The 56968-nt window shown below is 69.5% G+C and carries 53 protein-coding genes, 1 tRNA gene and 4 pseudogenes (1 of these 58 cut by a window edge); 29 read left to right on the plus strand and 29 right to left on the minus strand.

The annotated features are described in order from the left end of the window. The coding region (locus tag AWZ10_RS37005; RefSeq protein ID WP_060893208.1) for an MraY family glycosyltransferase at positions 1-986 on the minus strand (986 nt) is incomplete at its 3' end. 267 nt (positions 987-1253) lie between these two features. Here AWZ10_RS37005 and AWZ10_RS37010 point away from each other — a divergent pair. Beyond that, positions 1254-3536 (plus strand): (Fe-S)-binding protein, encoded by a 2283-nt coding sequence (locus tag AWZ10_RS37010; protein ID WP_060893209.1) that lies wholly within the window; start codon positions 1254-1256, stop codon positions 3534-3536. A gap of 170 nt (positions 3537-3706) precedes the next feature. Here the strand turns inward: AWZ10_RS37010 and AWZ10_RS37015 are convergent, their stop codons facing one another. Beyond that, positions 3707-4486 carry a DUF6281 family protein gene (locus tag AWZ10_RS37015; protein WP_060893210.1) on the minus strand — a complete coding sequence of 260 codons (780 nt, stop codon included), beginning with the start codon at positions 4484-4486 and terminating at the stop codon, positions 3707-3709. Between the two features lie 324 nt (positions 4487-4810). On the opposite strand from AWZ10_RS37015, the gene AWZ10_RS37020 reads away from it, so the two are divergent. From AWZ10_RS37020 to AWZ10_RS37060, 9 genes are all read left to right on the plus strand, one after another. Further along, positions 4811-6298, plus strand: coding sequence for an FG-GAP and VCBS repeat-containing protein (locus tag AWZ10_RS37020; protein ID WP_060893211.1), 1488 nt, complete (start codon positions 4811-4813; stop codon positions 6296-6298). Between the two features lie 350 nt (positions 6299-6648). Further along, complete coding sequence (locus AWZ10_RS37025; protein WP_046706612.1) at positions 6649-8127, plus strand: FG-GAP-like repeat-containing protein; 1479 nt, start codon at positions 6649-6651, stop codon at positions 8125-8127. A 252-nt stretch (positions 8128-8379) separates the two neighbouring features. Then, positions 8380-9810, plus strand: a complete 1431-nt coding sequence (locus tag AWZ10_RS37030; RefSeq protein ID WP_060893212.1) for an FG-GAP repeat protein — start codon at positions 8380-8382, stop codon at positions 9808-9810. Positions 9811-10074: 264 nt separating this feature from the next. Beyond that, entirely contained in the window at positions 10075-11499 is a 1425-nt protein-coding gene (locus AWZ10_RS37035; RefSeq protein WP_060893213.1) for an FG-GAP-like repeat-containing protein, read from the plus strand. A 48-nt stretch (positions 11500-11547) separates the two neighbouring features. After that, positions 11548-12939 (plus strand): VCBS repeat-containing protein, encoded by a 1392-nt coding sequence (locus tag AWZ10_RS37040; RefSeq protein ID WP_046709845.1) that lies wholly within the window; start codon positions 11548-11550, stop codon positions 12937-12939. 409 nt (positions 12940-13348) lie between these two features. Then, on the plus strand, positions 13349-13690 hold the full coding sequence (locus AWZ10_RS37045; protein ID WP_046708082.1) for a DUF5713 family protein: 342 nt from the start codon (positions 13349-13351) through the stop codon (positions 13688-13690). A gap of 136 nt (positions 13691-13826) precedes the next feature. Then, positions 13827-14222 (plus strand): nuclear transport factor 2 family protein, encoded by a 396-nt coding sequence (locus AWZ10_RS37050; RefSeq protein ID WP_046708081.1) that lies wholly within the window; start codon positions 13827-13829, stop codon positions 14220-14222. A 115-nt stretch (positions 14223-14337) separates the two neighbouring features. Then, positions 14338-15864: an FG-GAP-like repeat-containing protein gene (locus tag AWZ10_RS37055; RefSeq protein ID WP_060893214.1), complete on the plus strand. Its 1527-nt coding sequence runs from the start codon at positions 14338-14340 to the stop codon at positions 15862-15864. Positions 15865-15953: 89 nt separating this feature from the next. After that, positions 15954-16994 (plus strand): Yip1 family protein, encoded by a 1041-nt coding sequence (locus tag AWZ10_RS37060; RefSeq protein WP_107084644.1) that lies wholly within the window; start codon positions 15954-15956, stop codon positions 16992-16994. Positions 16995-17214: 220 nt separating this feature from the next. Here AWZ10_RS37060 and AWZ10_RS37065 read toward each other — a convergent pair whose 3' ends face one another. The 6 genes from AWZ10_RS37065 to AWZ10_RS55330 all read right to left on the minus strand — a co-directional run bounded on the left by AWZ10_RS37065 (position 17215) and on the right by AWZ10_RS55330 (position 21552). Further along, positions 17215-17910, minus strand: a complete 696-nt coding sequence (locus tag AWZ10_RS37065; RefSeq protein WP_060893215.1) for a DNA alkylation repair protein — start codon at positions 17908-17910, stop codon at positions 17215-17217. A 795-nt stretch (positions 17911-18705) separates the two neighbouring features. Next, the gene (locus AWZ10_RS48850; protein ID WP_078935623.1) at positions 18706-19065 is read right to left on the minus strand and encodes a hypothetical protein; all 360 of its coding nucleotides are present in this window, start codon (positions 19063-19065) and stop codon (positions 18706-18708) included. 204 nt (positions 19066-19269) lie between these two features. Continuing rightward, positions 19270-19668, minus strand: a complete 399-nt coding sequence (locus AWZ10_RS37070) for a hypothetical protein (protein WP_060893216.1) — start codon at positions 19666-19668, stop codon at positions 19270-19272. Positions 19669-20177: 509 nt separating this feature from the next. Beyond that, positions 20178-20717 (minus strand): phosphoribosyltransferase, encoded by a 540-nt coding sequence (locus tag AWZ10_RS37075; protein ID WP_037702867.1) that lies wholly within the window; start codon positions 20715-20717, stop codon positions 20178-20180. Then, on the minus strand, positions 20714-21289 hold the full coding sequence (dcd, locus tag AWZ10_RS37080; protein WP_037702868.1) for a dCTP deaminase: 576 nt from the start codon (positions 21287-21289) through the stop codon (positions 20714-20716). The genes AWZ10_RS37075 and dcd overlap by 4 nt, the downstream gene beginning before the upstream one ends. A gap of 140 nt (positions 21290-21429) precedes the next feature. Then, positions 21430-21552: a hypothetical protein gene (locus AWZ10_RS55330; protein ID WP_267886425.1), complete on the minus strand. Its 123-nt coding sequence runs from the start codon at positions 21550-21552 to the stop codon at positions 21430-21432. A 330-nt stretch (positions 21553-21882) separates the two neighbouring features. Here AWZ10_RS55330 and AWZ10_RS37085 point away from each other — a divergent pair. Then, positions 21883-21956: transfer RNA gene (locus AWZ10_RS37085), tRNA-Gly, on the plus strand. A gap of 279 nt (positions 21957-22235) precedes the next feature. Here the strand turns inward: AWZ10_RS37085 and AWZ10_RS37090 are convergent. The 6 genes from AWZ10_RS37090 to AWZ10_RS37115 all read right to left on the minus strand — a co-directional run bounded on the left by AWZ10_RS37090 (position 22236) and on the right by AWZ10_RS37115 (position 26353). After that, the gene (locus AWZ10_RS37090; RefSeq protein ID WP_173531639.1) at positions 22236-23210 is read right to left on the minus strand and encodes a bile acid:sodium symporter; all 975 of its coding nucleotides are present in this window, start codon (positions 23208-23210) and stop codon (positions 22236-22238) included. A gap of 138 nt (positions 23211-23348) precedes the next feature. Then, complete coding sequence (locus AWZ10_RS37095) at positions 23349-23657, minus strand: hypothetical protein (RefSeq protein WP_234360664.1); 309 nt, start codon at positions 23655-23657, stop codon at positions 23349-23351. Continuing rightward, a complete protein-coding gene (locus tag AWZ10_RS37100) occupies positions 23654-24433 on the minus strand; it encodes a heavy metal-responsive transcriptional regulator (protein WP_005483587.1) in 780 nt (259 codons plus the stop codon). The genes AWZ10_RS37095 and AWZ10_RS37100 overlap by 4 nt, the downstream gene beginning before the upstream one ends. Positions 24434-24581: 148 nt before the next feature. Further along, positions 24582-25733 (minus strand): tyrosine-type recombinase/integrase, encoded by a 1152-nt coding sequence (locus AWZ10_RS37105; RefSeq protein WP_005483586.1) that lies wholly within the window; start codon positions 25731-25733, stop codon positions 24582-24584. Further along, on the minus strand, positions 25733-25945 hold the full coding sequence (locus AWZ10_RS37110; protein WP_005483585.1) for a helix-turn-helix domain-containing protein: 213 nt from the start codon (positions 25943-25945) through the stop codon (positions 25733-25735). The genes AWZ10_RS37105 and AWZ10_RS37110 overlap by 1 nt, the downstream gene beginning before the upstream one ends. Before the next feature lie 150 nt (positions 25946-26095). Next, positions 26096-26353 carry a helix-turn-helix domain-containing protein gene (locus AWZ10_RS37115; RefSeq protein ID WP_005483584.1) on the minus strand — a complete coding sequence of 86 codons (258 nt, stop codon included), beginning with the start codon at positions 26351-26353 and terminating at the stop codon, positions 26096-26098. Positions 26354-26833: 480 nt separating this feature from the next. Here AWZ10_RS37115 and AWZ10_RS37120 point away from each other — a divergent pair, with 480 nt between their 5' ends. From AWZ10_RS37120 to AWZ10_RS37140, 5 genes are all read left to right on the plus strand, one after another. Then, entirely contained in the window at positions 26834-27679 is an 846-nt protein-coding gene (locus AWZ10_RS37120) for a hypothetical protein (protein WP_005483582.1), read from the plus strand. A gap of 7 nt (positions 27680-27686) precedes the next feature. After that, entirely contained in the window at positions 27687-28376 is a 690-nt protein-coding gene (locus AWZ10_RS37125) for a zinc finger domain-containing protein (protein ID WP_060893217.1), read from the plus strand. Between the two features lie 519 nt (positions 28377-28895). Beyond that, a complete protein-coding gene (locus AWZ10_RS52605; RefSeq protein ID WP_005483579.1) occupies positions 28896-29561 on the plus strand; it encodes a MobC family plasmid mobilization relaxosome protein in 666 nt (221 codons plus the stop codon). Beyond that, positions 29558-31270, plus strand: coding sequence for a relaxase/mobilization nuclease domain-containing protein (locus AWZ10_RS37135; protein ID WP_005483577.1), 1713 nt, complete (start codon positions 29558-29560; stop codon positions 31268-31270). Before AWZ10_RS52605 ends, AWZ10_RS37135 begins: the two co-directional genes overlap by 4 nt. A gap of 247 nt (positions 31271-31517) precedes the next feature. Continuing rightward, positions 31518-32120 carry a hypothetical protein gene (locus tag AWZ10_RS37140; protein ID WP_005483576.1) on the plus strand — a complete coding sequence of 201 codons (603 nt, stop codon included), beginning with the start codon at positions 31518-31520 and terminating at the stop codon, positions 32118-32120. A 15-nt stretch (positions 32121-32135) separates the two neighbouring features. Here AWZ10_RS37140 and AWZ10_RS37145 read toward each other — a convergent pair whose 3' ends face one another. Continuing rightward, complete coding sequence (locus tag AWZ10_RS37145; protein WP_005483574.1) at positions 32136-32834, minus strand: hypothetical protein; 699 nt, start codon at positions 32832-32834, stop codon at positions 32136-32138. Between the two features lie 288 nt (positions 32835-33122). Next, positions 33123-33398, minus strand: a pseudogene (locus AWZ10_RS37150) (ISKra4 family transposase); the annotation flags it as partial. Positions 33399-33409: 11 nt separating this feature from the next. Here AWZ10_RS37150 and AWZ10_RS37155 point away from each other — a divergent pair. From AWZ10_RS37155 to AWZ10_RS37170, 4 genes and pseudogenes are all read left to right on the plus strand, one after another. After that, positions 33410-36112, plus strand: a complete 2703-nt coding sequence (locus AWZ10_RS37155; protein ID WP_078531551.1) for a lantibiotic dehydratase — start codon at positions 33410-33412, stop codon at positions 36110-36112. Continuing rightward, positions 36109-37026, plus strand: a pseudogene (locus tag AWZ10_RS37160) (lanthionine synthetase C family protein); the annotation flags it as partial. The gene AWZ10_RS37155 and the pseudogene AWZ10_RS37160, both read left to right, overlap by 4 nt. A 509-nt stretch (positions 37027-37535) precedes the next feature. Beyond that, a complete protein-coding gene (locus tag AWZ10_RS37165) occupies positions 37536-38222 on the plus strand; it encodes a thiopeptide-type bacteriocin biosynthesis protein (RefSeq protein ID WP_078531549.1) in 687 nt (228 codons plus the stop codon). Positions 38223-38353: 131 nt separating this feature from the next. Further along, positions 38354-39088, plus strand: a complete 735-nt coding sequence (locus AWZ10_RS37170; protein ID WP_005483563.1) for a hypothetical protein — start codon at positions 38354-38356, stop codon at positions 39086-39088. 26 nt (positions 39089-39114) lie between these two features. Here AWZ10_RS37170 and AWZ10_RS37175 read toward each other — a convergent pair whose 3' ends face one another. Beyond that, positions 39115-39378, minus strand: a complete 264-nt coding sequence (locus AWZ10_RS37175; RefSeq protein ID WP_020113678.1) for a hypothetical protein — start codon at positions 39376-39378, stop codon at positions 39115-39117. Positions 39379-39784: 406 nt separating this feature from the next. Further along, positions 39785-40075, minus strand: coding sequence for a hypothetical protein (locus AWZ10_RS55990; protein ID WP_020113677.1), 291 nt, complete (start codon positions 40073-40075; stop codon positions 39785-39787). Between the two features lie 368 nt (positions 40076-40443). Between AWZ10_RS55990 and AWZ10_RS48855 the strand changes: the two genes are divergently transcribed. Then, on the plus strand, positions 40444-40665 hold the full coding sequence (locus AWZ10_RS48855) for a hypothetical protein (protein ID WP_005483558.1): 222 nt from the start codon (positions 40444-40446) through the stop codon (positions 40663-40665). Between the two features lie 18 nt (positions 40666-40683). Here AWZ10_RS48855 and AWZ10_RS37185 read toward each other — a convergent pair whose 3' ends face one another. The 7 genes from AWZ10_RS37185 to AWZ10_RS37215 form a co-directional block, all read right to left on the minus strand. After that, positions 40684-41616, minus strand: coding sequence for an alpha/beta hydrolase (locus AWZ10_RS37185; protein WP_244172678.1), 933 nt, complete (start codon positions 41614-41616; stop codon positions 40684-40686). 473 nt (positions 41617-42089) lie between these two features. Further along, positions 42090-43730, minus strand: coding sequence for an IclR family transcriptional regulator domain-containing protein (locus AWZ10_RS37190; RefSeq protein ID WP_005483554.1), 1641 nt, complete (start codon positions 43728-43730; stop codon positions 42090-42092). A gap of 232 nt (positions 43731-43962) precedes the next feature. Then, the gene (locus AWZ10_RS37195; RefSeq protein ID WP_028796413.1) at positions 43963-44856 is read right to left on the minus strand and encodes an alpha/beta hydrolase; all 894 of its coding nucleotides are present in this window, start codon (positions 44854-44856) and stop codon (positions 43963-43965) included. Positions 44857-45001: 145 nt separating this feature from the next. After that, entirely contained in the window at positions 45002-45835 is an 834-nt protein-coding gene (locus AWZ10_RS37200; RefSeq protein WP_005483551.1) for an ABC transporter ATP-binding protein, read from the minus strand. Between the two features lie 13 nt (positions 45836-45848). Further along, positions 45849-46640 carry an ABC transporter permease gene (locus AWZ10_RS37205; RefSeq protein ID WP_060893219.1) on the minus strand — a complete coding sequence of 264 codons (792 nt, stop codon included), beginning with the start codon at positions 46638-46640 and terminating at the stop codon, positions 45849-45851. Positions 46641-46644: 4 nt separating this feature from the next. Then, positions 46645-47397: an ABC transporter permease gene (locus AWZ10_RS37210; RefSeq protein ID WP_028796412.1), complete on the minus strand. Its 753-nt coding sequence runs from the start codon at positions 47395-47397 to the stop codon at positions 46645-46647. Positions 47398-47513: 116 nt separating this feature from the next. Then, a complete protein-coding gene (locus tag AWZ10_RS37215; RefSeq protein ID WP_005483546.1) occupies positions 47514-48491 on the minus strand; it encodes an ABC transporter substrate-binding protein in 978 nt (325 codons plus the stop codon). Positions 48492-49080: 589 nt separating this feature from the next. On the opposite strand from AWZ10_RS37215, the gene AWZ10_RS37220 reads away from it, so the two are divergent. After that, a complete protein-coding gene (locus AWZ10_RS37220) occupies positions 49081-50313 on the plus strand; it encodes a hypothetical protein (protein ID WP_020113673.1) in 1233 nt (410 codons plus the stop codon). Further along, positions 50303-50710 (plus strand): hypothetical protein, encoded by a 408-nt coding sequence (locus AWZ10_RS37225; RefSeq protein WP_005483543.1) that lies wholly within the window; start codon positions 50303-50305, stop codon positions 50708-50710. The genes AWZ10_RS37220 and AWZ10_RS37225 overlap by 11 nt, the downstream gene beginning before the upstream one ends. A 111-nt stretch (positions 50711-50821) precedes the next feature. Here the strand turns inward: AWZ10_RS37225 and AWZ10_RS37230 are convergent, their stop codons facing one another. After that, entirely contained in the window at positions 50822-51280 is a 459-nt protein-coding gene (locus AWZ10_RS37230) for a nitroreductase/quinone reductase family protein (protein WP_060893220.1), read from the minus strand. A gap of 41 nt (positions 51281-51321) precedes the next feature. Next, complete coding sequence (locus tag AWZ10_RS37235; protein ID WP_060893221.1) at positions 51322-51993, minus strand: SDR family NAD(P)-dependent oxidoreductase; 672 nt, start codon at positions 51991-51993, stop codon at positions 51322-51324. 149 nt (positions 51994-52142) lie between these two features. Here AWZ10_RS37235 and AWZ10_RS37240 point away from each other — a divergent pair, with 149 nt between their 5' ends. Together AWZ10_RS37240 and AWZ10_RS55995 are read left to right on the plus strand one after the other, a co-directional pair. Continuing rightward, positions 52143-52835: a TetR/AcrR family transcriptional regulator gene (locus AWZ10_RS37240; protein WP_060893222.1), complete on the plus strand. Its 693-nt coding sequence runs from the start codon at positions 52143-52145 to the stop codon at positions 52833-52835. A 225-nt stretch (positions 52836-53060) separates the two neighbouring features. After that, positions 53061-53159, plus strand: a pseudogene (locus AWZ10_RS55995) (IS5/IS1182 family transposase); the annotation flags it as partial. A 33-nt stretch (positions 53160-53192) separates the two neighbouring features. Here AWZ10_RS55995 and AWZ10_RS37245 read toward each other — a convergent pair. Continuing rightward, a complete protein-coding gene (locus AWZ10_RS37245) occupies positions 53193-54113 on the minus strand; it encodes a LysR family transcriptional regulator (RefSeq protein WP_005483536.1) in 921 nt (306 codons plus the stop codon). A gap of 277 nt (positions 54114-54390) precedes the next feature. Here AWZ10_RS37245 and AWZ10_RS37250 point away from each other — a divergent pair, with 277 nt between their 5' ends. From AWZ10_RS37250 to AWZ10_RS37260, 3 genes are all read left to right on the plus strand, one after another. Then, positions 54391-55464: an acyl-CoA dehydrogenase family protein gene (locus AWZ10_RS37250; RefSeq protein WP_020113671.1), complete on the plus strand. Its 1074-nt coding sequence runs from the start codon at positions 54391-54393 to the stop codon at positions 55462-55464. Between the two features lie 55 nt (positions 55465-55519). Further along, the gene (locus AWZ10_RS37255) at positions 55520-56011 is read left to right on the plus strand and encodes a flavin reductase family protein (protein ID WP_060893223.1); all 492 of its coding nucleotides are present in this window, start codon (positions 55520-55522) and stop codon (positions 56009-56011) included. 445 nt (positions 56012-56456) lie between these two features. Further along, the gene (locus AWZ10_RS37260) at positions 56457-56627 is read left to right on the plus strand and encodes a hypothetical protein (RefSeq protein WP_005483531.1); all 171 of its coding nucleotides are present in this window, start codon (positions 56457-56459) and stop codon (positions 56625-56627) included. Between the two features lie 96 nt (positions 56628-56723). Here AWZ10_RS37260 and AWZ10_RS48860 read toward each other — a convergent pair. After that, positions 56724-56933: pseudogene (locus AWZ10_RS48860) on the minus strand (FMN reductase); the annotation flags it as partial. On the opposite strand from AWZ10_RS48860, the gene AWZ10_RS55335 reads away from it, so the two are divergent. Further along, positions 56895-56968, plus strand: the 5' portion of a protein-coding gene (locus tag AWZ10_RS55335; protein ID WP_020113670.1) for a hypothetical protein. Its footprint extends 61 nt past the window's final position; the window shows 74 of its 135 coding nt (coding positions 1-74); it begins with the start codon at positions 56895-56897; its stop codon lies off the right edge, out of view. The pseudogene AWZ10_RS48860 and the gene AWZ10_RS55335 sit on opposite strands and share 39 nt — an antisense overlap.

The raw sequence follows: 56968 nt of genomic DNA on the forward strand, positions 1-56968 counted from the left end.
GGGGCGGGGCGGGCGCCGCCGACCGGCACGAAGAGCATCCCGAGCACGACCACCCCGGCCGCCCCCGCGACCCACAGCGCGGAGCGCGGTTCCGTCCACAGCATGTGGATGGCGAACCCGACTCCGGCGGAGCCCGCCGCGGCGATCCCCAGCACGACCACCACCCCCGGCGGCGTGAGACCGATCCGCCGCAACCGGTGCGCCAGATGGTCGGGCCCACCCCGCCACAGCTCCCGCCCCGCCCGCTTCCGCGACACGAGGACGAGGAGGACATCGGCGGTCGCCACGGCCGTGAGGGCGAAGGGCGCCCCGATGCCGACCCCGTACCCGGACCCGTATCCGACGACGTACACATGCAGCACGCCCCCCGCGAGCACGAAGCCCACGAAGAGGGCCCCGCAGGTGCCGAGCACGACCCGCGCGGGCGGCCAGTTGTGCATCAGGAACCCGGTGAGCGCGGCCGCCAGCACACTGAACAGTGTCGCCAGACCGTCCATGACCTCGGCCGCCGCACACCCGCTCAACGCGAACGCGGTGATCGCCCCGACCACCCCGAGGGCCCCGTCGGAACGCGTCATCCCCTTGAACCCGTGCACCACGAGGACGATCCAGACGACCCCCGACACCCCGCCCAGCACGCCCAGGTCGCGGTACGGCACGACCAGCGCGGCGGCGACGACCACCCCCGCCGCACCCACCACCGCGGGAAGCCGCCAGACATCACCGACCAGCCCGAGCACCCCCAGCCCGGCCCCCACGACGATCAGCCACCCCGCCTCGCCCCCCAACGGAGCAACCCCGCTCCTCTCCCCCACCCACGCCACGGCCCCCACCCCGGCCATCACGGCGACGCCACCGAGCAACGGCACCCGCCGCCCCCGCCGCCGCTCCACGATCCCCAGCCGCAGCGCGGGCACGCGAACGGCCGCCGAGAGCAGGGCGGTCAGCAACAGGGCGGAGGCAGCGGCAAGGATTCCGTACAGCACGGATCCAAGTTAGGCGTGAATGTCACAATTTCTGATGAATAACACGATCATTTTGAAACAGCACGATCGCGTCGACATCGACCCCGGTTCGACAGGGCCGCACTCAGGCAACCCTCAGCGACGCAGATCACCGCCCCCCTGGCTACAGTGCGGCAGGAGAACTGGGTAGTCTCAGACGGACTGCATAAGTTACCGCTTAGTAATGATCTCTCCGAGGGGCCCGGCAGGCACCCGGAGAAAGACCCTCGCAGGCCCGAGGAGCCCCCAATGCAACTCGCCGCGATCATCGTGTCGCTGGTCCTGACCGTGGTCGGCGTTGCGCTCATCGCCCGAGCCGTGGCGCAGATCTACCGGTTCGTGAAGCTCGGTCAGCCGGTACCGGCGGGCAGCCGCACCGACGACCCGAAGGCGCGCTCGATCACCCTGGCCAAGGAGTTCCTCGGCCACACCCGGATGAACCGGTGGGGGATCGTCGGCTTCGCCCACTGGTTCGTCGCGATCGGCTTCCTGACGCTGCCGCCGACCCTCGCCCAGGCGTACGGCCAGCTGTTCCAGGCGGACTGGACGCTGCCGGTGATCGGCGGCTTCCTGCCGTTCGAGATGTACATCGAGTTCATCGGTGTGATGACGATCCTCGGCATCCTGGTGCTGATCGCCATCCGGCTGCTCAACCTGCCCTCCCGGGCCGGCCGCAAGTCGCGTTTCGCGGGCTCCAAGGCCTGGCAGGCGTACTTCGTCGAGTACGTCATCCTCACCATCGGCCTCGCGATCTACACGCTGCGCGGCCTTGAGGGCGCCATCCACCACGTGGACCACTACGAGGCCGGGTACTTCGCCTCGTACCCGCTGGTCCTCGCCTTCAAGGACCTGGACCCCTCCACCCTCCAGAACCTGGTGTACTTCACCGCGATGATCAAGATCGGCGTCTCGCTGATCTGGATGATCACGGTCTCGCTGAACACCAACATGGGTGTCGCCTGGCACCGCTTCCTCGGCTTTCCGAACATCTGGTTCAAGCGGAACGCGGACGGCGCCACGGCCCTCGGCGGTCTCCAGCCCATGACCTCCGGCGGCAAGCCGATCGACTTCACCGACCCCGGTGACGACGACGTCTTCGGTGTCTCCCAGGTCGAGCAGTTCTCCTGGAAGGGCATCCTCGACTTCTCCACCTGTACCGAGTGCGGTCGCTGTCAGTCGCAGTGCCCGGCCTGGAACACCGGCAAGCCGCTGTCCCCCAAGCTGCTGATCATGTCGCTGCGGGACCACGCGCACGCCAAGGCCCCCTACCTGCTCGCCGGTGGCGGCAAGAACGCGGAGGGCGAGGAGAAGGCCTCCGCCGAGCAGCTCGCCTCCGTGCCCGCAGCCGCCCTCGCCGAGGCCGAGCGGCCGCTGATCGGGACCGTCGAGGAGAACGGCGTCATCGACCCCGACGTCCTGTGGTCCTGCACGACCTGCGGTGCCTGCGTCGAGCAGTGCCCGGTCGACATCGAGCACGTCGACCACATCGTCGACATGCGCCGCTACCAGGTGATGATCGAGTCCGCGTTCCCGTCCGAGGCGGGCACGATGCTCAAGAACCTGGAGAAGAAGGGCAACCCCTGGGGCCTGGCGAAGAAGCAGCGCCTGGAGTGGCTCAAGGAGGTCGAGTTCGAGGTCCCGGTCGTCGGCAAGGACATCGAGGACCTCTCCGAGGTCGAGTACCTGTACTGGGTCGGCTGCGCCGGCGCGCTGGAGGACCGGGCCAAGAAGACCACCAAGGCCTTCGCGGAGCTGCTCCACATGGCGGGCGTCAAGTTCGCCATCATGGGCGGCGACGAGAAGTGCACCGGTGACTCCGCCCGCCGCCTCGGCAACGAGCCCCTGTTCCAGGAGCTCGGCATGGAGAACGTCGCCGCGCTGAACATGGCGTTCGGCGAGGACGACGAGGACGAGTCGACGAAGAAGCCCAAGTCGGCCAAGAAGATCGTCGCCACCTGCCCGCACTGCCTCAACACGCTCGGCAACGAGTACCCGCAGCTCGGCGGCGACTACGAGGTCATCCACCACACCCAGCTGCTCCAGCACCTCATCGACGAGGGCAAGCTGATCCCGGTGACCCCGGTCGAGGGCCTCATCACCTACCACGACCCCTGCTACCTGGGCCGGCACAACAAGATCTACACGCCCCCGCGCGAGATCATGTCCGCCGTCCCGGGCCTGCGTCAGCAGGAGATGCACCGCCACAAGGAGCGAGGCTTCTGCTGTGGCGCCGGTGGCGCGCGGATGTGGATGGAGGAGCGGATCGGCAAGCGCATCAACAACGAGCGCGTCGACGAGGCCCTCTCCCTCAACCCGGACATCGTCTCCACCGCCTGCCCGTTCTGCCTCGTCATGCTGACCGACTCGGTCAACGGCAAGAAGAACGAGGGCAAGGCCAAGGAGTCCATCACGGTCGTCGACGTCGCCCAGCTCCTGCTGGAGTCCGTGAAGACGCCCGTCCCGGACGACGACGAGCCCCCGGCGGGCACGGCGGAGGCGGAATCCGAGCCGGAGCCGCAGCCGGTGAAGTAGCCCTCCCACAACGGCAGTCGGTACCACGGCAGTCGGTACCACCAGTACGTCGCCCCCGGTCTCCGCCGCTCGGACCGGGGGCGTCGTCGTGTCACCGCTTCATCGACTCACCGTGCATGAGGCTCACCGTGCATGAGGCTCACCGTGCGTCAGGTTCACCGTGCGTCAGTTCACCGCTCTTCGGCCGGGAGCAGTTCCTCGACCTCCGGCGGCAGGTCGTCGTCCATGCGCACCATGAGGAAGGGCTCCTCGTCCGCCGAGAAACGGATGGCTATGGCGTCGGCCGGGTCCAGCCCCTTGACCTCGTACGCCTGGAACGCCGCCGGCTCGGCCGAGGGGTCGACCTCGCCGGGCGTGTCGCCGCAGGGCACGGCACGGGCCTTCCCCGCCTTGGCGCCCAGCTCGATCCGCGCGTCGCCGTGGTTGCTGTAGCTGTCCTTTCCGTACTCCACGACGAGCGCGCACTTCTCCGGACTCTCCCCGCTGCCGCTGTCGCTGTCGCCACTGTCAGGACCGCCGGCATCGTCCTCACCGCCCTGCTCGTCGCTCCCGAAGAGGCGCTCGGCCGCCTCGTTCACGCCTCCGTCCTCGGTCATGTGGATCAGAACGCGCACTTCGTCCCCCGGTGACTCGCGGACCGCGATCGCGTCCTCGGTGTCGATGCCCTTGATGGCGTACGCCGTGTAGGCGGTCAGATCCTCGACCGCCACCTGGTCCTCCTCGTCACCGCCCGTGTCGTCGCAGACCGAGTCCCGTGCGGTGCCCACCTCGGCGCCGAGGGTGTGGTCGACCTTGCCCGCATCGATGTACACCCGGTCGTCGTAGTCCACGGCGAACACGCACGACGCCGAACTCGTCCCGCCTGTCTCCAGTGCAGCGCAGCCGACGGCCAGGGGGGTCATCGCCAGGGCGGTCAGGGCGATCCGTACACGGGTAATGCTCAGCATCATGTCTCCTACCGGTTCGACGGCATGTCTGTCGTTGACTGTCTGTCGTTGACTGTCTGTCGTTGACTGTCTGTCGTTGACTGTCTGTCGTTGCCTCGCACCGCAGACGCACGACCACAGCGGAACGTTCGGACGCCCCGGCCCGCCCGATGCCCCAGGAACCTCCCCGGACTCACGTACAACCCGGCCACCCCCTCAGCGGTCTCCTGTTTGCCGAAGCCCTCCCCAACTCCTGTAGAACTCCAGGCGCATGGGGGCGGAACGGGCACCCCATCGACTGTGGACGTCCGCTTCCCGGCGTCCCCGCATGCAGCAGGAGATCCCCGCATGCACAAGCACCTGCGACTCGCCCTCGCCACGGCGTCCGCCGCCGCGCTGACGGGCGGTCTGCTCACGTTCACGACGGCGACGGCGACGGCGACGGCGGCCGACCCGGTCCACCACCCCGTGGCCGACTTCAACGACGACGGGTACGGCGATGTCGCGTACTCGGCCGCCGTCGCCACCGTGGACGGCAGGACGTACGCCGGCCAGATCGTCGCCCTGTACGGCTCGGCGAGCGGCGTCACGTCCACGAACCGCACCACGATCAGCCAGAACACGCCCGGCATCCCCGACAGCGCCGAGCAGGGCGACAGCTTCGGCGAGGTCAGCGCGTACGGCGACTTCGACGGCGACGGCTTCGACGACCTCGCCGTGTCCGCGTCCCTGGAGGACACCGGCGGCGACAGGGACACCGGCACGGTCGTGATCGTGTGGGGTTCGTCGAGCGGCCTGTCCGGCGGTACGACGCTGGCGGACCCGGCGCCCTCCCGCCACGGCGGCTGGGGCAAGTCGCTGGCCGCGGGCGACTTCGACGGCGACGGCACGGAGGACCTCGCGGTCGGCACCGCGTCGAGCACGGTCCACGTGTTCCGTGGCGGCATCGGCAAGTCGGGCAAGGCCGGCGGCCGTTACACCGTCAAGGCGCCCATCAGGTCCGATGAATTCACGGGCGCGCTCAACCTCACCGCGGGCGACGTCAACGGCGACCAGCGGACCGACCTGATCGTCAACGGCATCGAGACCGGCGGCGAGTGGCGCTGGAACGTCAACTACTACGTGCCCGGCACGGCCTCCGGTCTGTCCGTCGCCGCCGCCCGGAAGCTGAAGCCCGGCATCGTCAGCGCCATCGGCGACATCAACGGCGACGGTTTCGGCGACATCGTGACCGGCCAGGAGTGGGACCCGACCGACGACCCCGACGTGCTGTCCGCACCCGGCTCCGTCACCGGCGGCAAAGCCAACATCACCTACGGCTCGGCCGACGGCCCGGCCACCGCCACGGCCACCGCGCTGACCCAGAACACCGGCAAGGTACCCGGCGCCTCCGAGGCCGGCGACAGCTTCGGCTTCGAACTGTCGCTCGGAGACATCAACGGCGACGGCTTCCAGGACCTGGTGGTCGCCACGTCCGACGAGGACCTGAAGGGTGTCGTCGACGCGGGCGCCGTGACGGTCCTCCACGGCTCGTCCTCCGGCCTGAACACGGACTCCGGCCTCCAGTACTTCACCCAGGCCACGGCCGGTGTCCCCGGCACGAACGAGATCTACGACCACTTCGGCTCCGAGGTGAAACTCACCGACGTCACGGGCGACGGCAGGGCGGACCTGACGGTCGGCAGGGCCGGCGAGAACGGCGGCAACGGCTCGGTGGTCTACCTGCCGTCCGACGGCACGAAGATCACGGCGACCGGCACGCGCTCCCTCGCCCCGTCCTCCGTGGGCGTGTCGACACACGCCTCACCGAACTTCGGCGGCGAGGCGGCCAACTGACCCGGGTCCCCGGTCAGTACGGGGGCGCCCTCCGCGAGTGAGGGGCGCGGGCGGTGGGGCGTGCGGGCCAGAGGCTGCCGCCGGTGCCCCACCGGTCCCTCCCTCCGGGTCCCAACAGGCCTTGGTCCCACTGGCCCCGCTGGCTCTACTGGCCCCGCTGGGCCTACTAATCCCGCTGGGCCCAAAAATTTCTCGAACTCCCGTACAACCCTCCCGCCACCCCACCGGTCTCTTGTTCGCCAACTTTCCTGTGAAGCCCAGGCGAACTCCGGGCGAACACGGACAGAAGGGCACCCCATTTGACTGCGGGACGTCTGCCAGGCGTCCCGCATGCGGCAGGAGATTCCCGCATGCGCAAGCACCTGCGACTCGCTCTCGCGACGGCCTCCGCGGCCGCGCTGACCAGCGGTCTGCTCACCTTCTCGGCCGCGACGGCGACGGCGGCCGACTCGGTCCACCACCCGGTGGCCGACTTCAACGGCGACGGCTTCGGCGACGTCGCGTACTCGGCGGGCGGGGCCACCGTCGGCGGCAAGAAGGCCGCCGGGCAGGTCGTCGCCCTGTACGGCTCCGCGAGCGGTGTGACCTCGACGAAGCGCACGACCATCAGCCAGAACACGACCGGCGTGCCCGGCGACGCCGAGGCCGACGACTGGTTCGGCTGGTCCACCGCGTACGGCGACTACAACGGCGACGGTTTCGACGACCTCGCCGTGTCCGCGCCGGACGAGGACGTGTCCGGTGACACCGACGGCGGCACCGTCCTCGTCGTGTGGGGCTCGGCCAAGGGCCTCTCCGGTGCGACCACCATCAAGGACCTGGCGCCCTCGTCCCACGACCAGTGGGGCAAGTCGCTCGCCTCGGGCGACTTCGACGGGGACGGCACCGAGGACCTGGCGATCGGCAACACGTCGAACCTCGTGTACATCGTCGGCGACGGCATCACCAAGTCCGGGTCGCTCGGCGACCAGTACGGCATCAAGATGGACATCCGCTCCGGCAAGGGCACGGGCGCGGTCATGCTCACCGCCGGCGACACCAACGGCGACAAGCGGACCGACCTGGTGGTCGACGGCTACGAGACCGACGGCGACTGGGGCTACAACACCAACTGGTACGTGCCGGGCGCGGCCGGCGGCCTGGGCGCGGACGGCGGTGACCGGGAGCTGAGGCGCGGTGTCATCACCGGCATCGGCGACGTCAACGGCGACGGCTTCGGCGACGTGGTCACCGGTCAGGACTGGGACCCGTCCAAGGACGGCAGCGAGCCCAGCGTGCCCGGCTCGTCCACCGGCGGCAAGGTCCACATCATCTACGGCTCCGCCGACGGCCCGACCACCACGGTCGCGGTGACGCAGAACAGCGGCAACGTGCCCGGCTCGTCCGAGCGCGGCGACTTCTTCGGCAGTGAGCTGTCGCTCGGCGACATCAACGGTGACGGCAAGGCCGACCTGGTCGTCGGCTCGCCCGGCGAGAACCTCGGCGGTGTCGTCAACACCGGCGCGGTGACCGTCCTGTACGGCTCGGCGTCCGGCGTGAACACCACCTCCGGCCTCCAGTACTTCGCCCAGTCCACGGCCGGCGTCCCCGGCTCGGACGAGAAGGACGACCTGCTCGGCGGCGAGGTCAAGCTCACCGACGTCACCGGTGACGGCCGGGCGGACCTGACGGTCGGCTCGTACGGCGAGAACGACTACAACGGCTCGTTGCTCTACCTGCCCTCCAACGGCACGAAGATCACCACGACCGGCGCCCGCTCCATCGCCCCGTCCGCGGTCGGCGTCTCCACCTCCGGCCAGCCGGTCTTCGGCGCGAACGCGGCCAACTGAGCACCGGCTGACATGCACGGCCTGTGAAGGGGGCCCGCATCCGACAAGGTGCGGGCCCCTCACACACGAGGAGCGGACCTTCCCACACGAGGTGCGGGCCGCGACCCCGAGCGTTCACCGAACTCCCGGGCAACCCTCCCGCCCCTCCACCGTTCTCCTGCCCGCACACCCTTACGACGACTTCGTACACCCCTACGACGGCAGTGGGGCCCGCCGCGCTCGGCGCGCGCCCTCCTCCCTCCTGGAGTCCCCTTGCGTACTCGCTCCTTCCTCCTGGCCGCCGGCCTCATCACCGGCCTCCTCACCGCGCTCCCGGGCACCGCCTCGGCAGCCCCCTCCGGCCTGTCCGGCGACTTCAACGGCGACGGCTACCGCGACCTCGCGATCTCCGCGTCCATCGCCAAGGTCTCCGGCAAGAAGGGCGCCGGTTACGTCGCGGTCGTCTACGGCACCGCGAAGGGCATCGACACGGCCAAGCGCCAGATCATCAGCCAGGCCACGACCGGCGTGCCCGGCGCCCCGCAGTCGTCCGGCTACTTCGGCGACCGCCTGACCACGGGCGACCTCGACGACGACGGCTACACGGACCTGATCGTGGGCGCGCACGCCCGCACGCTCGGCTCGTCCGGCGACTCGGGCGCCCTCACCGTCCTGTGGGGCGGCGCGAGCGGTCTCAAGACGGCGACCGACATCACCTCGCCCCTCCCCGAGAACCGCAACGAGCTGGGCTGGTCCGTGGCCACCGGGGACTTCGACGGAGACGGCGACACCGACCTGGCCGCCGCCAACCTCGCGTTCCCCGAGCTGAACGTCTTCAAGGGCCCGATCTCCCGCACCGGCAAGGCCACGGGACTCGTCGGCATCGACACGTACGGGCAGACCGGCATCAACACCGACAAGATCGTCGCGGGAGACGTCACCGGCGACGGTACGACGGACCTCCTGGTCATGGGCCAGCAGGAGATCAAGAACGGCTACCGCACCCGCAGCGTCCTCTACAAGGGCTCCGCCTCCGGCCTCAAGGCGGGCGGCAAGGTCGCCGGCGGCTACGACGCCGTCATCGCCGACGTGAACAAGGACGGCCGGGGCGACATCGTCACCGGCAACTTCATGGAGAAGTCGACCGACGAGCCGAACGGCGGCCCCGGCGGCGCGATCACGGTCACGTACGGCAGCGCCACGGGCCTCAGCACCCGTACCCCGGTCCGTATCAACCAGGACACCGCGGGCGTGCCCGGCTCCGCGACGAGGAACGACAGGTTCGGCTGGAGCCTGTCCGCGGGGGACGTCAACCGCGACGGGTACACCGACATCGCGGTCGGCGTCCCCCAGAAGAGCGTGGGCTCGGCGAAGAACGCCGGTGCCGTCGTCGTCCTGCGGGGTTCGAAGTCCGGCCTCACCGGCAGCGGCGCCAAGTCCTTCTCCCAGAACACCTCGGGAGTCCCCGACACGGCGGAGTCGTACGACTTCTTCGGAGCGGCGGTCCGTCTCACCGACAGCAACCTCGACGGTTTCGCGGAACTGGTCGCGGGCGCCTACGCCGAGAACTCCAGCGACGGTGCCGTCTGGCTGCTGAAGTCCGGCTCCTCCGGCATCACGGGCACCGGCGCGAAGTCCTTCAACGGCAAGACCCTGGGCGGGCCTTCGGGCGACGCGTACTTCGGGGACGTACTCGGGGGCTGACGGACACGAGGACGGGGACGGGGACGGGCAACGGCTGACGCGGCTGACGGGGGCGGGGCGGAGGCGGGGCGGGTACGACGGCGAACGCCCCACCCGCCACCACCCGCCGTCCCCGCGCCCCGCGCCCCGCGCCCCGCGCCCCGAAGTTCACCGCCCTCCCGTGCAACCCTCCTGCCCCTTCACGGGTCTTCTGCTCGCACACCCTTACGACGGCAGTGGGGCCGGTCCGCTCGGCGCGCGCCCTCCTCTCTCCTGGAGTTCTCCTTGCGCACTCGTTCCTTCCTCCTGGCCGCAGGCCTCCTCGCCTCCGGTCTGACGCCGCTCGCCCTTTCCACGCCCGCCGGCGCGGCGGTCGCCAAGTACGCGGACGACTACAACGGTGACGGCTACCGCGACCTCGCGGTGGGCGCGCCGGGCACCGATGTCGGCGGCGCGTCGTCGGCCGGCGCGGTGGTCGTGTTCTACGGCTCGAAGTCGGGTGCCTCGGCCGCCAACCGGAGCGTGATCACGCAGAACACCACCGGAGTCGCCGGTTCGGCCGAAAGGCAGGACAATTTCGGCGCCAGCCTCGCCTCCGCCGACTTCAACAAGGACGGCTACGCGGACCTCGCCGTCGGTGCGACCGGCGAGGGCGTCGGCGTCGATTCGTACGTGGGCCAGGTCACCATCCTGTGGGGCGGCAAGAAGGGCCTGTCCGGCGGCACCGCCCTGCCACAGCCGTCCGATATCGCCGCCGAGCACGCTTACAGCCACGGCCTCGCGGCGGCCGACTTCAACGGCGACGGCTCGCCCGACCTCACGGTCACCGGCGAGTGGCAGACCCGGATCTACAACGGTCCGTTCAAGAAGACCACCGGCAACGCGGCGAGCGCGAGCTACGTCGGCACCGTCGGCGCCACGCGCGACGTCGGCGCGGGCGACCTCACCGGGGACAAGGCCGCCGAGCGCGTCTACCCGTACGCGACGACCTCCCACCCCGGCGGCCAGGTCAGGTACCACACGTACAACGGCAAGAAGACCGTCGTGGTCGACATGCCGAAGGCCGAGGGCAACAGCCGCGTCACCATCGGCGACATCAACGGCGACGGCTACGGCGACCTCGTCCTCGCCGACCCCGGGGACCCGGCGAACCAGGACGGCGCCGGCCACCTGGGCGGCCAGGTGGAGATCTGGTACGGCGGCAAGGGCGGCCCCGACCTCACCCAGACCCCGACGGTCATCAACCAGGACACCCCCGGCGTCCCGGGTACGGGCGAGGAGGCCGACTTCTTCGGCGGCTCGCTCTCCCTCGGCGACATCAACGGCGACAAGTACGCAGACCTCGCGGTCGGCGCTCAGTACGAGGGCCTGAACGGCAAGCGGTGGGTCGGCACGGTCACCGTCCTGTACGGCTCGGCCGCCGGTCTGACCACCAAGGGCGCCGCGACCTACAGCCAGGACACCGCGGGCGTCCCCGGCACCGCCGAGACCCAGGACGGCTTCGGCAGCGCCGTCCGTCTGATCGACCTCGACAAGAACGGCAAGGCCGAACTGGTCACGACGGCCCCCGGCGAGAACGCCAAGGGCGCCCTTCTCGTCCTCAAGGGCACGGCCTCCGGCCTGACCACGAAGGGCGCGAAGAGCATCACGGCGGCGAACGTCGGACTCAAGGGGACCGCGAACAGCTTCGGCGCGCATCTCGCCCAGTAGCCGCGCCCACTCCCCTCCCCTCCTCTCCCCTCACTGCGAAGGACATACATGCGATTCCGTAGCGCCACGATGGCCGCGACGCTCGTGGCGGCGACCGTGACCCCCCTCGCCTTCTCCCTCTCCATCGGCCCGGCCGCCGCCGCGGCCGCCAAGTACGCGGACGACTTCAACGGCGACGGCTACCGCGACAACGCGGTCTTCTCGTACGGCACCGAGACCCGCTTCAGCAAGGGCGGCGGCGTCCTCGTCACGTTCGGCCACGCGAACGGCCCGGGCAAGAAGACCCAGTTCATCGACCAGGCGAGCGCGGGCGTGCCCGGGGCCGACGAGACGGACGACTACTTCGGCGAGGTCCGCACGGCGGCCGACTTCAACAAGGACGGCTACGGCGACCTCGCGGTCTCCGCCAACGGCGAGAACGTCGGCAAGTACAAGGACAACGGCACGGTCACCATCCTCTGGGGCGGCAAGAAGGGCCTGTCCGGCGGCACGACCGTCCCGTTCAAGGGCCCGAAGGGTGTCTCCGGCGAGGCCCGCGACTTCGCCACCGGCGACTTCAACGGCGACGGCAGCCAGGACCTGGCCCTCGTCCGCGACGGAAAGACGTACGTCTACCGGGGCGCGATCGCCAAGTCGGGGGTGAAGGGCTCGGTCACGGTCCTGGACAAGGACGGTGCGGGCTTCTACTCCACCGCGCTGATCTCCGGCAAGGTCAACAAGGACGGCAGGACCGACCTCGTCATCATCGGCGACGTCGTCACCGACACCACCCTCGCCTCCGACGCCTGGTTCATCTCCGGCGGCAAGACCAAGCTCTACCCCGGCAAGACCCTCCGCCTCGAATCCATCAAGTCCAACGGCGGCCAGGCCGAACGCGGCGGCGACGGCGTCATCGACGACTTCGACAAGGACGGCTACGGCGACATCGCCATCGGCACACCGGTCTACGACAAGACCAAGGGTCGCGTGACGGTCTGGTACGGCGCGTCCTCGGGCCCGTCGAAGTCGGCCCGCTTCACCCAGTCCACGTCCGGTATCGCCGACACCCCGGAGTCGTACGACGCCTTCGGCGACGTGGTGACCTCCGGCGACATCAACGGAGACGGCTACCGTGACCTCGCGGTGGCCGCGCCGGGCGAGAGCCTGAACGGCAAGGGCGAGGCGGGCGCGATCCACGTCCTCTACGGCAGCAAGTCGGGCCTGACGGCCAAGGGATCCCAGTTCCTCACCCGCAACACCGCAGGCATGCCGGGCGACTTGGCGGCCGGCGACTACTTCGGCCACACGATCCGCCTCCGCGACACCAACCGCGACGGCAAGGCCGACCTGTACGTGCTGGGGGAGAACGGTTCGATGGTCCTGCGAGGTTCGTCGAAGGGCGTCACGACCGCCGACTCGATGGCGGTGGACGGCGACGCGGTCCGGGGGATGCTTCAGTAACGCGGGGCGCGTAGCGCGCGTATGAGGGCGTATGAGGGCGGCGAGCCCGGCGGGGGTTGTGTGGACGACCACCTGGCCGGGCTCTCCGCTTTCGCGGAGGTGCACCCCTTCCGGGGCGGCGGCGATCCCAAGGCGGTCGGGAGCGCCTTCGTCCGCGGAGAAAAGAGGACTTCCCTCCGCCACACCAACGGCCCGGCGGCCCTGAAACTCAGACAGTCCGGCCCCTCCACCCGCGTCGGCGGCTGGGACACGGACCTCACACCCCCCGACGATCACCACCCCCACCGCCACCTCCGGCCGAGGCCCGCACCTGCTCGACGCCCACCCGGGCGCCCGGGCCGTCCCGCCCCGATGTCAGTGGCGTGGTGCATGATCGGCGCATCGGACCTTCGAGGGGGATGGAAACGCCATGGCGATCACAAACCAGCAGGTGGCAGGGCGCGCGTTCCTGCGGCAGCTCTACGCGGACGCGTACTACCCCGATCATGTCGTCGACCAGGGCAGGGCGATCCTGCTGCGGCTGTGCGACCGCATCGAAGCCGATCAACCGGCGGACCTGACGTCGCTGTACGCGCTGACCCAGGCCGCCACGGAGGAATTCAACGTGCTGCAGGCGGAGTTCGAGGCTGCCGGGAGTGACATAGAGACGGTCGCGCGGGAGGAGATCGCCGAGGACTTCTGGTTCGTCGCCTCCGTCTACGGGTTCACGGACGCGGACGTGGAAACGCTGATCAGCACCCGGGACTGGTGAGGGACGAACCGAGAGTCCGCTGCCGGCCGGAGCCCCGCGTCGAGGACCGTGACACGGTCGCGGAGACCCGCACCCACGGGGATAATTACCCCGTACGGTCACAAACCTCACGGAGAGCGGAAAGCCGGCGATCATCATGGCCGAACACCCGAACGCAACCCTCGTCCGCAAGGGCTACGACGCCTTCACCCGAGGCGACATGGACACCCTCCGCGGCCTGATGGCCTCGGACTGCACCCACCACGTCCCCGGCAGCCACCTCCTCTCGGGCGACTACAAGGGCCAGGACTCGATGATCGGCCTGTATCAGCGGCTCTTCGAGGAGACCGCCGGAACGTTCCGCGTCGACCTGAGCCATGTCTGCGTGGACGGCCGCGGCCACGCCGTCTCCGTGCACCGCTACACGGCCGAGCGGGGCGACAAGCGGATCGAGCAGAACGGCTGCCTCGTCTTCCGGATCGTCGGAGACAAGATCACGGACATCGACGAGTGCCAGGAGGACATGGACAAGGAGAACGCGTTCTGGTCGTAGCCCCCCGAGGCGAGACTCTTTCGTTCTCGCCCGCACAACCCCATACGGCTTCCAGGTGTCACACAGGTGAACCAGCCACACCCCCGACATCCGGCCACCCACCTGGAGCCCTCCCGTGCACGGACAGACGCACAGACGGACGCGCAGACGGACGTACGCCCTGGCCGCCGCCACCGTGGCGACCGCCACCGCCACCACGGCGGCTCTCGCCCTGACCCTCGCCCCGGCCGCGGTCGCCACCCCGCGCACCGAGCCCGCCCCGCAGCCCACCGCCGTGACCAGCGACTTCAACGGTGACGGCTACGCGGACCTCGCCGTCGGCGTCCCGGACGCGACCGTGAACGGCAAGGCGAAAGCCGGCTATGTGAACCTCGTCTGGGGCGGTGCGAAGGGCCTGGGCAGGGACGGAAGCATGCGGGTCAGCCAGGCCACCGCCGAGGTCCCCGGCGCCCCCGAGAAGGGCGACCGCTTCGGCGCGTCCGTCGTGCTGGAGGACCTGAACGGCGACGGCGACGCGGAGCTGATCATCGGCGCACCCGGTGAGGACGTCGACGGGCGGGGCGCGGACGCCGGCGCGGTCACCGTCGTCGGCGGCGCCAGGCACGGCACGGGCCCGGGGTCCACGGCCCTCACCGGTCCGTCGGCGAAGTCGGCGTACGGCCTGTCGGTGGCCGCGGCCGACCTCACCGGCGACAACCAGAGGGACCTGGTGGTCGGCGGCCGCGACAAGGTCGTCCTGCGCGCCGTCGTCGACAACGGCGAGGACGTCGTCACCACCACCGTCCTGGCCACCCCCATGGGCGGCCGCGCCCCCGTCCTCGCCACCGGCGACTTCACCGCCGACGGCACAGCCGACCTGGCCGTCGCCTACCACACGATCAACGCCCCCTACACCCAGTCGCACGTCCGGCTGTGGTCGTGGGACGAGGCCGAGCGGCACATGGTCAACACCTGGAACTCCGACAACGGCGCCGCCTCCGCGCTCGCCGTCGGCGACTTCGACGGCGACGGCCTGGACGACCTGGCCCTCGGCGAGTGCCGCGAGATAGCCGACGAGAACATCGACGACCCGTGCGGCCCGGAGTCGTACGCCAAGGGCGGCGGCATCCACATCGAGTACGGCGACAAGAACGGCTCCTTCGGCTACCGCTCCCAGACCCTCAACCAGGACACCGTCGGCGTCTACGGCGTCGCCGAGGACGGCGACCGCTTCGGCGCCTCCCTCGCCGTACTGGACTGGAACCGCGACGGCCGCGACGACCTGGTCGCGGGCGCCCCCGGCGAGGCCATCGGCACCCGCAAGGCGGCCGGCGCGGCCACCCTGCTGCTGGGCCACGCCGACGGCATCGTCGACAAGTTCGGCGAGGCGACCTCCGTCCAGTACCACCAGGACCGCCCCCGCGTCCCCGGCGTGGCGGAGACGAACGACGCCTTCGGCACGGCCGTCGCCACCGGCGACTACGACCGGGACGGCACCCCGGACACGGCCGTCGGCGCCCCGGGCGAGAACGCGAAGTCCGGCGGCGTCTGGGTCTTCCCGAAGACCTCCGTGACGAACTCGCGCGCCCTCACCCCGAAGAACCTCGGCCTCCCGTCCCCCACGACGGCACTGTCGTACGGCCGGTACCTGAGCAGCCACTGACACGCCTCCGCATCGGGGCCGCGGCCCTGGGACCAGCCCATACGCGCCCCGACCGAACCCCTCAGGAATCCCTGACGATCCCTTAGGGGATGTCACAGCTCGGCAGCAAAGCCGGGCCGGTTGGCCCCGGCCCGGCACGCTGCAGCCCGGGACCAGGTACGTTCGATGACGTGGCTGGATTCAGGATCGGACGCGGCCGGGACAACGGCGCTCCTCAAGCGCGACCGCAAAACCCTCCGTACGGACAGCAGGCCCCGCAGGCCGGCGGCCCGTCGTACGGCTACCCCCAGACGCCCCCAGGGCCGCCGTACGGCGGCGGCCGGAGCGGCGGTCAGGGCGGCTGGCCGCAGACGCACGGCGGCGGACACCCCGGCAACCACGGGGCTCGCGGCAACCACGGGGGCCACGGCAACCACGGCGAGCCGGAGTACTTCGGCGACGACGGCACGCACCCCCACCCGCAGGGTGGCGGCGCGGACCCGTACGCCGCCAACAACCCGGGGCACACGCAGATGTTCTCGGTCGGCGAGGACCCGTACCAGCAGGGCGACACCTACCGCGCGGGCAACACCCCGGCGGCCCCGCTCGGCCCGCGGCTGCCGTGGAAGGCCCTCCTCAAGGGCATCGTCACCAGCCCGAACCAGACGTTCCTGGTGATGCGCGACTACGCGGTGTGGGGCCCCGCCCTGATCGTGACGTTCCTGTACGGCCTGCTGGCCGTCTTCGGCTTCGACGGCGCCCGCGAAGACGCGATCAACGCGACGCTCTCGAACGCCGTACCGATCGTCCTCGTCACAGCCGTGACGATGGTGGTGAGCACCTTCATCCTGGGCGTGGTCACCCACACCCTGGCCCGCCAGATCGGCGGCGACGGCGCCTGGCAGCCCACGGTCGGCCTCTCCATGCTGATCATGTCCCTCACGGACGCGCCCCGCCTGGTCGTCGCCATGTTCGCGGGCGGCGACGCCTCCTTCGTCCAGATCCTCGGCTGGATCACCTGGGTCGCCGCCGGCGCGCTCCTGACCCTGATGGTCTCCAAGTCGCACGACCTCCCCTGGCCGAAGGCCCTGGGCGCCTCGGCGATCCAGCTGGTCGCGATCCTGTCGCTGATCAAGCTGGGCACGTTCTAGGCGGGACACCGCCGTACGACAGGACGGGGCCCCCGGCGCAGTCGCTGCGCCGGGGGCCCCGTCGCATGCCCGTACACGCACAGGCATGCACACTCATACGTCCCTGCACCCCCTACATCCCTGCACAGGCCCATACCGAGATCCTCGGAATCGGAATCCCGCCGCTTCCCCGGGCCGAGGGACCCTGGATCTTCCGCCGGCCCGATCCGTCGGACGGGCCCTACCGCGTCCTCACGAACCGGGCACGCAGGCCCGGTGCCACACGCTCGGTCGCGTACCGCACGGTGATCCGCGGCAGCTCTGCGTGGTTCCGGTCGAGGAAGTCCACCATCACCCGCTCGTCCCGGCGGCCGATCTCCCGCAACATCCACCCCAACGCCTTGTGGATCAGCGGCTCCGGATCCCGGCGCAGCCTGAGAACGAGTCGGAGGGTCGGCTCGAAGCGGCCGGCCCGGATCAGCGCCAAGGTGGCCAGCACGGCGATCCTGCGGTCCCACAGCCGCGCCGAGCCGGCCAGGTCGTCCAGCACATCCAACGGTCCGTCCAGGAGCCACGGCCCCAGCACGACATGCGCGGAACCATCCACCAGATCCCAGTTGTCCACGCAATCGGTGCGTGCCAGATAGAAATCGACCAGCTCCGTACGGTCGGCGCCCCGCGCACTGCGCATCTGCTCAGCCAGGACCAGCAGACCTGCGAACCGCTCCTCATGCACGCGGCTGTGCAGCAGAACGTCTACGTCCGTCAGAGGCAACTCCCGGTACTGCCGGGCCAGTTCACGCATCACGGGAACGCGCACACCGAGCAGCTCGTCGTCGTCCGCGGGGCTGAGCACCCGCACGAGCTGCGCCCGAACACGGGGCTCCGCATGATCTCTCAGCTCGGACCGCAGTCTCTGCAGGGTGCCAGTCGTCATGCTCACGGACGCTAGCGCCCTAGGTACTGTCGGCGCGCTCGGGTTGCGTACCCGCCATGACCGAAGCAGCACAGGACAGGGTGGGGTTGTCGCCCACGGTCTCCACGGCGACTGACCTCGGCAACCTGGCACTCGCCGCCGCGGCGAGTTGAGGCAGCCTCGTGCTGACCAGCGCTTCGAGGCTTCCGCGGAAGAGAGCCAGGTGGCCACGGCTGGCAGGCCGTCTGCTGATCGTCACGGCAGTGCTCGGCGCTGCGGGGGAAGCGGTGGACGACCTGACCTCGGTCGCGGAGTACCACGTGCCGCGCCCGCCGGGGCCGGGGGCTGCACGGCCGTGGTGCGGGAGACGTCCAGTCGGAGGAGACGAGGCCGTCGTCCACGCCTACAGGCCTACAGGCCGACGGGGCTGTCTCCGGGCCGTCTCCGGGCTGCCTCCGGGCCGTCTCCGGGCCGTACGAGGTCACCCAACGCCAACCGACAACGAGGCACTGCGCTGGCCGGCACGATCGGTCGGGGCAGTTTGCCAGGTGGTCTACGTGCCCGTGGACAAGCAGGAGTCCCCACGGGACAGCCACGTCACGTCTCCCTCCGGTTCGTTCGGGCTCGGAATCCCGCACCAGGACCGACAAGATCAACGATCGGAGCGGCGGGTAAAGGATCGCATCACCGCGTGCCACAGCCGTGCCAGATGCAGGAGTCACAAAGGGTCAACAAGGGTGACTGGCGGGCGAGTTACTGCCTCCTGTCGCAGCCGAGAAAGCCGCAGGTCACCGGCAAGACGCCCCAGCCTCTCCCCTAAAGCGGTGGCTCCCTGACAACCAGCGGCAGCGGCCAGCCGGCGCAGGCCACTAGTGCGCCGCCGTCCTCGTTGAGAAAGAGCAGGGTGGTCCATGTCCGATCGGCAGAATCGATCAGCCCTGTGCGCACGGGCCGGCCATGTTCGCGGATGAGTTGCACTGCTCGTTCCAGCCCAAGAGGTTCGAGTCCGTGCATCCGCATGCGCTGAAGACGGCGCTTGAAGACTCCAGCATGCTGGCCTGCGGGTTGTGCCCGATCTCCCACCCAGTAGGTGGCGCCGCTTCGGAGGGTGGCCAGAGCTATCACGGACGCCTCGTCGTCACCAGCCAACAGCGATTCCAGCACATGCCGTTCCATGGTCACCCCCCGTTTGGATCTTGCGGTACAGCAGCCAGGTATCGCAACCCCGGCAATCGCCCCGCACGGCCGTGTCCCTGCGGGACCGCCCAGGGGCCGGCATGGCTGTGACTGCCCGATCCGGCTAGAGCTACGGGTCAGCAGGCGCTTGTGCAAGGGCCTGCCCTTCAGGGGAGGCCCTCTCGGGCAATCGTCGGCTGAGACCTACCCGTCGACGTGCTCAGACCACCATCCTCGATCGGCTTGCCAATCCTGGAACCAGGCCACGAAGTCGGCCTCCGACTCGCCTGCCTCCCCCGCGTCCGCGTACGGGGCGGCGCATCCGTCTCCCAGCCACCAGACCCGGCCGCGCTGAAGCCCGGTGACCACAAGTGCCCAGAACTCGCAGTCACGGTTGCCGCCCAGGAGGACCGAGCCGTTCTGATAGATGCCGTGGAGTAGAGGTGAGTGCTCATCATGGTCGTAGTAGTCGTACTCCCACTGCCACTCCTCCTCCAGCGGGAACGGCTCAGTGAACCTGCGTACCGCCGTTCCGTCGAATGGTTCGGGGCTGAGCCAGCAATCAGCCTTCCAGCTTTGCCACTTCTCAGGCAGTCCTCCCAACGGCAGGAGCCGGTGTGCAGTGGATGCGCCCTCCAGCGAACCGTTGGACACCTCCGCGACAAACGTCCGGTAGGGCTCCGGCAGTTCGACTCCGCAAGCGGCTTCCCACGCCCGTACGCCGGCCCAGCCGAGGGGAGACCGTCGAAGATTCCCGGGGACAGCATCGCTGAGGGCGGAGATTGCACTTCGCAGTCGTTGCCACTCTGAGTTATCTGTCATGTACGTAGTGAACACCAGGCCTGACGGCAAGGCCGTGGCCCGAGTACAACACGAGTCCGCTGCCTCACCGGCACCGCGGGCACCGTGCCCCATTTGTGCCCGATCGTGCGAGAAACCGTGGGGAACCACGGTCGCCACCGGACAGTCCGCAGCACGACGACCCCCGACCGATTCACCTGGTCAGGGGCCGTTCGCCTGCGGTGGGTGTGGGATTTGAACCCGCGGTGACTCGCGCCACGACGGTTTTCAAGATCGCTGGCGGCACAATTCCCCGTCGCAACGAACCAAGTTCAGAGCGCTTCCTTGGACGGAGTAACAGGCTCCCCCGACTTCCGTACTACAGGCAAGACACTCCACGGGAAGTTGATCCAGTCATCGGTCCGCTTCCACACGTACTCGCACTTCACGAGGGAGTGGGACTTCTCATAGATCACGGCGGACCGGACCTCGGCCACGGCGTCGAGGCAGAAGTCGTGGACGAGCTTGAGCGTCTTGCCCGTGTCGGCGACGTCGTCCGTGATCAGGACCTTCTTGTCGGAGAAGTCGATCGCGTTCGGAACGGGCGCGAGCATGACGGGCATGTCGAGGGTCGTGCCGACGCCGGTGTAGAACTCCACGTTCACCAGGTGGATGTTCTTGCAGTCCAGGGCGTAGGCGAGACCGCCGGCGACGAACACGCCGCCCCGGGCGATGGACAGCACTATGTCGGGCTCGTACCCGTCGTCGGCGATGGTCTGCGCGAGTTCGCGTACGGCGGTGCCGAACGCCTCGTAGGTGAGGTTCTCGCGGACGATCGCGTCACCGCCCGTCACGGCCTCCTCGGCGCTCACACCTGGGTCCGGTGGAAGTTGAGGAAGGACCGGGAGGCGGTCGGCCCGCGCTGCCCCTGGTAGCGGGACCCGTACCGCTCGCTGCCGTACGGGAACTCGGCCGGTGAACTGAGCCGGAACAGGCACAGCTGCCCGATCTTCATGCCCGGCCAGAGCTTGATGGGAAGCGTCGCGAGATTCGACAGTTCGAGCGTCACATGCCCGGAGAAGCCGGGGTCGATGAACCCGGCGGTGGAGTGGGTGACGAGCCCGAGCCGCCCCAGAGAGCTCTTCCCCTCCAGCCGCGAGGCGAGATCGTCGGGGAGGCTGATGACCTCGTACGTACTCGCGAGCACGAACTCGCCCGGATGCAGGATGAACGGCTCATCCCCCTCGGGCTCCACGAGCCGCGTGAGATCGGCCTGTTCGACGGACGGGTCGATGTGCGGGTAGCGGTGGTTCTCGAACACCCGGAAGAAGCGGTCGAGACGCACGTCGACACTCGACGGCTGCACCATGGATTCGTCGTACGGATCAATCCGCACCCGACCGGCGTCGATCTCGGCCCGGATGTCCTTGTCTGAGAGAAGCACGCCCTGAGGATACGCAAGACGCGCGGACCGCCCCTAACCAGCCGGACGAACCCGCGCGCCTCGGTTGCTGCTACTGCTCCCGCTACTTCCGCTACTTCCGCTTATCCCGGCCTAGTCGGCTTCTGCCGCTTCTGCGGCTTCTACCGCTTTTGCAGCGCCACCGGTACGACACTGCGCAGCCGGGCACAGCGCGGGCAGCGCATGAGCCGGCCGGGGCCGAGGCGTTCGGCCTGCTGCATCGGGAACGAAGCGGTGCTGAACACGTGCCCATCGGCACAACGGACGACGGTGCGCTCCATCAAGTCCAAGAGTCCCTTCCCCAAGAGCCGCGTCTGGCTGTCGACCTACGTCGACCTGACGACGAAGCGCCACATTACGGGATGATTGGGACGGCCCTCCAGGCGGCACTCCGGTTCCCGTCGAAGGCCCACCCAGACCCTCTTCCACGCCTCCACCGTACGCCCCAACTCCCGCGCCCCGCAGCCCCGTCCCTGCCCCGGAAACACGTCCGGGCCCCACGCTTTCAGCGCACGGGGCCCGACATGAGGTAAAGTAACGACGCGTTCCGACACCGGCACCGACCGGCGTCTTACGCGGGTGTAGTTTAATGGTAGAACATCAGCTTCCCAAGCTGAGAGCGCGAGTTCGATTCTCGTCACCCGCTCCAGAGAGAAACCCCAGGTCAGCAGCCTGGGGTTTGTTTGTTGTCTAGACCATTTTGAGGGCTTCGTGCCCTCCGCGTGCCCTAAGTCGCGCGAATGTGCCCACCAGAGGACCACTAGAGGGTAGTTTCTGACAACACGTCAGCCATTTGTCTCGAATAGTGAGACGCATTTTCTGTGACCTGCACCACTTGCAGGCGTCGGGGTGGTGAAGTCGCATACGCAAAGCGACAGTTCGCGCTGCCGTCGGCTGCGGTGTCGTGCTGCTGACTGCCGGCCATCGCTCACGATGCGGCGGGTACGTCGTCCTCGCGCTTGTCGAGGGGGAGCAGGCTTGGGATGAGCCGGACGTAGGCGACCATCCCCAGAACCTCGACCAGCGTCTGGGTGACCACGACGACCGCTGCGACCACGAGGGCGTCGGGCAGTGCCAGGGCCAAGGGCAGGACGACCAGGGAGTTGCGGGTCGCGCCGGTGAAGACGATGGCCCGTCCGGCGCCAGTGTCGAGCCGGAACAGCCGGGCTATCGCCTTCCCGGCGAAGGCCATCACCAGCAGGAACAGGACATAGAAGGGGACGACGACGGCGACGTCGGTGAGGCTGTCGCCGAGCTTGGGGATCTGGGAGGCGACCACGGTCAGCAGGGTCGCGGCCATCAGCGGCACCATCGTGGTGGTCGCCGCGTCGGAGACCCTCTGTCCGGCCGGCCGACGCGCGGCCCACGCCTGCAGGGCCCAGGCGAGGGCGAGCGGGATGAGGATCAGGAAGGCGAAGGCTTCGAGGAACGGGCCCGCCTCAACGACTTCGGCCAGCTCGGAGCCCATGAACAGGTACAGGAACAGCGGCAGCAAGAGCATCTGGGCCACGAGAAGCAGTGGGGTCGCGGCCAGGAGGCGGCGGCTGGAGCCGCCGGCCAGCCCGGAGAAGACGATCACGTAGTCCACGCACGGGCAGAGCAGTACCAGCAGCACACCGACCCGCACGGCCTGGTCTTCGGGCAGGAACGTGAACATCGCCGCGACGATGAGCGGCACGATCACGAAGTTCACGGCCAGGGCCGCGGCGAGGAAACGGCCGTCGCGCAGCGAGCGGACCAGTTCGGCGGCCGGGACCTGGAGGAAGGTGACGAAGAGGAGGGTGCCGAGAACGGGGGGGTTGATGGCGTGCTCCAGCCCCGGACCGACGACCGGGGCCAGCCGGCCCAGCAGCCCGCCGACGGCCATCGCCGCGAGATAGATCGCGACCTGGTGGTGTTCCATCCGCTCGACCAGGCCCTGCGGTCCCTTCTGCGACACCCTGCCTGCTCCCTCGTGTTCGTACCGGCCGCCCCGCGGCAGACCTCTCGCCCATCCTCACAGGTCACACGACCAGCTCGGACACCGGCGATGCTCGGCCTCTCAGCGCGACGGCGCGCTGTCCTTCGGCGCCGGCCGGACGGTGGGCATGCCGAGATCGGCGGGGGCCGGGGTGGTGCGGCAGGCCGCTGCCCGTCGCCGCCGACGCACGACGAGGATTCCTGCTGCGGCGGCTACGGCCAGTACCGCGAGGACGGGCATCCACAGGGCGCCGATCGCGGAGGTGATACCGATACCGCCGAGCAGCGCCAGCAGCGGGCCGGCGCAGCACACGGCACAGGCTGCGATGGCAGCCGTGCCCGCGCCGAGTGTGCCCCACGGGCGAGGTGGACGGGATGAGGGAGGCGTCATGCGGTCGCTCCGAACAGTTCGGCCAGCATTCCGGCGGCGCTCTCTGGCGCGCGCACGCTCAGCTGAAGGGCATCGGGAGTCAGGTGCAGGGTGAAGTCGAAGAACGCACAGCAGCTCTGCTCGGCCGCGGCGAGCGCCGCGAGTTGTCCGGCGAGTTCGGCCTCCGGCGGGAAGGACAGCCGCAGCCCGTCGCCGATCTCCTCGCGCTGCTCGGCCTTCCCGGCGAGCGTGCGCCACTGCTCGACGCGCTCGCCCAGTTCGGCGCCGCCGAGCGTGCAGGCGACCGGGGCGTCCCGCCACGTCTCCCGCTCCGATCCGGAGGTGGGGCGGGTCGGCGAAAGCGTCACCGGAACCGGTCCGGCCGCCGGGACACTGGTGGTCGTGCAGCCGCAGTCCGAGCCGCACGCACCCGCCGGTGCCGGGCCCGACAGCACGGTATGAACTCCGGCCAGGTGGGCCGAGAACGCGCGCAGCTCGGCGATCCGACCGTCGGTGTCCTTGATCCGGTCGGCCACCAGCGGCAGCATCCGGGCCCGGACCGAGGCGCACACACCTTCCTCGCGGACATCCAGCAGCTCGCGGATCTCTTCCAGCGCCAGACCCAGCAGCTTGGCCGAGGAGATGAACGCCAGCCGTTCCACCGCGTCCTCGCCGTAGACGCGGTACCCGGACGGGGTCCGCTCGGCGGGCAGCAGCCCGGCGGTCTCGTAGAAACGCAGCGTCGTGGCCGGAACACCTGAGCGCTCGGCCAGCTGCGAGATGCGGTAGCTCGTCACACCACCGACGGTAAACCTTCAACCCAGCTCGAAGGTCAAGCCCGACTTCGCCTTGGTCCCCCTCCCCCGCTGTACAGAGCCGCTGGGGTCATGCCGCTCACGTGGCCCCGGCCGGAACTCGGCCGAAGCCACGTGGAGCTGCCGTGGATCATGCCTCAAGGGCCTGCTGACGCCCGCCGTCGGCTTCTTTCAGCTGCTGTCGCACCTCGGCGTCGATGTCCTGGGCGAGCTTGCGCTGGTGCTTCGCCGTGGAGTGCTGGTAGATCAGCTGGGCCCGTTCCGAGGACTGACCGGCGCGGACCATGAGGTCCTTCATCTTGGCGCCGGTGTCGGCGGCGAGGTTGTTACCGGTGTGGCGCAGGTCGTAGAAGCGGAAGTTCTCCGGCACGCCGACCTTGGTACGCGCCTTGCGCCACTTGCGGCCGAAGGTCGAGCGGCGGAAGGGTGCACCCTTCTCACCCACGAACAGGAGGCCGTCGGGCTCCTTCTCGGCGAACCACTGAAGATGTCGGCGTAGCTCGGGCTGCATGAAGTCGGGCAGGTACACGGTGCGCTTCCCCGCACGGGACTTGGGGTCGCCTGTCACCCTCCTTCCGTTGGTCAGCTCCGGTGAGGCATGCGTGACGCGCAGGGAGCATTCGTCGATATCGAGACTGTGACGGCGCAGTTCGGCGAGTTCCTCAGGGCGGAGGGAGGCGAAGGCGCCGAGCAGGACCATGAGGCGCCAGCGCGGGCCCATGGCGTCGGCGAGGTCGAATACCTGGTCGACGGTCGCGGTCGGGCGCTCGTCGGCCTCCTCCTTTCCTGCGCCCTTGATACGGCACGGGTTACTGCGCAGGAGGTCGTCGTCGACCGCCGTCTGGAGGATGGCCTTCAGCAGGCGGTAGGACTTGGCGACGGTGGTGGCGCCGGTGGCGTTCAGTCGCTCGGCCCTCCAGGTACGGATGGAGGGCGGGGCGATCTCGTCCAGGTCCTTACCACCGAAGGTGGGCAGGATGTGCAGGCTCAGCAGCGCGTTGTAGCGGTCGACCGTGGTCGGGGCCAGGCCGCGTTCCTCCATCCAACGCAGGGCGTACTTCTCGAAGTTGACCGCGCCGGCGTCCGGGTCGCTCCATGCGTTGCGCTCGATGTCCGCGCGGACGAGGTTGAGCCAGTCCTGGGCGTCAGACCTGGTCTCGAACGTCTCCGGTGCTTTGTGCCGCTGGCCGTCCGGTCCGAGGTAGCGGGCCTGCCATCGGCCGGAGGCGAGCTTGCGTACCGTGCCGAACTCGCGCCGCCGCTGCGGCTTGCGTGCCGCCATCAGGCCGCCTTCCCGTAGCGGGCACGGAGGCGGCGGACCGGCTCGACGGTGCGTGCCTCGACGTACTCGGTGATCGCGCTCTCGGGGATGCGGACCGGGCGGCCGAGCTTCACGTAGCGGATGCGGCGCTCGGCGATCAGGCGGCGGACGAAGCGCTCGCCCGTGCCAAGCATGTCGCCGGCCTCGGCCACGGTCAGGAGGCGGTCAGCCATGCGCGGTCACCTCCTGCGCGGTGCAGGCGGTGCAGGCGGTGCGCTGGGAGCGGGGAAAGGCAGGGGGTATTGCGGGTCGGCGCAAGGGCGTTGGGTCCTTTACTCGGATGTGGTTGGGCGTGGCAGGCCGTTCGGCGGCGTCGCCTGGAACTACGCGGTGCGGGTCCCGTGGAGGAGAGCCAGGGGCGAGACCCGGAGAGCCTGGGCGAGGGCGACGAGGTCGTCGATGTCACAGCGGCGCTGGGCGCGTTCGATGCGGGACAGCATCGTGTTGGTCATCGGACGGCCGAGGGCGGTGACGCGGGCGGCGAGCTCGCGCTGGGCGAGGCCGCGTTCGGTGCGGAGAATTTCGATGGTGCGAGCGGTCCGTATTCCGGCCGGCCCGATTTCCAGGGATCGTGCTGCCATGGCTCCATTTGTAGCTTCCATTCACCGGTTTGGTTAACCGGCGATCGTCGGCTATGTTGCGCCCGGCGAACGGGCGGGGCTTACCTCTGGGCCGGGTTCCGAGTGTCCGGTTGGCGGTGTCTTCGCCAGCCCGATGGCATGCTCTGACGTGGGGTGTTGTGTTGTAGCTTGCACTCTCAGCGGGAGTCAACGGGTTCCCGATGTGATGCTTCTGGCTTCACCTGACGGTGCATTATTTCGGCAACCGGCGATCCGGGTTTATGGTTTTATTCCTGCCTCGCAGCACACGTTCGCCGTCAGCTGTCTGATTTCCCGGCGGAATGCTGGACTTGTGCGGCATGGGTGTGGCTGTCTTGGCCATACGACGCCACCAGCCCTCCCCCGCGCCTTCGGACCGGGGCTGTGTGCAACCCCCTCCCTGTGCACCGCCCGACGAGGGCCGATCGCACCTCCCCGTCCTGACCTAGGAGCCGCCGCCCGATGAGCTACGACGCCCGCGAATGGGTCTGGGACCACAGCCGCAGCAAGGGCACCGCCCGCATGGTCCTCGCCCTGATCGCCGACCGGTGCCGCGACCGGCACTGCGTCGCCTACGCGTCCGTGCCCACCCTCATGAAACGCGCCAACGCCTCCCGCACCGCTGTGCGCGACGCCCTGGCGAATCTGATCGCCAGCGGCGAGCTGGTGCAGCTCCCCGACCGCAAGGGGCCACGGGGAGAGACGTACTACGTCCTCCCGGTTGCCGCCCGGTTCCTCGCGGACCAGCCCCGGGAAGGGGACCGGAATCCGGTCCCCCCATCGGGGCGGAATCCGACCCTCGGGGGATCGGAATCCGACCCTGCCGAGCACTTCGAGAGGGGATCAGAATCCGACCCCGGGGAACGGAATCCGGCCCCCGGGGGGTACGGATTCCGACCCGATGGGGGTGCAGATTCCGGCCCCCAGAACAGAAGAGAACCGAAGGTGAACGGTAAGAGCAGCAGCAGCTCTGCCCCGCTCATCTCCGCCATCGAGTGGCACATCGACGACGATGCCCGTGCCTGGCTGCAGCACCACGGCCACCTCGACCGACTCGGCGAGCACACCCTGCGCGCCGCCGACGAGAAGTGGCGCACCTACCGGGCCACCTGGGCGCCCCGCACTATCGACGCGTGGGCCGCCGACTGGCGCGCGTGGATCGCTCGGGAGCACACCCCAGCCCCTGGCCGCCCCAACCTCTACGCCTTGCCTGGCGGCACCCCCACCGCAGCCACCGGCATGACGCGCTCCGAAGCGCACATGGCCGCCCTGCTCGCCGCCCTCGACGACCCGACCGGAACGGAGTAACCCGCCCTTGCACCGACGCGAAGTCGCCGCCGTCCTCGCCTACATCGGACGCCTCGACCCCCGCACCATCCGCACCGGCACGGGCGAGGCCCGTGGCCAGATCGCCCAGTGGCAGGAGCTGCTCGACGACGTGCCCTTCGCCACCGACCACGGCTGGGACGTCCGCGAAGCGATACGGTCCCACATCCTCGACTCGCCGTACCCGATCCTGCCCGTGGACATCGCCCGCAGATGGCGTACCCACCGACGCGACCGCCGCGACCGGCACACCGACCCCACTCCCACTGCCGACCCCGACGATCCGGCCGCCTGGCGTGCCGAGCTGCTCCGTGCCCGGAACGCTGTCGCCGCCGGCACGGCCGCCCCGTCGACGCACCGGCAGATCACCAGCGATGGCCGGCCTCGGGACGTCGAGGAGCGCCTGCACGAGATCGGTTCGTGCATCCCGCCGACCGTTCGTGCCGAGTTGGCCCGCTACCGTCCGACCCGCGCCGCGCGCGAGGCCGCCGTCGCCGAGGGCGTCCCCGATGCGCTCGGTGTCCGGTGCGACTGGTGCCACGCCCCCGTGGGCTCCCCGTGCCGTCAACGCAGGGCGAGCCCTGACGGAGCCGCCCGGGGCAATGCCGTACGTACGACTCCCCACCCGTCGCGCGTCGACCTCGCCGCTGCCCGGATGGACCGACACCGAGCTGCCTGACGCGGTCCGACTTCGCTCCTCGCGCAGCTTCGTGGGGCTACGAACGTCGGTCCCGAACCGGTCGTACGCGGTCCCCGACGAGCACTTCGGGGACCGCGTCCCGGGGACCGTGCCGACGGCTGCCGGGGACCGGTCCCCTCTGAAACCGCAGCTCAGAGGGACTTTTATTGCGGTCCCCGGAGCGTCCCCAGCAACCGGGACCGTCCCCGGAACAGCCCCCTTCGGTCCCTGCGGGGACCGGGACCGTGGGGTGAAAGGGGGACGGTCCCCGTGACGACGTGTCAGGGGGACCGTCCCCGATGAGCGTCGCGTCCCGTCCCCAATTGTCTGGGGACCGTGCACCGCAGCGCTTTGGGGACCGGTCCCCAAAGCGCCCCTCGCAACCACAGCCCTGCCCCTGACAGCACCTACCGCAGCTCTCACAACCGTCGCATCGCTCCGGCCACTGGCCTCATCTGCCATAGCTCGGCGCTTCGGCGGCTCAGCTCCCCTGCCGACCACACCCTCGGAGAACCACACGTGCACGACCGACACCACGAAGACACCAACCGGCAGGAGACGGCCAACGCCCCGGACAACCGCGCAGCAAGCAATGGCGATGGACCGTCCATGGGCCGGTCCATCGCGAGCACCTCCGCCCCGGGGGTGGCGGAGGGGGAGCTCCGGCACGAGGGCGTGCCGGAGCAGGAGGGGGTGGGCGAAGACGTCGTCGCCGAGCAGCAGCCCGCTGTCGTGCGCGCCGCCGATGAAGCCGCGCTCTACCGTGTCGCCCGTCGCCGCGAAGCCAGCGGCGACGGGCAGCGCAAGGAGCGTGTCGATGCCCGCTACAGCGTCGGCGAGAAAGCGAAGATCCTCGCCAAGGCCAAGGCGTTGGACATCACCGGCGCGCACCTGGTCGGCGCGGTCGTCATGGCCTTCGTCAACGGCGAGGAGCACCTGCCCGACCAGCGCACGGTCTACGACGACGTGATCGATGAGTTCGCCGCCCTGCGCACCCAGATCGCCCGGATCGGCACCAACGTCAACCAGATCGCCCGCCGCCTCAACTCCGGCGGCGATTCACACCCTGTGGACGCCGCCATTCTGGAGCGGGCCGAACGCCTCCTGGCCACTGCCCGGGACGCTGTGAAGGCCGTGGACGAGGCCGCTTTCCGGGCGGCCGGGCAGAAGGCGGGCCGGGTGTGATCGCGAACATCGTCAAGCCGGGCAGCAGGACCCGGGGCGTGCTGATCTACCTCTTCGGTCCGGGTACGGCGACCGTGCACACCGACCAGCACATCGTTGCCTCCTGGGACGGCTTCGCCCCCGACCCCGGACCCGAAGACAGCCCCAGCCACAAGGAGCGGATGGAGCAGCTCGTCAAGGCCCTCGACCTGCGGGTCAAGCAGGTCGGCGACCAGGCCCCGGAGGGGCATGTGTGGCACTGCTCGCTCCGTGCCGCACCCGAGGACCGCACCCTGACCGACGCCGAGTGGGCCACCATCGCCCGCCGCGTCCTGAACGCCACCGGCATCGCCCCACACGGTGATCCGGATGGCTGCCGCTGGATCGCCGTGCGCCACGCGGACGACCACATCCACATCGTCGCCACCAAGATGCGCGGGGACCTGCGCCCGCCGCGCAACTGGAACGACTACCACCGCGTCATGACAGAACTCAGCGAGATCGAGACCGACTTCGGCCTCCACCAGGTCAACCGCGACCGAGACACCTGGCCCGCCGCCAAGCGCCCCACCCGGGCGGAGACGGAGAAGGCCGCCCGCAACGGACGCGACCGGGCGGCGCGCGAGCAGCTGCGCCGCATGGTGCGCACCGCGGTCTCCCACGCTCACAGTGTGGAGGAGTTCCTGAACCTGCTCGCCGACGCGGGCCTGCAGGTCGAAACCCGCACCCTGCCCTCCGGGGACCTCAAGGGCTACAAGGTGGCCCTGCCCGACGACACCAACACCGACTTCGAGCCCATCTGGTACTCCGGCTCCAGTCTCGCCACCGACCTGTCCCTGCCCAAGATCCAGGAACGCCTCGCCGCCACCGAACCCGCCGCCCCGCAACCAGCAGGCCGGCCTCGGCCGAACCCGTGGCACCAGGCCACCGCCACCATCGAGCGCATCCCCCACCACCTCGCCCAGGACAACCCGGCCACAGCCTCAGCGCATCTGGTGGCGTTCGGGGAGATCCTCTACGCCCTGCCCGCACTCGCCCCCGCCCACCTCCGCTCCGAGCTGCGCCAGGCGGCCTTCGCGTTCGAGTACGCGGTCAACACCCGTGCCCGCGTGGGCCATCAGCATGCCCGCGCCATCCGCGGCGCCCTGAAGACCATGAGCACCCACCCCGCCGACGACAGCCTCGTAGCCATGCTCGTGGACGCCGCCATCCTCGCCGTCATCGCCGTACGCCGCAGAAGCGTCCTGCACCACCACGACCAGCAGGTCGCCGCAGCCCAGCAGACCCTGCTCCACCTTCAAGCCGCGTACGGGCAGGCGGCACCGGCCCCGCTGGCACGGCTCGCCGAACGCAAGCCGCCGGCCGACACCACACGCCGATACGCCGAACATCTGCGCAAGGCCGTGCCCGCCTACGCCGAACAGGTCCTCGACGAAGCCTCCTGGGACGCATTGGCTGCCGTGCTCGCGGAAGCCGAACGCGCAGGCCACGACCCCGCCACCCTGCTCCAACAAGCGGCCGGGCAACGCCCGCTGGACGATGCCCGCTCACCGGCCGAAGTCCTCACCTGGCGCGTCCAGCGCCTCGGCGAACGCCACGCGCCCGGCCCGCGCGCCCGGGCCGAACAAGCCCGCAGCACCACTGCCCGCGCCCGATCCAACCCGCAGGTCGCTGAGCAGACCCCTCCTGCGGTCACACCGCTGACGTCCAGTCCGCACCGGTCACGGTAATCACCCGGCCAGACAGGCAGGCTCTTCCGCGCCGATTACCGGCAACCCTGACACGTCGATCGGAGGAACCGTTTCCAGGTCGGCAAACGACTGACGGGCCCGACCACGCCATGGTCGGACCCGTCAGCTCGCGTCACCCAACGGATTCGGTGACAGCGGCCCCGCTCCGGGAAGGTCCCAACTCCGTTGTCAGTGACTGCTGTCAGGCTGAGCTCCATTCGCCGCAGGCCGTCGTCAGGAGGAGAGCATGAGCAACGCCGATCTTGGCCCGCTGGTCATCACGCGCCGCGGCGGCAGCGAGCCGATACGGGCCAACGGCGAAGCAGTAGGTAGACTCGGCGAGTTCTGGAGCTGGGCCTGCTCCGACCTGGCCAACAACACTATGCGGGGTGTCCTGGCCGAGTATCTCGTGGCCACGGCCCTGGGCGCGGCAGCCGGCACCCGCACCGAATGGGACACCGTCGACATCCGCACGCCCGAAGGGTGGCGCGTCGAGGTGAAGTCGACGGCCTACCTGCAATCGTGGGCGCAGTCCGGGGCGTCGAAGGTCCAGTTCGGCATCGCGCCGGCTGCCGGCTGGGACGCAGAGACTGGCACCACCTCGGCCGAAGTACTGCGCCGCTCGGACGTGTACGTCTTCTGCCTGCTGCATCACCAGGACAAGCAGACCCTCGATCCCCTGGACCTCGGCCAGTGGACCTTCTACGTCCTGCCCACCCGGGTCCTGGATGAGCGGTGTCCCGGCCAGAAGAGCATCAGGCCGTCCAGCCTCAAGCGCCTCAACCCGCTGGAGACCGACTTCACTGGCCTGCAGAAGGCAGTCGCCGCGTGCGCCGAAGGCACTCAGTAATTCCGGGTGGCGGGCTCAGCCCGCGCTGTGAGCCTTGTCGACCGCCTTCGCCAAGTGGGCATCAACAAGGCCGGGGCTGCCGGAGACCACGACGACCACCGTCCCAGTGCGGACAGCTGTCTGCTTGACGAGGTGGCTGCGTCCACTGCCGGTGAAGGTGAGCAGTTGGCTCCACAGCTCATCGCCCAGCCGGGCCGCGGCCACCTTCTGAGTCGACACCTTGACAGGGGTGCTGCCGAAGAAGAGCTGGTACGTGGGGCAGGAGGTCATCGCTTCGAAGATCCGGCCCACGCCATTCGAGAGCCTCTCCTCGGTGTCGCTGTACAACTCCTCCGCCACCTCCGAGTTGCTGCCGTGGGCATAGGTGAAGGACGTCTTCGCCTTGCGCGGGAAGTCGAGGCCGCCACCGACAACAGCCGCGCCGCCGAGCTCGTCCAGGGCCGGGCAACCGGACGCTATGACGTCGTCATGTCCCCTGGGCTGCTGTGGCTTGCGGAGATATCCCTCGCCGAGGTCCCGCTCGTCCAAAAGGCGCTTGCTCAGCTCGGCCGAGGACAGCGGTGCGAGTGCCGGAGCGTGCTTGCCTTCCTGCTGTTTGGGCGCGGAGGCGGGGAAGACCGGACCGTCAGTGGGCGTGCTGCCGGTGGAGCAGCCCGCCATGGCCAGGACGGTGAGGACGCTCAGACTGAGGGCGGTCGTGGTGTGAAGGCGCATGTGAAACCCCTAAGTGGCTGCGGAGCTGACGGTCTGACCAGGCCGGTCCTCCGGCGCCGGCGATATCCAGGGGCAGGGGTGAGGGGTTTCGGGGTCAGTGGCCGGGGTGACGCAGCCCGTCCTCAAGGGTCGGGTGCCACTGGTCTACCGGACTGGAATTGCGGTTGTACCAGGCGGCGTCCAAACGAGGCTCTCGCGCCTCGTGACCGGCCCTGCAGCGCAGCCACACCGAGTCGTCGCGCATGCAGAAGACGATGGGTGCGGATCCTCTCCGGGGAAGGTCGTTGATCAGGCTCCGAGTTGGTAGTTGTGCTGGTCGGGGTAGGTGCGCTGGTGTTCGCGGGTGTGGTGGTAGGCGAGGTAGGGGTCGAGGTCGTCGTTGGCGTGGACGGCGCGGAGCTTGAGGACGGCCTCGGCGCCGGCGAGGCCCCAGCGGGCGCCGGTGATGTCGAGGCGGTCGCCGATGAGGTGACGGCAGGCGCCTTCGACCGAGCCGGTGGCTATGGGCCAGCCCGCTTCGAGTGCGGTGTCGTAGTGCAACTGGTCAAGGTGTCCGGTGAGGTAGTCCCGCACCCATACGTGTCGGGGGTACAGCCCGAGTCCAGTGGGGCGCCGAACACCGCGCCTTCGCCCGCGCCGACGCGGTATGGCTGAAGGACGTCATCACCGTCCTGGAACGCGACCTGGCCGTCCTGCGGCACCTGCATGTCATCGTCGACCCCACCTGCACCGTGCGAGGGGGCAGCATCACTGTGCAGCACCAGCCGGGCAGCGCTGACGGCCCCACCGATACGCGGCTACGGCGCACCCCGGCCGTCGAAGCGGTACTGGCTCTCGCCCGTACACCCATAAAGGTCAGCGAACTCACGGCCAAGCTGTCCAGCGACTACCCCGACACCCCGCCTGCGATGATCGAGGACATGCTGCGCAGCCTTGTCGCGCACCGCGTGCTGCTGGGCAGCCTGCACGCCCCCATGACGTGCGACGACGCGCTCGGTCACCTGGTCGACCAGCTCGAAACAGCCGAAGTCGCCTCCGACACGGCCAGAAAGCTGCGGCAGATTCGCACGCTCCTCAGCGCCCACGACAGCGGCCCACTGGACAAACAACGCTCTCTCCGCGCACAGGCCGGCGCAAGGATGAATGCCCTCACCGGCATCACGGACCGCACCCTGGTCGTCAACCTACGGCCCGACCTCGACATCGTCCTCCCGGAGATCGTGACACGTGAGGCTGAGCGCGCCCTGGAGGTCATGGCCCGGGTCACGCCGTACCCGAACGGCTCTCCGGCGTGGAGTGATTACCGGGCGCGGTTCCTGGAGCGCTACAGCATGGGCGCCATCGTCCCCTTGCGGGACCTCACCGACCCGGACACCGGCCTCGGCTTTCCGGTCGGCTACCGCGGCACGGTCCTGAAGCGCCCAGTGCTGGCGATAAGCCGCCGCGACGAGTACCTCCTCGCCCTCGCCCAGAACGCAGCCCTCAGCGACCAGCGCGAGATCGTCCTCAGCGAGGAGGACATCCAGGCGCTGTCCCTCGGCGAGCCCGACCAGGTTCCCGCGCACGTCGAACTGTGCTTCACCGTGCTGTCGCCCTCCCTGAAGGACCTGGAGCGAGGCCGGTTCGCCCTGATCACGGCCGGGCTCTCCCTCGCCGCCGGCACCACCACCGGCCGCTTCCTGACCATGCTGGAGCGACCCGACCGGGAGCGGATGATCGCCGCGTACGCCAACCTGCCGACGCTCGCCGCCGGCGCCACCCGAGGCCAGGTCTCCAGCCCGCCGCTGCGGCTGCCCACGTACAACGTCGCCCGCGCCCCGGCCGTCGTGCCGAAGGTGCTATCCGTCAGCGAGCACAACCCGCACGCCACCCTCGACCTGGACGGCCTCGGCGTCGTCGCCGACTCCCAGCGCCTGTACCTGGTGCAGCTTGCCACCGGCCGGCCCGTCGAGCCGTCGGTCATGAACGCCGTGGAACTCGCCAACGCCACCCATCCACTGGTCCGCTTCGTGTGCGAACTGCACCGCTCGCACGCCGCGGTCCTGCTGCCCTTCGCCTGGGGCGCGGCAGCCCAACTACCGTTCCTGCCCGAAGTACGCGTCGGCCGCACCATCCTGTCCGCCGCGTGCTGGCGACTCCGCGCCCGAGACCTCGGCGGGGACAACTGGGCCTTCCGCTTAACCGACTGGCGCATCCGCTACGGCGTGCCGCGCACCGTCTATGTCGGCAGCGACGACCAGCGGCTGCGCCTGGACCTCGACATCCCCGCCCACGTCCAACTTCTCCAGGCCGAACTGGACCGAAACGGAACGGTGGTGCTCCACGAGGCGCCCCCGGAGAGCGCGTTCGGCTGGGTGGGACGCGCGCATGAGATCACCGTGCCCTTCGCCGCCGACCAGCCGCCCACCCTCACATCCATCTCCCGGACCGCGACCGTGGTGAGCCGCACCTCCGGCCGGATACCGGGCGCGAGCGAGTGGGCGTACCTCAAGCTGTACGGCAACTCCGACCGCACGCCGGAGGTGCTGACCACCCACCTGCCGCGGCTGCTGAGCGACTGGGGAACCGAGGAGCCGACCTGGTGGTTCACCCGCTACGCCGACCCCGACAGCCACCTGCGACTGCGGCTCCGCCTGCCAGACCCGCATGCCTTCGGCCACGCCGCACAGCGCGTCGCCGCGTGGGCCGCAGAGCTACGCGCCGAGGGTCTGATCCAGCGCGTGCAATGGGCCACCGACGAGCCGGAGACCGGCCGCTACGGCACCGGCACCGTCCTCGAGGCCGCCGAACGGTTCTTCGCCGCGGACTCCGCCGCCGCGCTCGCGCAGCTGGCCCTACCCATCCCCGATCGCCTGCGGCCTGCCGTCACCGCCGCCAGCTTCGTGGACATCGCCGACGCCTTCCTCGGCTCACCCGCAGACAGCCGGGCATGGCTCACCACCAACCTTCTGAAGAACGACGGCGACCCCGCACCCCGCGACGTACTCACCACGGCCATCCGTCTCAGCACCCCGGACCCCGACCACGCCTCCCTGCGGTCCCTGCCCGACTGCGCCTACGTCGCCACATCGTGGGCCCGGCGCCGAGACGCCCTCACCGCCTACCACCAGGCACTCAAAGGCAACGGTGCCGACCCAGCCGCCGTACTGCCATCCCTACTGCACATGCACCACAACCGCACCACCGGCATCGACCCCGGCAGCGAAGCCACCTGCCGCCGCCTCGCCCGCGCCGCCGCCCTGTCCTGGACCGCCCGCACCCAAGGAGCCCCGCGGTGACCACCGCCCCGCCCGCCCCCGGGGCCGACCTGGCCACCCGGCAGTCCCTCGCGCACGGCCCCCTCGGCATCACCCTGCTCCACATAGAACGAGCCCGGCGCGGGCTCGCCCCATGGCAGTCCGTACACCGGCAACTCGCCGCCGTCGGCCCCCTGATCGACGGAGACGATGCCAGCCTGTTCCTCGGCGCACCCGCGATGACGTACGTCCTGCACCTCGCCGCCACCAACAGCGACCGCTACGCCGGAGCACTGCACGCACTGGACACCAGTGTCGCCGCACACACCCGCCGCCGCCTGGCTGCCGCCCACGCGCGCATCGGCCAGGGCCGCTACGCCAGCTTCGCCGAGTACGACCTGTTCCGGGGCCTGACCGGGCTCGGTGCCCTTCTGCTGCGGCGCCTGCCGGAGAGCGACGAGCTCAAGGCCGTCCTGGAGTACCTGGTGCGGCTCAGCGAACCTGTGACCGGGCCCAAGGGGCAGCCGCTTCCCGGCTGGTGGGTCGAGCATGCCCCGGCCAGCCACCAGGCGGCAACGCCGGGCGGTCATGCCAACGCCGGTCTCGCCCATGGCATCGCCGGCCCGCTCGCCCTCCTCGCACTGGCCAAGCGCCACGGCATCACCGTGAACGACCATGACACCGCCATGGCCCGCATTTGCCACTGGCTCGACCGCATACGCCGCAGCGACCACCGCGGAACTCGCTGGCCGCGCTGGATCACCGATACAAACCCGACACCCGTGGCGCCGACCGCACCGTCCTGGTGCTACGGCGTCCCCGGACTGGCTCGTGCGCAGCAGCTCGCTGCGATCGCCCTGGGCGACGAGGACCGCAAGAGGATGGCCGAACGCGCTCTCCTGTTATGCCTGTCCGACCCGCACCAGCTCGACCAGCTCACCACCCGCGGCCTGTGCCACGGAGTCGGCGGCCTCCTGCGCACCGTGCAACGTGTCGCTGAGGACGCCGAGGCCCCCACGGTGTTCACGGACCGGCTCCCCGAACTGCGTGAACGCTCCCTCGCCCTCCCCCTCCGGAAGAAGCCGGCTTCCTCGAAGGGGCGGCAGGAGCGGCCCTGGCCTTCCAGTGCGCCGAACCGGGGGCCGCGCCCGCCACCGACTGGGATGCCTGCCTGCTCCTGTGCTGAGGGGGACGACGTGGACCACACGGGCACCACTGCGATGGAGGGCGCCATCCTGTCCGTCCTCGCGGGAACGCCCCTCGATGAGGCCGCCGGCGAGGTACGCACATCCCCTGCTCGACTGGCCGACGCGGTTGAGCGGTACCGCGCCGCCGGTCGCGCCGCACTCACCACCTCACCCGCAGGCTGGCACCAGGTGAACATCGAGTTCGCCGACTACCCCACCGCGGAACGCGCCTTCCGTGCGTACATCCTGCCGGTCCTGCGCACCGGGCCGGTCGGAACATGGTGGTTCGTGCGCAAGTCCCTTGCTGGCGCCTGCGCGTCCAGGCGAGCCCGGACGCGCGAATCAAAGACGCCGTCGCGCAGGTCACCGAAGCCCTCGACAGCGCACTGTCCTGGGGCGTGGCCAAGGGGTGGTGGTCCTCCCTGTACGAGCCGGAAACCATCGCGTTCGGTGGTACGGAAGGATTGATGCTCGGGCACACCCTGTTCCACACCGACAGCGTCGGCGTCCTCCACTACCACCAGCACGCCGCCGAAGGCACCGGCGGCCTCCTCGGAGCCAAAGAGACCTCCCTCCTCGTCACCGCCCTGTTCCTGCGGGCGGCCGGACTGGAATGGGGAGAACAAGGAGACGTCTGGGGGCAGATCGAAGCCCGACGGCCACTCCCCGAAGACGTGTCCCCGGACCAGGTCAGCCGCATGGCGGACACGCTACGGCGCCTCCTGACGCTCGACGCCGGCCCCACACTCACCGACGGCCCACTTGTGCCGTTGGGGAACTGGGTGACAGGCATGGAGCGGGGTGGCCGAACCCTCGCGGACGCGGCACGTGCGGGCAGCCTTCAGCTCGGCCTGCGCGGCATCCTGGCACGGCACGTCCTCTTCCACTGGGACCGCATGGGTTTCACCACGCGCCAGCAAGCCATCTGGGCACGAGCGGCACGTGAGACGGTCCTCGGTAGTTGACCGGCGCTCCACGGCCACTTCACGTGAGCCCACCGAAGTACCTGTCACAGGTGCGTCGCACCACATACCGTCGGGACGGACGTCGTCAGCCGGTAAGCGCGGCTGCCGCGGAGGGTGGAGGGCATGGCGTCGTGACGGACGAAGAGCTGCGGGAAAGACTGGCGTGGGGGCGGCAGAGGCTCGAAGAGATGGGCGTATTCCGGTCCCCGGAGGGACTTCGGTGGGCAGCCGCCCACGGGATCGTGCTGTTCGTGTGGCGCAACGGCCCCATCGAGGACGCGCACGCTTCACCACCCAGCAAGCGACGCAAGAACCTGCACGATGGCGCGATGTTCGCCCGCAACACGTGGCTGACCCGACAAGCCTTCGACGCCTTGGGGAGCAGCGAGCCCTTCCGTCTGCTGGAACTGGAGGACGTGATCTTGGACCGCGAGGCGGTCTGGCCGGGGTGCGACGGGACGTTGACGGACTTCGGCTGGGGGTTCCTGGGGGAGATCAAGAAGCACGTCAAGAGACGCATCGACACCCTCATGCACTTCGAGGAACAGCTGCCGCACGACGACTTCCTGATCTTCATGGCCGCCCCACAGCTCGGAACCCACGACGACCACTTCGGTATGCCGAGATGGCCTGCTTGCGTGAAGGCGGCGATCCGTCGCTTGCGCGGCGAGGACGAGGAGTTCTTCCGCAAGCGCGGCGATCTGATGAAGCGCATCGGGCCAGCGCCGGACTCGGTCACCACAGACCTGGAAAGGACAGAGAAGGCGCTGCTGAACGCCCCCTGGGAACTGGGCGCCGAGGCTCTCGGCTGGTTCGCCTGGAACCCGATCCTGAGGGTGCCTCGTCCATCGCCTCCGACGTGCTGAAACGCCGCAGGGCAATGCGTACTCACTCACAGCACCCGCCGGAATCCCGGCAGCCTGCGCAGTCCGGCAGCGAGCAGGAAGGACGTCGGCACGGCGGTGACGGAGACGATGCTCCACGCGGCGGTCGCGGACAGGCCACGGTCCGCCAGGTGGTACTGCAAGGTCACCACGATCGGAAGATGGTCGATATAGACGGCGTACGCGTCTGCCGCCAGTTCGCGTGTCAGGCGGTTGTCGCCGCTGGCGGTCTCGCGCAACAGGGTGAGCAGGCCGACGCTCAGGGCCAGCACAGGGCGCTCTCGTACGCTGACCACAGGGCGGCGGGGGCGTTGAGTCCGCCGGGCCGAAGCAGTCCGCGTCCGCGCCGACGGCGAACAGGAGGGCCAAGGCGAGCAGGCCGCCGGTCAGCCAGAGCCAGCCGGTGCGGGCATCGAGCCGGTCGAGCCATCCGTGGCGGTGGGCGAGGACACCGAGGGTGAAGAACGTGGCGTGCTGCGGCAGCCGGGCGGGCTCGACCTGGACGAAGTCCAGGACCGGCACCCAGGTGTCGAGCGGGTAGCGCAGGCGGATCGCGAACGTGGCGGCGGCGACCGCGGCCGTCCTCCCTGTCCTCGCCGTGCGCCGCAGGAGCGCTCAGCACCACCACGACCAGCAGGTCGCCGCCGCCCAGCAGACCCTGCACCACCTCCAGGCCGCCTACGGGCAGGCCGCACCGGCCCCGCTGGCGCGGCTCGTCGTAGGAAAGCCGCCGGCCGACGTCACGCACCGATACCCGAGCACCTGCGCACGGCCGTGCCCGCCCACGCCGAACAAGTCCTCGACGAGACCGCCCGGGACGCATTCGCGGCCGTGCTCGCGGACGCCGAGCGCGCGGGCCACGACCCCGCCATCCTGCTTCAACAAGCGGCCGGGCCACGCCCGCTGGACGATGCGGGCTCGCCAACGGAAGTCCTCACCTGGCGCATCCAGCGCCTCGGCGAACGCCACGCACCCGGGCCGAACAAGCCCGCAGCAACACTGCCCGCGCCCGATCCGCCCCGAAGGCCGCTGAACTCACCCCTACCGCGGTCACGCCGCTGGCCTTCCTTCCGCACCGGTCACGGTGATCACCCGGCCAGACACGCAGGGTCTCCAGCGCTGGTTGCCGGAGACTCTGACACGTCGATCGAAGGAACCGGTTCCAGGCCGGCGAACGGCTGACGGGCCCTACCATGCCATGGTCGGGCCCGTCATCTATCGTCGCTCAACGGCTTCCGGTGACTGCGGCTCCCGGGTCGGGGTGGGCCCACCTCCTCTGTCAGTGGCTGCCGGCAGGCTGAGCGCCATTCGCCGCAGGCCGTTGCCAGGAGGAGATCATGAGCAAAGCCGCTCTTGGTCCTCTGGTCATCAGGCGCCGGAGCGGCAACGAGCCGATACGGGCCAACGGCGAAGCTGCAGGCAGACTCGACGAGTTCTGGAGCCGGGCATGCTCCCACCTGGCCGGCAACACCGTGCACGGTGTCCTGGCCGAGTACCGGGTATCCACGGCACTGGGCGCCGCCGCCGGTATCCGCCCCGCTGAGCGGTGTGCATCGTGAGGTCGCCTTGCGGTGGGCCTACCTCGCCGCGGGACGCAACTCGGACGTCAGGAAGGAGACGATGGTCTGCCACGACGGTGTCACGGGAACAGGCGGCGTGGTGTGACCGTGCCGTGCGTATTCCTCGTAGGCGTCCCGGCGGGTGTCGGGGTCGCCCAGCATGCTGGAAATCGGACCGTGACCGGCGTGCGGGAGGGAGATCATACGCACATTGGCTTTGGCGGAGGCCAGGGCGTCGCGCAGCAGTCGGCCCTGGTGGTAAGGCACCAAGGGGTCCTGCTCGCCGTGGAAGATCAGCGTCGGGGGCAGGGGCCGGTCGGTGACGTAGGTGAGAGGGTTCGCGGCCGCGACCTTGTCCGGGCAGTCCTTGATGGGACAGCCGAGCAGCCGCGATTCGGGTGAGCGTGCGTCCGAGTGGCAGTCGGTCGTCCCCAGGAGCTGGTTGAACACCTTGCAGTCGTCCAGCATGTGCGCATCCATCTGGGAAAAATCAGTCGGCGGGTAGAACGGCACGGCCGCCTGTACCGCGCTGGACGGACCGCGCACTCCCACGTCTCCCTCCAGTCGCGGGAGGTCTCCGGTGACCGCGGCCATCGCCGAGGTCCAGCCCCCCGAGGAATCACCCATGATCGCGAAGCGTCGAGGGTCGAGGTGGTAAACCTGGGCGTGCGCCCGCAGCCAGCGTATGGCGCCCTTGATGTCGTGGAGCTGGGCCGGGAACTCGGCCTGTGAGCTGGAACGGACCGACACACCCGCCACCGCGAACCCATGCGGGTTGAGCTGGACGGCGACCTGGTCAGCGCCCTGTCGGCCGTTGTCGGCCATCCACGCCGAGCCTCCCGTGAAGATCACCAACGGAACCGGCCGCTGCGACCGGGGGATGTACAGGTCCAACAGGTGGCCCTGGCTGTCGGCCGGCTGGGCCGGCGCGTAGGCGATGTCCCTGGCCACTCTCACCTCGTCGGGTCCGGGGGCGGGGGCCGCATGACCGGGGGCCATGGTGACCCCCAAGGCGATGGCAGATGCCGCCAGCGCCATGAGAGCGCGACCAATACGCAACCGCGTAGTTCGTCGATGCCGGATCCTCATGCTCACTCCTCTTCGAGTGGGAAGCGGCCGGCGGCTCGGATGCCGAACAGCCGGGATGGCCGGATTACTTGAAGCAGATGAACCGCGTTCGCCTGACGAAATTTAATTCGTTGGACGGCTGGCATGAGTTTGGGTCTGGCACCAAGCGGGTGTCAATGGTGGTGAAGATGCACGGGCTCACGACCCACCGGCAGCGGGCCGGCGACAGCGCCACTGCGAGGGCTTCGGCTGCCCTCACCCGGCTAGTGACGGGCGCATGTCACGGGCGGAGGCGCGCTCCGGCGCTCACGCGATCCTGCGCCGAACACCCCGGCCGTCACGCGGCGGTGGCGCCGTCAGGTCTTGGTCGAGGAGACCGGCCCCAGGTCACGTTCGATACCTGCCGCCGCGGCGTGGAGCGCGGGCAGGACCTCCTCGAGGCATTCGGTGACCGAACGCCGACTGGAGTGCATGGCGACGTTGATCGCGGCGCGCACCTTGCCGTCCCGGCTGCGGACCGGCACGGCCATCGAGCGCAGACCGACTTCGAGTTCCCCGTCGAGCAGGGCGTATCCGTCGTCGTCGGCCTGTGCGACAAGCCGGATCAGTTCATTGAGATCCGTCACCGTCTGCGCGGTGAGGGACGTCGGAGCTGAGGAGGCGAGGATCGCGGCGCATTCGTTCCTGGGCAGGCCGGCGAGCAGTACGCGGCCCATCGCGGTGGCGTACGCGGGCAGTCGTGTGCCCACTGTGGCGTGGACCGTCATCAGGCGGGCGGGGGCAGCGCGGGCGACGTAAAGGATCTCCGAACCGGAGAGCACTGTCATGGACGCGGAGTCGGAGAGCCGGTGGGACAGGGCCGTGAGATGGGGTTGGGCCAATTGCGCCAGAGACAGACGCGACAACGGGGCGTAGCCCAGCGAGAGGATCGCGGCGTTGGGCCGGTACAGCCCGTCCTGACCGGTGACATACCCGAGGTGGTCCAGCGTGATCAGCGCGCGCCGTACGGTTGCCCGTGGCAGGCCGGTGAGACGGGCTATCTCGGCGTTCCTGAGGGCGTCGCGGCCCGGGCCGAAGGCGGTCAGCACGCTCAGGCCGCGGACGAGGGACTCGATGATTCCGCGCCCGGGCTTGGAGACTTCGGTATCGAGCAGTGGTCTGACCGCCGCGGCCGGTGGTTCCGGCGGCGGTGTGCGCAGTTGTTGTTCCATGTCCGCCACGGCGCTCCGCACAGCGGGCAGCGCGGCCCGTGCCAGCGCTTCCGCGCTCGGGTAGCGTCCGATGAGGCTGACCACGTTCACCACGCACACCAGGTCCCCGTCCGGGGCATGGACGGGGTGGCCGAGGGCGATCAGGCCGGGCTCCAGCCACTGGTCGTCGAGGGACCAGCCGTTGGCTTTCGCGGCGGTGGCGCGTTCGCGGAGATCGTCCGTACACGCCTCGATGAGTTTCGCGCCGCGCACGCAGGGGTGGTGCGCCCGGTGGTGTTCCCATTCGGCGGGGCTCCAGGTGGCGGCCAGCAGCGCGCCCGGCGCCGAGGCGTCGAGTGGCAGCCTGTCGCCGATGCTGCAGACGATTCCCATCCGCCGGTCGCGCTCCGCCGAGTGGACGAAATGGGCGCCGTGCCGGTCCGGCACGGTCAGGGTGACCCCCTCGTCCAGTTCCTCGGCCAGCGCGTCGGCCCGTGGTCCCAGGAGTTCGGGAATCCTGGCAGCAGTCAGGTAAGCGTTGCCCAGCTCCATCAGTGGCGGGGCCAGCACGGCTCTACGCCCCTCGATGTGGACGTAGCCCATGGCGCCGAGGGTGACGGTGATGCGGTCGAGGGTGGCCCGTGCGAGGCTGGTGCGGTTCGCGAGCTCTTGCAGGTCCTCCTGCCCGCCGGCGTCCGCAAGAGCCTTGAGGACGGCGATCCCACGTATCAGAGGGCCGACCGCCTCGGTGGGCACCTGCTCCGTTGCGGCGCCGTCCACCTCACTGGCCGCGACCTCGGCCGTCATGCCGTCACTCCTTGCTTCGGTGCAGGCAACAGTAGCCGATCAGTCCTCCAGAGGGCCTGGGAGTCCGGGTCGCTCCGCCAGGAACGGGCGACGGAGCGCGGTTGTCTCGATCAGAAACCGGCGCAGCAGGAATCCCTGATATGAGTGCGTGTTCCGGGAGTGAGCCGTCGATGGGCGGGAGGCCGTCCCCGCCCGCTCGTCCCTGAATGCGTCGCCGACCGGAGCGCCGGTGTCAGTCGTTGAGTGCGCTGCGCAAGGTGGTGGCCATCAGATCGATGGCCTGTTTCGCCGCCGGCACCGGGCCGGTGTGGGTGAAGTAGTGGTCGACCCCCTCGAAGACACGGTGGGTGACCGGGACGCCGGCGGCCTCCAGAGCCTTGGCATAGGCGTCGCCTTCGTCGCGCAGGCGGTCGTTCTCCGCGGTGATGACCAGGGCGGGAGGAAGTCCGGCGAGGTCGTCGGAGAGTGCGGGAGAGACGAGGGGATGCGCGCGGTCGGCGGGATTCGGGACGTAGGCGGCGGTGAAGATCCGCATGAGCTGAGGGCTGAGCAGCGGTTTGGCTATGAGGGACTGCTTGGTGGCCGGGTCGGCGAGCTGGTCGAGCGGTGCGGAGTCGATGATCTGGAGGCGGGGCGAGAAGGTGCCGCGGTCCCGGGCCAGGCGGCAGACCGCGGCGGTCAGGTTGGCTCCGGCACTGTGCCCGCCCACCGCGAGGCGCGAACCGTCCCAGCCGCCCTCGGGACCGTGCTCGGCGACCCACGCGGTGACGTCGTACGCCTGGGTCACGGGAACGGGGAACTGCCGCTGCGGGGCGACGGCGTAGTCCACGTTGATCACCACACAGCCGGCCGTGGCGGCGATGGAGCGGCAGATGTGGTCGTCCTGCTCCGGGCGGCCGACCACGAAACCACCGCCGTGGAAGTTGACGTACGCGGGAGCGAGGGATCCGGTCGTGGCCGGCGGGCGGTAGACGGTGCAGGTCACCGGTCCGGCACCGGTCTCCACCCGGAGGGTTTCGGTGCGCTTGGGGACGTCGGTGAAGCGCAGGTCCTTGTGCACGCGGGACATCATGCGGCCGAGCAGCAGTTGGATGCCTCTGGCCTGGACTCTTGAACTGAACGCCATGGCGTTGCCCACTTCTTCACGGTTCGAATGACAGGTTGGAGGGGCGGAGAGCACCGAGCCGACCACCGCGCGCGCCGCCGTACCTCATGGCGCATCACCAGGGGTGCGTGCAGTGTCACGGGCCGGCCCGGTGCCGTGCGGTGTGTCAGGCCCCGGCCTCCTGTGCGGCGAAGTCCTTGCTGCGGTCGGGCGCCTCCGTGTCCGTGTCGCCGCTGAGGTGTTTCGCGCGTTGGATCTGTTCGTAGACGTGCGCGCGCAGTTCGGCGAATCGCGTGCTGGAGCGGGTGTGCAACTGGTCGCGCTCGTCGGGAAGATCGATGGTCAGATCCTCCTGCACGACGGTCGGCGACTTGGACAGGATGATGGTCCGCTGGCCGAGGTAGACCGCTTCGTCGATGTCATGGGTGACGAACAGGACGGTGACGCCCAGGTCGTGCCACAGGCGCCTGATGAGGTCCTCCAGCTCGGCGCGCGTCTGTGCGTCGACGGCCGCGAACGGCTCGTCCATCAGCAGCACCTTCGGTTCGAACGCGACGGCGCGGGCGATCGCGACGCGCTGCTGCATTCCTCCCGAGAGTTGCCAGGGGTAGGCGTGGTGGGCATCGGCGAGACCGACCACCTCCAGCGCGTGGTCGACCAGTTCGTTCTCCCTGGCCTTGCCCAGCTTCTTGCGGCGAAGCGGCAGGGCCACGTTGTCGCGCACGTTCATCCAGGCGAACAGGGACCGGCCGTACTCCTGGAACACGACGGCCATGGCGGGTGGCGGTCCCGCGATGGGACGGCCTTCCAGACGGACCTCGCCGCTGGTGGGGTCGAGCAGCCCCGCCATGCATTTCAGCAGAGTCGTCTTGCCGCACCCCGACGGTCCGACCAGACACACCAGTTCTCCGGCAGCGATATGAAAGGTCAGGTTCCGCAGAGCTTCGACGCTGCGGTTGCGTCCGGTGTAGATCTTCTGCAGATTGCGTACGTCGAGCATCGACGTCTCCTTGTCAGGGATTGCGCTGAGCCCGGCGCAAGCCGTGGTACCAGGCCAGGACCCGGTTCTCCGTGAACCGGAAGAGCAGCGACAGGACGAAACCGAGCAGGCCGAGCAGCAGGACGCCGCTCCACATCTCGGGGATGGCGAAGGACCGCTGGAACTGCACGACGGCGAACCCGAGTCCGTTGCTGGCGGCGAACATCTCGCTGATGACCATGAGGATGATGCCGATCGACAGGGACTGACGCATGCCGGTGACGATCTGCGGGCTCGCCGAGCGCAGTACCAGGTGCCACAGGCGTCGAGTGCCGGTGATGCCGTACGAGCGGCAGGTGTCGCTGAGTACCTCGTCGACGGCACGGACACCCTCGACCGTGTTGAGCAGGATCGGCCACATGCACCCGCTGACGATGACGAGCACCTTCATGGTGTCGCCGATGCCCGCGAAGAGCATGATGATCGGTACCAGCACCGGGGGCGGTATGGCCCTGAAGAGCTCCATGACCGGCTCCAGGAAGTCGCGCACGAGGCGGCTCATGCCGATCACCAGCCCCAGCCCGACTCCGACGATGACGGCCAGCAGATAGCCGGCGGTCAGCCGAATCACGCTGGGCACCACGTCGGATGCCAGCCGCTCGCCCGTCCAGACGTCTGCGAATCTCCCCAGGATGGTGGAGAGCGGAGGGCTGTAGAAGTCGGTGCTGCCGGCGGTGAGGGACCACCACAGTCCGAACAGGACCAGGGGCAGGCCCAGGACCAGCGAGGCCCGACGGGCCGCGTTGAGGACAGTCGTCCGGATCATCCGGCTACCCTTCCCTGCGGATGGACTGATGCCAGTGCAGCGCCCGCCGCTCGACGGCACGGGCCACCAGGTTGATCGCGATGCCCAGCAGCCCGGTGACCAGGACCAGGGCGTAGACGTCGGGTACCGCGCCGGAGGTCTGGGCGACAGCGATCTGGTTGCCCAGCCCAGGCGAGCCGATGACGAGTTCGGCGGTGATCGCCAGGACCAGCGCCACGGTGGCGGCCAGCCGTACGCCCGTCATCACATACGGCAGCGCGGTGGGCCACATGACGTGGCGCACCCGTCCCCACGTGCCCAGCTGGTAGCTGCGGGCGGTGTCGTCAGCGACCGGGTCGACGTCCTGCATCCCGGCCAGCACCTGGACGAGGACCTGCCAGAAGGAGGCGTACACCACCAGCAGCAGTTTCGATCTCAGGTCCGTGCCGTAGAGCAGTACGGCCACCGGGATCAGCGCCACCGACGGGATGGGCCGCAGGAACTCGATCGTCGAGGCGGTCGCCGCCCGCAGCACGGGCACCGATCCGATCACGATGCCCGCCGTCACGCCCGCCACGACGGCGATGGCCAGTCCGATACCCCACCCGGTCAAGGTGTCGCCGAGCGCGGTCCAGAACGCGTCCTCGGCGAGCACCTGCCACAGGGCCCGGCCCATCTCCGACGCGGGCGGGAGGTAGTCGGCGGAGACCAGACCGGTGTGGGGCAGCACTTGAAGCAGGACCACCAGGCCCACCAGGCCCGCTGCCCCACGCAACATCGTGGCGGCCTTCCCCGGAGAGCGCCGGGCACGTCGCGTGTCCGGCCCGTCGGGACCGCTGACGGTCCCGACGGCGCCGCCGCTCTTCGTCAGTACAGAGGTGCTCTGGGAACCGCTCATGAGAACAGGGCGTCCAGGTCGGGCTTCTTGCCGCCGAAGAGGCCGTCCTGCTCGCCGAGGGAGGCGAGCTTCTCCAGGGACTTCATGTCGTACTCCGCGGTCCAGCTCGGCAGCGTCAGGTTCTTCAGCACCTCACCGCTGATCTTGGTGTAGGTGGTGAGGATCTGGCGCGCTTCGTCGGGGTGTTCCGCGGCGTACTCCAGGGACTCGGTCATCGCCTCGGTGAACTTCTTCACCAGCTCGGGGTCCTCCTGCGCCAGCTTGGTGGAGGCGAAGTACGTCGCGACGGTGAGCTTCGGGTCGGTGTCGGCGAACGGGGACGCCACGACACGGGCGCCCTGTCCCTTGGCGATGGTCAGCGCCGGCTCGGCCATCCAGGCGGCGTCGACCCGTCCGCTGTCCAGCGCGGCCGGCATCTGGTCGAACGGCAACTCGACGAACTTGACCTTCGAGGGGTCTCCTCCGTCCTTGCGCACCGACTCCTGGACGGTGGTGTCCCCGATGTTCTTGAGGGTGTTGACAGCCACTGTCTTCCCTGCGAGGTCCTTCGCGGACTTGACCTCGCTGTCCTTCTGGACCGCGACTCCCGTGACATCCTTCCCGGTGACGCCGGTGGAGGCGACACCGTTGACCACGGACTTGACCGGCACTCCCTTGGACTGCGCGATCATCAGCGAGGTGACATTGCTGAACCCGAACTGGAACTCGCCGCTCACGACACCGGGGATGATCGCGGCGCCACCCTGGGCGGTCACCAACTCCAGCTCGATGCCGCGACTGCCGAAGAAGCCCTTCTTCTCTCCCAGATACAGCGGCGCCACATCGACGATGGGAATGACCCCTACCTTGACCTGCGTTGCCTTGTCCCCGTCCGAGGGCGAGGAACCGCCTGTCGTAGAAGACGAGGATCCGCATCCGGTCGCGACCGTGAACGTGACCGCTGCTATGGCAAGCCCGATGATGCCTCTTTGCATGGGGCCCCTCCTGACGAGTGTGTGCGCTGTGCGAAATATTGTCCGCATCCCGAACGGTAGCGGGAGGCTATGGCCGGGTTCGCGGTGCGTCAATAGGTGGCGTGACACCGGTAGTGCTTGGTCAGGCAGGCGCGCGGCGAGCCGGAGCCCCGCCACCGGCCGAAGTGCACTCCTCTGTCGGGGCGTTGCTGGTGTGCCGAGATCATCGCTCGGTCCGTAGCAAGGCTGTGCCGTTGGCCGTTCCGTCAGCGGCCTGACCCGAGCGGTGGGCGACCGTGCCGGACGTCTCGCCCAGCCGCGAGGTGCCACCGAGCGGCACCTTTCACCTTTCGACTTCTACGGAGGTGTGAGCAGTGCGAGTGGCGGCCAGGCGCAGGTCCGTGCGGAGATCGAGCGGGACCGCATCGCTGGGGCCGGCCGCCGCATGCCAGGAGTCGTCGATCGCCGAGGGGAAGAGGGCACGGGCGGCACGAAGGGTCGCCGCCGCGGGGGCAGTGGCCTGCGTCTTTTCTTCCGCGACCCATTGCCTCCGCGCTTCGGCGAGCCTCGGCTGGATTGGAGGAGTCAGGGCCACACCATCACATCTACGTTGTGCCGCCTCGCCGAGATGGGGCTGCCCGTCATCGAGGGCGCACCGCTGGACGCGCCGGTCACCGGGCGGTTGGACGGCCGGCCCTGGCGCGACGCGGCCATCGACTACACCGAGGCCGGCTTCCTTCCCCGGCACCTGGGCACGGCCTGCTTCATCGTGATCAGCTACCTGTCGGGGATGCGGGCAGGCGAAGTCCTCAGTCTGGAACGCGGCTGCGTCGAACGAGACCAAGCCCACGGCCTGGTCCTCCTGCGCGGCAGACACTGGAAAGGTGTCCGCGACGCTGCCGGCGACAAGATGCCTGAGGGTGAGATCCGGGCCGATCCGTGGGTCGTCACCGAGGTCGTCGCTACAGCCGTCGCCGTCCTGGAACGGCTGCACACGAGCACCTGGCTGTTCCCGGCGACGTTGTTCACCGACGGCCGCGACGGCGCGACCATCCTGCGCAGCCGCGTCGGCGGCTCCCGGTCGGAGACCCGGATCAACCACGACATCGCCGAGTTCCTGGCCTGGGTCGAGACCTACTGCACCGAGCACGGCCGCAGTGACCGCATCCCGCCCGACCCGGTCCACCCGGTCATCTACTCCGCTCGCCTGCGCCGCACTCTGGCCTGGTTCATCGTCCGCCGGCCGCGGGGCCTGGTCGCCGCCGCGATCCAATACGGACATCTCCGCGTCCAGATGACCCTCGGCTACGCCGGAAGCTACGCCTCGGGCTTCCCCGACGACCTCGCGTTTGAGGACTGGTTGGCCCGGTTGGACACTCTCGCCGACGCACACCAGCGCCTACGTGAAGGCGAGCAGGTCAGCGGCCCGGCAGCCGAGACCTACCAGCACCGCGTCCAGGCCGCCACGCGCTTCGCCGGGAGAGTCCTGCGCACCAAGCGGCACGCCAACGCCATGCTCACCAACCCCGACTTGCAGATCTTCCCCGGCAAGGGCATGACCTGCGTCCTGGACCCGAAGCGAGCAGCCTGCCGCCTGCGGAGCGAGGAGGACGGCACCCGCCGCACCCCCGACCTCGACGACTGCCGCCCGAACTGCGTCAACATCGCGCGGACCGATCGCGACATCGAACACGTCCACGTCCAGATCGAGCGGCTACGGCCGCTCGTCGACGACCCGCTGGCTCCCGCCTTCCGACACGCCCGCGAACAGCACGAGCTCGACCGCCTGGAACGCATCGTCACCGCCCACGACCACACTGGAGAACCCCACGATGGCCACTGACCGCGACGCCGAACGCGACGCCATCACCGCAGCGATCCAGCGGCTGTTCGACGGCCGTCCAATCCGGTCCACGGGGGCGCTCACCACGCTGCAACTCGCCGCAGAGGCAGGCGTCAAGCGCTGGGTCCTCACGCATAAGCACGTCGACTTGAAAGAAGAGTTCACCCGCCGAAAGTCCGAGGCGAACGGCATCCCGCCCGCGTTCCAGCATCTGCACGCCCGCCCAGCAGACGCCGAAGCCGTCGCCCGCGCACTGCGGGAGGACAACGGCCGGCTCCGCGAGCGCGTCGCCGTCTATGCCCAGGTCATCCACGAACTCCGCACCGAGCTGGACCGGCGCACCGACAACAGCACCCAGCCCAGCCCCGTCCGGAGCCTCCCCACCAGCATCACCTGACGCGCGAGGCGGTCGCGGCGCTGACCCTTTCCCAAGCCTGGTACGTGTCACAAGAACTGCGATGCGTGTCTGGGATGGGGAACTCCGTCGACCGCATCAGCCGGTCGAGTGCTACCGGCCCGGCCGCTCGGGCTCCATCCGGAAGCAGACCAAGCGGGTCTTCGCGGCGGCCGTGCGCAGCTCGTCGTCGGTGGGCTGCCGGTCGCCTGGGAGGCCGAGCATCAGCCCCTTGGCGGCCTTGGGCCCTTTGCGCCGGCCGAACTCACCCAGCAGGGCGGCGACTTTCTCAGGGTCCTCGACGACCGTCGGGACGGCGCCGTGGTCCTGGCCCCGGATGCGCAGCCGGACGGCGGGCCCTTGGCGCATGCTGGGGATCCAGCCGAGCTGGGAGGACATGGCGAGCACCGTGCCGGGATCCCAGTCGAAGTAGCCGATGGGGACCGTGAATTCGCGGCCCGTCCTGTGCCCCTTGTACGTGAGGAGCATCAGGCGCCCGCTCAGCGGCTTGTGGAAGCGGGAGGCGAGCAGCGGCCGTACGACCTTGTTGGCGGCTCGGAAGATCTTCACCATGGGTGGCCTGGCCGTGTTCGCCGCGGGTGTGCCGGAGGTGCTCACCTGATGCCGCCGGGGACGGTGTGGACGATCTCGGCCTGGTCGCGCTTGGTGTACGCGTCCCAGTAGTGCTCGGCGATGGTCTCGGGCTCGGTGCCGGGACCGCTGCCGATGAACACCCCGATCGCCACCTGCGCGGCGTGCACCCCGCGCTCGGCGAGGTCGATGCCCAGGGCCATGGCGTAGTTGCGCAGGGCCGCCGCCGCGACGCCGATGCTGCCGAACGCACCGCCGCTCGGCCGGATGGAGGAGGCGCCCGTGGAGAACAGCAGGGTGCCACTGCCGCGTTCGAGCATGGCGGGCAGCACCTGGCGGACCGCGGCGACCGCTCCGTACAGGTAGTAGTCGAGCTGCTTGTGGAGGTCCTGCGCCGTGGCGTCGACGGCGGCGGCGCCGGCGAACGTGGGGTCGGCGGGCGAGTACTCCAGTACGTCGACGGCCCCGAACCGGTCGGCGACCGCGGCGAGCGCCGACTGCAGCGAGTCGGGACGCGTCACGTCCGCGGCGAAGCCCGCGGCCTCGATGCCGTCCTCGGCGAGCTGTGCGGCGAGCGCGTCGAGCTTGTCCTGGGTCCGGGAGACCAGGGCGACCTGGAAACCCTCCGTTCCGAAGCGGCGGGCGATGGACAGGCCCAGTCCGGGGCCTGCCCCGATGACGGCGATGACGGGCATGGATGGTGCTCCTCTGGTCGGACGGGCTGGACGGATGAGGGGCACCTCCCGCCACGACAGCGGTCAGGACTGAAAGTCGAGGGCAGCCTCATGTTCTTGGATCGTAGCAGAGAACATGAGGCTGCCCTCCGGTTGGTAGGCTGAGTGACATGGCCATCGACCCTCCGTCCGCCTCCGCCGGGAACCCGGCCCCTGGCCGCCCCCTGCGGCGCGACGCGCAGCGCAATCGCGAGGCCCTGCTCACCGCGGCCCGCTCCTGCTTCGCCGAGCAGGGCATGGAGGCACCCCTGGAGCAGGTGGCCAAGCGGGCCGGGCTGGCCATCGGCACGCTGTACCGGCACTTCCCCACCCGGCTGGACCTGGTGCAGGCGACCTTCGCCGAGAAGCTGGCCGCCTGGCGGGAGGCCGCCGAGAAGGCCGTCACCATGGACGACGCCTGGGCGGGGCTGTGCCACTTCCTGGAGACCATGTGCGAACTCCAGTCACAGGACCGCGGGTTCAACGACCTGGCCTCCATACGGCTGCCGGAGAGCGCCTGCCTGGCGGGCGCCCAGACCCGCATCCGCGAACTCGGTGTACACATCGTCGAGCGTGCGCAGCAGCAGGGCAGCCTGCGCCCCGACCTCACCCCCGAGGACCTTGCCTTCGTCATCTGGTCGCACAGCCGCGTCACCGAGGCGACCCACGCCATCGCCCCGGACGCCTGGCGCCGCCACCTTTACCTTCTGCTCGACGGCTTCCGAGCCGACCGCGCCCACCCGCTGCCGGCGCCGCCGCTCACCGAGGAGCAGCTGTACCGCGCCATGATCAGCCTCGGCGGAAACGGGGCCTGCGGCGCCTGACCGTCGGCACGCGTCGTTGTCCCAAGGCGCCGCGGGGGTGCCCCTTCCCGGCGACCAGGCCGAGCCGGTACGTGTTCCGTCCCCGCGCCGCAGAGTTCGCGGAGGCGTTTGGTGACCTCCGCGCGCACCAGCGACACGGCGCGCTCGAAGGCCGCCTCGTCGGCGAAGCATGCGCACATCCAGACCACGTCCGGGTCCTCGCTGCTGACATGCATCAGGTAGAGCAGCCACGAAGCCACGCTCTACAAAGACCGCAACACAGTCGAGCGCGCCATCAACAAGCTCAAGGAAGGGCGGAGGCTGGCCACCCGCCACGACAAGACACTTCCTCAGCGGCGCACGGAAGCCCGGTCGGCGTCACGCCGAGGAGGCGGCAAGGGCCCGCGCGCTGCTGAAGGCAGCGGGCGTTGACCAGTCCTGTTGGCGAAGGAGGTCCAGCAGGGCGGTTTCGGCTGGCCCCGGGTCGTGACGCACGCCGACCAGGACCCGTTCGGAGAGGGCGGGGGCCAGCGGCCTGACCAGCTGGGTATAGGGGGGCGGGACGGTGGAGGCGGGGACCATGGTCACACCCAGGCCATGCGCGACCAGTTGTACCGCCGTGGCGATCTGAGAGGCGCGTGCCACGGTCGAGGGAGTGATCCCGACGCGCCTGAGAACCTGGCCGATCTGTTCGTCCAGGAGGCCGCCACGGGTGAACCGCACCCAGCCCTCGCCGGCCAGGTCCTCCAGTCGTACGGAGTCTGCCCGGTGCAGGGGGTGTTGGGGAGGAAGGATCACGGCATACGGCTCCTCGCCCAGTTCGTGGACGTCGTAGCCGCACTCGGGTGCGAGGTGGTGGTACAGCACCAGATCGACCGTACCCAAGTGGTCGAGGTGTTCCATCTCCACCGGCGTGGGTTCTTCCACGAGAGTCACATGAAGGCGCGGATGGATGCACCGCAACTCTCCCAGGGCGGCGGCAAGCTGGTTGGTCGCCAGGCCGGTTGAGGCGACCACGAGGATTTCGCCCGTCAGATCGCCTCCGCTGGCACGTGCCGCGGCGCGGGCTCGGCGGGCGGCGCTCACGGCGATCTCGGCCTCTTTGAGGAAGGCCCGCCCGGCGACGGTCACCGCGACTCCGCGCGGGATCCGGGTGAAGATGCGGACGCCGAGATCCTTCTCCAGCGCCGCGACCTGATGGGAGACCGTGGGCTGGGCGACGCCGAGTCGGGCGGCGGCCGCAGTGACAGAGCCCTCTTCGGCCATGGCCAAGGCGTATTCGTACTGGCGCAGGTTCATCGGTTTCTCCTCACGTGACCCATAGAAGCATTCTATAGCACGTAAGCAAATGAACTATTTGCTTCTATGGATAGTCACTCATACCGTGATGCTCATGGCGCGGTCAACACGAGGAATTTCCCGGTGCCGCCGTTCTGAGGAGAAAGCCATGGGACAGAAATCGAAAATCACGGACAGTGAAATTCAGGAGCTTGTTGACAAAGCTGCGGAACTCGTTCCCCGGCTGGCTGAAATCGGCAACCGCTCGGACAGCCTGAGTGAGGACCCGACGGAGGCGATGAAGCTGCTCAATGAAGCCGGCTTCTGGCGTCTGCAGGTCCCGGCCGCATACGGCGGGTACAGCGACGGCAGCGTCGCGTTCGGCCTGGAGGCCCTGTACAAGATCTATCTGTCTATCGGTCGAGGAGACGCCGCCGTCCTGCTCAACACCGTCGTCGGCTCCGTTGTCCTGGCCGAGCTCTTCAGCAGCGATCTTCCCGAAGCGACCAAGCGTCAGGTGGCAGATGACATCGCCACCGGCCGGAGGTTCCGCTTCGTCGCGTCCGCCTCCGAGACCGGTGTCGCCACCGGCCCGACCACCGCGCGCAAGGTCGACGGCGGCGTGCTGGTCAAGGGCACCAAGTCCTTCAACAGCAACAGCGGCAGCGCGGCCGAGGGCTACGCGAGCGTCTCCGCCCAACTGGAGGGCTCGACGTCCCTGGTCACCGCCCTGATCCCGCTCGATGCCCTGGCCGTTCGCCTCCACGGCGACTGGGACGTCATGGGCATGCGCGGCACCCAGAGCCAGCGCATCACCTACGACGACGTCTTCGTCCCCGACGGCTGGTACACCGTCCAGGCCACGCGCGACCCCCTACTGTTCCCCGTGGCACAGGCCGGCCAGGCGATCATCGTTCTCGGCCCTGCCTACGGGGCACTGGACGCGGCGATCGACTACGTCAGGGCCTCCACCACTCCCACCGTGAAGATCTACGACTCGATCCAGACCGACCCGTTCGTCCGCCGGCGCATAGGCGAGTTCCGCATCAAGCTGGACGCGGCCCGAGCCCTGCTGATGGAACTCGTCCGTGCCGTGGAGAACGCCGACGACAAAACCGAGATCGCCCAGCTCATGATCGACGCGCTCTCCGCCAAGACCGCCGCGACCAGCATCGCCGTCGAGGTCGCGTCCGGGATCGTCGACCTCACCGGGACCCGCAGCGCCGCCGCCAAGTACAACATCGACCGTTTCTGGCGCAACATCCGCACCTTCTCCCAGCACGACCCCAAGGTCGATGCGGCACAGTACTTCGTCGGCGGCTACCACCTGGCCGGAGAAGTCCCCGGCATGGAGGTCTACGTCCGTGTCTGACAGGCTCGCCGGCAATGACCGCCTCGCCCAGCGCGGTACAAGAAGAGAAACTCCCATGACCGGACCCGACGACCTCGAACTCGCCGGACGCTTCCGGGAGGCCATGGCCTCATTTCCCAGCGGCGTCACCATCGTGACCACGGTGGATGAGGACGGACGTCCCTGGGGGTTCACCGCGAGCGCCTTCTCCTCGGTCTCGGCCGAACCGCCGCTCGTCCTGGTGTGCCTGTCCCGGACCGCCGAGTGCCACCCGGTGTTCGAGCGCTCCACGCACTGGACCATCAACATCCTCAACGACGACCACCAACCGCTCGCCCGCCGGTTCGCGACCCGCGGCGCGGACAAGTTCGCCGGCGACGAGTTCCACCTCGACCCCGAGGGCGTGCCCTACCTACCCGACGCGTCGGCGCGCCTGCACGTCTCCGCATACGACCGTCACGTCTCCGGCGACCACACCATCCTGGTGGGACGCGTGCACGACGTCCGACTCGGACAGGACCCGGCGACCGTCTACTTCCAACGCGGCTTCCACGCACTGGCTGGCTGAGGTCCGTCCTTCCGGCGAGCCGACCATCCAGGGGCCGCACACTGACACCAGGTGTGCGGCCTCGGCCCGAGAACGGCCGACCGCGGGTGCCGGCTCCTGCAGCGGCCTGCTTTGTCGGCGAGTCACTGTGCAGCCGGTGGCCTGTGCACCACCGCTCCTGGCGTACTCGGCGTCCGCATGCGGGCGATGCACCGGGCAGGACGGGCGGTAGCCCCAGCAGGCGCCGCAGTCGAAGTTCTCCAGCTCGACCTGGGACCGGCCATCCGCGCGGAGCGGCGTGAAGGTGTAGCAGTCGCGGACTTCGGTGATCCGGCCGACGCGGGAATCGAAGGCGTACTACTCGCGTCGCGCAGGAATCCGCCGAGCCTGGTCTTGTGGCGAGTTCCTTCCTGTCCATGGACGACCGCGGCCGAGCACGTGCCGGAGATGTTCGACTCCGATCTGCATGGGCGACGCTCCGGTCGAGAACGTCGTCGAGGCGTTCGTCCGGGACATCGAGGGCTACGCCAAGTTCGGCATCGAGACGGTGATGCTGGGTCCGCGCACGGGTGAGCAGGCGGCCTGGATCGAGCAGTTCGTGGCCACGGCGGTGCGGCGCGCGGCCGAGCTGGGCTGAGACCGGGGAACCGGAAAGAGCGAGCGAGCTGAGGCCGGGAACCGGAAGAAGGGCCGGAGCCTATGCGGCTTCGGCCCTCGATCATGCGTACATCGATCAGGCGGCGGTGGACGCGGCCTCGCCGTGGATCAGACCGATGACCTCGACCAGCTGCGTGGCGACCTCGGCATCGTCGGAGGGGTGCGTCTCGGCGAAACGGACCACGGAACCGGCGATGGACGGCTTGGCGTCCTGCGGCACCCTGGCGCCGGCGATGCCCGCCGCCTTGTGGGCCGCGCCCTGCGCCCAGAGGCCGCCGAACTGGCCGCGCTCAACGAGTGGGCACTGTGCATCGTGAAGTT

Origin of the sequence: Streptomyces europaeiscabiei (genome assembly GCF_001550375.1) — a bacterium.
Classification (GTDB): Bacteria; Actinomycetota; Actinomycetes; order Streptomycetales; family Streptomycetaceae; genus Streptomyces; species Streptomyces europaeiscabiei.

Bases quoted from the DNA above. Each gene is read 5' to 3' on its own strand.
- AWZ10_RS37090 (WP_173531639.1), bottom strand. From the start codon at position 23,210: ATGGAACACCACCAGGTCGCGATCTATCTCGCGGCGATGGCCGTCGGC.
- AWZ10_RS37110 (WP_005483585.1), bottom strand. From the start codon at position 25,945: ATGGCTGACCGCCTCCTGACCGTGGCCGAGGCCGGCGACATGCTTGGC.
- AWZ10_RS37255 (WP_060893223.1), top strand. From the start codon at position 55,520: ATGACCGGACCCGACGACCTCGAACTCGCCGGACGCTTCCGGGAGGCC.
- AWZ10_RS37115 (WP_005483584.1), bottom strand. From the start codon at position 26,353: ATGGCAGCACGATCCCTGGAAATCGGGCCGGCCGGAATACGGACCGCT.
- AWZ10_RS37210 (WP_028796412.1), bottom strand. From the start codon at position 47,397: ATGTTGCGTGGGGCAGCGGGCCTGGTGGGCCTGGTGGTCCTGCTTCAA.
- AWZ10_RS37045 (WP_046708082.1), top strand. From the start codon at position 13,349: ATGGCGATCACAAACCAGCAGGTGGCAGGGCGCGCGTTCCTGCGGCAG.
- AWZ10_RS37015 (WP_060893210.1), bottom strand. From the start codon at position 4,486: ATGATGCTGAGCATTACCCGTGTACGGATCGCCCTGACCGCCCTGGCG.
- AWZ10_RS37205 (WP_060893219.1), bottom strand. From the start codon at position 46,640: ATGATCCGGACGACTGTCCTCAACGCGGCCCGTCGGGCCTCGCTGGTC.
- AWZ10_RS37165 (WP_078531549.1), top strand. From the start codon at position 37,536: ATGGTGGTTCGTGCGCAAGTCCCTTGCTGGCGCCTGCGCGTCCAGGCG.
- AWZ10_RS37190 (WP_005483554.1), bottom strand. From the start codon at position 43,730: ATGACGGCCGAGGTCGCGGCCAGTGAGGTGGACGGCGCCGCAACGGAG.
- AWZ10_RS37060 (WP_107084644.1), top strand. From the start codon at position 15,954: ATGTCACAGCTCGGCAGCAAAGCCGGGCCGGTTGGCCCCGGCCCGGCA.
- AWZ10_RS37215 (WP_005483546.1), bottom strand. From the start codon at position 48,491: ATGCAAAGAGGCATCATCGGGCTTGCCATAGCAGCGGTCACGTTCACG.
- AWZ10_RS37235 (WP_060893221.1), bottom strand. From the start codon at position 51,993: ATGCCCGTCATCGCCGTCATCGGGGCAGGCCCCGGACTGGGCCTGTCC.
- AWZ10_RS37120 (WP_005483582.1), top strand. From the start codon at position 26,834: ATGAGCTACGACGCCCGCGAATGGGTCTGGGACCACAGCCGCAGCAAG.
- AWZ10_RS37200 (WP_005483551.1), bottom strand. From the start codon at position 45,835: ATGCTCGACGTACGCAATCTGCAGAAGATCTACACCGGACGCAACCGC.
- AWZ10_RS37040 (WP_046709845.1), top strand. From the start codon at position 11,548: ATGCGATTCCGTAGCGCCACGATGGCCGCGACGCTCGTGGCGGCGACC.
- AWZ10_RS37145 (WP_005483574.1), bottom strand. From the start codon at position 32,834: ATGCGCCTTCACACCACGACCGCCCTCAGTCTGAGCGTCCTCACCGTC.
- AWZ10_RS37250 (WP_020113671.1), top strand. From the start codon at position 54,391: ATGAAGCTGCTCAATGAAGCCGGCTTCTGGCGTCTGCAGGTCCCGGCC.
- AWZ10_RS37095 (WP_234360664.1), bottom strand. From the start codon at position 23,657: ATGACGCCTCCCTCATCCCGTCCACCTCGCCCGTGGGGCACACTCGGC.
- AWZ10_RS37140 (WP_005483576.1), top strand. From the start codon at position 31,518: ATGAGCAACGCCGATCTTGGCCCGCTGGTCATCACGCGCCGCGGCGGC.
- AWZ10_RS37240 (WP_060893222.1), top strand. From the start codon at position 52,143: ATGGCCATCGACCCTCCGTCCGCCTCCGCCGGGAACCCGGCCCCTGGC.
- AWZ10_RS37195 (WP_028796413.1), bottom strand. From the start codon at position 44,856: ATGGCGTTCAGTTCAAGAGTCCAGGCCAGAGGCATCCAACTGCTGCTC.
- AWZ10_RS37245 (WP_005483536.1), bottom strand. From the start codon at position 54,113: ATGAACCTGCGCCAGTACGAATACGCCTTGGCCATGGCCGAAGAGGGC.
- AWZ10_RS37010 (WP_060893209.1), top strand. From the start codon at position 1,254: ATGCAACTCGCCGCGATCATCGTGTCGCTGGTCCTGACCGTGGTCGGC.
- AWZ10_RS48850 (WP_078935623.1), bottom strand. From the start codon at position 19,065: ATGGAACGGCATGTGCTGGAATCGCTGTTGGCTGGTGACGACGAGGCG.
- AWZ10_RS37020 (WP_060893211.1), top strand. From the start codon at position 4,811: ATGCACAAGCACCTGCGACTCGCCCTCGCCACGGCGTCCGCCGCCGCG.
- AWZ10_RS37050 (WP_046708081.1), top strand. From the start codon at position 13,827: ATGGCCGAACACCCGAACGCAACCCTCGTCCGCAAGGGCTACGACGCC.
- AWZ10_RS37225 (WP_005483543.1), top strand. From the start codon at position 50,303: ATGGCCACTGACCGCGACGCCGAACGCGACGCCATCACCGCAGCGATC.
- AWZ10_RS37260 (WP_005483531.1), top strand. From the start codon at position 56,457: ATGGGCGACGCTCCGGTCGAGAACGTCGTCGAGGCGTTCGTCCGGGAC.
- AWZ10_RS37105 (WP_005483586.1), bottom strand. From the start codon at position 25,733: ATGGCGGCACGCAAGCCGCAGCGGCGGCGCGAGTTCGGCACGGTACGC.
- AWZ10_RS48855 (WP_005483558.1), top strand. From the start codon at position 40,444: ATGAGCAAAGCCGCTCTTGGTCCTCTGGTCATCAGGCGCCGGAGCGGC.
- AWZ10_RS37025 (WP_046706612.1), top strand. From the start codon at position 6,649: ATGCGCAAGCACCTGCGACTCGCTCTCGCGACGGCCTCCGCGGCCGCG.
- AWZ10_RS37230 (WP_060893220.1), bottom strand. From the start codon at position 51,280: ATGGTGAAGATCTTCCGAGCCGCCAACAAGGTCGTACGGCCGCTGCTC.
- AWZ10_RS37065 (WP_060893215.1), bottom strand. From the start codon at position 17,910: ATGACGACTGGCACCCTGCAGAGACTGCGGTCCGAGCTGAGAGATCAT.